The organism is Mycolicibacterium palauense (genome assembly GCF_002592005.1).
Lineage (GTDB): Bacteria > Actinomycetota > Actinomycetes > Mycobacteriales > Mycobacteriaceae > Mycobacterium > Mycobacterium palauense.
Genome location: NZ_NVQF01000022.1, coordinates 1 through 57,431, shown reverse-complemented (window position 1 = coordinate 57,431; position 57,431 = coordinate 1). Strand labels below are relative to the sequence as shown.

The 57,431-nt window shown below is 69.2% G+C and carries 50 protein-coding genes and 1 pseudogene (1 of these 51 running past the window's edge); 30 read left to right on the top strand and 21 right to left on the bottom strand.

What is annotated here, in order from left to right:
• Both CSR00_RS11385 and CSR00_RS11380 read right to left on the bottom strand, forming a co-directional pair.
• Positions 1–1,497: the 5' portion of a fatty acid--CoA ligase gene (locus CSR00_RS11385; protein WP_099022510.1), read on the bottom strand. It extends 135 nt beyond the left edge of the window; 1,497 of the gene's 1,632 nt are visible here — the first part of the coding sequence; it begins with the start codon at positions 1,495–1,497; the stop codon falls past the left edge of the window.
• 143 nt (positions 1,498–1,640) lie between these two features.
• Complete coding sequence (locus tag CSR00_RS11380) at positions 1,641–2,795, bottom strand: beta-propeller fold lactonase family protein (protein ID WP_141564339.1); 1,155 nt, start codon at positions 2,793–2,795, stop codon at positions 1,641–1,643.
• 535 nt (positions 2,796–3,330) lie between these two features.
• On the opposite strand from CSR00_RS11380, the gene CSR00_RS11375 reads away from it, so the two are divergent.
• Entirely contained in the window at positions 3,331–3,930 is a 600-nt protein-coding gene (locus CSR00_RS11375; protein ID WP_099022508.1) for a hypothetical protein, read from the top strand.
• Between the two features lie 6 nt (positions 3,931–3,936).
• On the opposite strand, the gene CSR00_RS11370 is transcribed toward CSR00_RS11375, so the two are convergent.
• On the bottom strand, positions 3,937–5,493 hold the full coding sequence (locus CSR00_RS11370) for an aspartate-alanine antiporter-like transporter (RefSeq protein WP_245905950.1): 1,557 nt from the start codon (positions 5,491–5,493) through the stop codon (positions 3,937–3,939).
• Positions 5,494–5,660: 167 nt separating this feature from the next.
• Between CSR00_RS11370 and CSR00_RS11365 the strand changes: the two genes are divergently transcribed.
• Positions 5,661–6,389 carry a DUF3060 domain-containing protein gene (locus CSR00_RS11365; protein ID WP_141564338.1) on the top strand — a complete coding sequence of 243 codons (729 nt, stop codon included), beginning with the start codon at positions 5,661–5,663 and terminating at the stop codon, positions 6,387–6,389.
• A 37-nt stretch (positions 6,390–6,426) separates the two neighbouring features.
• Here the strand turns inward: CSR00_RS11365 and thpD are convergent, their stop codons facing one another.
• Genes thpD through ectA form a run of 4 tightly spaced genes read right to left on the bottom strand, consistent with a single transcriptional unit; the run spans position 6,427 to position 9,650 of the window.
• Complete coding sequence (gene thpD, locus CSR00_RS11360) at positions 6,427–7,329, bottom strand: ectoine hydroxylase (RefSeq protein ID WP_099022506.1); 903 nt, start codon at positions 7,327–7,329, stop codon at positions 6,427–6,429.
• Positions 7,330–7,358: 29 nt separating this feature from the next.
• Positions 7,359–7,748 (bottom strand): ectoine synthase, encoded by a 390-nt coding sequence (locus CSR00_RS11355; RefSeq protein ID WP_099022505.1) that lies wholly within the window; start codon positions 7,746–7,748, stop codon positions 7,359–7,361.
• 42 nt (positions 7,749–7,790) lie between these two features.
• Positions 7,791–9,080 carry a diaminobutyrate--2-oxoglutarate transaminase gene (ectB, locus tag CSR00_RS11350; RefSeq protein ID WP_099022504.1) on the bottom strand — a complete coding sequence of 430 codons (1,290 nt, stop codon included), beginning with the start codon at positions 9,078–9,080 and terminating at the stop codon, positions 7,791–7,793.
• 21 nt (positions 9,081–9,101) lie between these two features.
• Positions 9,102–9,650, bottom strand: a complete 549-nt coding sequence (gene ectA, locus CSR00_RS11345) for a diaminobutyrate acetyltransferase (protein WP_099022503.1) — start codon at positions 9,648–9,650, stop codon at positions 9,102–9,104.
• A 451-nt stretch (positions 9,651–10,101) separates the two neighbouring features.
• Here ectA and CSR00_RS11340 point away from each other — a divergent pair, with 451 nt between their 5' ends.
• The 4 genes from CSR00_RS11340 (at position 10,102) to CSR00_RS30650 (ending at position 13,310) form a co-directional block, all read left to right on the top strand.
• Positions 10,102–10,368 (top strand): hypothetical protein, encoded by a 267-nt coding sequence (locus tag CSR00_RS11340; RefSeq protein ID WP_141564337.1) that lies wholly within the window; start codon positions 10,102–10,104, stop codon positions 10,366–10,368.
• Positions 10,369–10,518: 150 nt separating this feature from the next.
• Complete coding sequence (locus tag CSR00_RS11335) at positions 10,519–10,848, top strand: hypothetical protein (protein ID WP_407662424.1); 330 nt, start codon at positions 10,519–10,521, stop codon at positions 10,846–10,848.
• Between the two features lie 81 nt (positions 10,849–10,929).
• Entirely contained in the window at positions 10,930–11,712 is a 783-nt protein-coding gene (locus tag CSR00_RS11330) for a DUF427 domain-containing protein (protein ID WP_099022501.1), read from the top strand.
• A gap of 191 nt (positions 11,713–11,903) precedes the next feature.
• Positions 11,904–13,310, top strand: a complete 1,407-nt coding sequence (locus tag CSR00_RS30650; RefSeq protein WP_176562018.1) for a hypothetical protein — start codon at positions 11,904–11,906, stop codon at positions 13,308–13,310.
• A gap of 160 nt (positions 13,311–13,470) precedes the next feature.
• Here CSR00_RS30650 and CSR00_RS11320 read toward each other — a convergent pair whose 3' ends face one another.
• Both CSR00_RS11320 and CSR00_RS11315 read right to left on the bottom strand, forming a co-directional pair.
• Positions 13,471–14,493 carry a methyltransferase gene (locus CSR00_RS11320; protein WP_099022500.1) on the bottom strand — a complete coding sequence of 341 codons (1,023 nt, stop codon included), beginning with the start codon at positions 14,491–14,493 and terminating at the stop codon, positions 13,471–13,473.
• Between the two features lie 70 nt (positions 14,494–14,563).
• A complete protein-coding gene (locus tag CSR00_RS11315) occupies positions 14,564–15,907 on the bottom strand; it encodes a H(+)/Cl(-) exchange transporter ClcA (RefSeq protein ID WP_099022499.1) in 1,344 nt (447 codons plus the stop codon).
• A gap of 238 nt (positions 15,908–16,145) precedes the next feature.
• Here CSR00_RS11315 and CSR00_RS11310 point away from each other — a divergent pair, with 238 nt between their 5' ends.
• Genes CSR00_RS11310 through CSR00_RS11295 form a run of 4 tightly spaced genes read left to right on the top strand, consistent with a single transcriptional unit; the run spans position 16,146 to position 21,750 of the window.
• The gene (locus tag CSR00_RS11310; RefSeq protein WP_099022531.1) at positions 16,146–18,614 is read left to right on the top strand and encodes a GcvT family protein; all 2,469 of its coding nucleotides are present in this window, start codon (positions 16,146–16,148) and stop codon (positions 18,612–18,614) included.
• Between the two features lie 6 nt (positions 18,615–18,620).
• Positions 18,621–19,757: an N-methyl-L-tryptophan oxidase gene (gene solA / locus CSR00_RS11305; protein WP_099022498.1), complete on the top strand. Its 1,137-nt coding sequence runs from the start codon at positions 18,621–18,623 to the stop codon at positions 19,755–19,757.
• Positions 19,754–20,902 carry an aromatic ring-hydroxylating oxygenase subunit alpha gene (locus CSR00_RS11300; RefSeq protein WP_099022497.1) on the top strand — a complete coding sequence of 383 codons (1,149 nt, stop codon included), beginning with the start codon at positions 19,754–19,756 and terminating at the stop codon, positions 20,900–20,902. The genes solA and CSR00_RS11300 overlap by 4 nt, the downstream gene beginning before the upstream one ends.
• 50 nt (positions 20,903–20,952) lie before the next feature.
• Positions 20,953–21,750 carry an IclR family transcriptional regulator gene (locus CSR00_RS11295; protein ID WP_099022530.1) on the top strand — a complete coding sequence of 266 codons (798 nt, stop codon included), beginning with the start codon at positions 20,953–20,955 and terminating at the stop codon, positions 21,748–21,750.
• Positions 21,751–22,101: 351 nt separating this feature from the next.
• Here the strand turns inward: CSR00_RS11295 and CSR00_RS11290 are convergent, their stop codons facing one another.
• Positions 22,102–22,854: a 5'-methylthioadenosine/adenosylhomocysteine nucleosidase gene (locus CSR00_RS11290; protein ID WP_099022529.1), complete on the bottom strand. Its 753-nt coding sequence runs from the start codon at positions 22,852–22,854 to the stop codon at positions 22,102–22,104.
• A gap of 178 nt (positions 22,855–23,032) precedes the next feature.
• Here CSR00_RS11290 and CSR00_RS11285 point away from each other — a divergent pair.
• The 5 genes and pseudogenes from CSR00_RS11285 to CSR00_RS11270 all read left to right on the top strand — a co-directional run.
• Positions 23,033–23,683 (top strand): annotated as a pseudogene (locus tag CSR00_RS11285) (dienelactone hydrolase family protein); the annotation flags it as partial.
• Positions 23,684–23,808: 125 nt separating this feature from the next.
• Positions 23,809–24,240 (top strand): Hsp20/alpha crystallin family protein, encoded by a 432-nt coding sequence (locus CSR00_RS11280; RefSeq protein ID WP_099022495.1) that lies wholly within the window; start codon positions 23,809–23,811, stop codon positions 24,238–24,240.
• A gap of 90 nt (positions 24,241–24,330) precedes the next feature.
• Entirely contained in the window at positions 24,331–24,486 is a 156-nt protein-coding gene (locus tag CSR00_RS30645) for a hypothetical protein (RefSeq protein WP_176562017.1), read from the top strand.
• A gap of 392 nt (positions 24,487–24,878) precedes the next feature.
• Positions 24,879–26,162, top strand: a complete 1,284-nt coding sequence (locus CSR00_RS11275) for a KasA/KasB family beta-ketoacyl-ACP synthase (protein ID WP_099022494.1) — start codon at positions 24,879–24,881, stop codon at positions 26,160–26,162.
• A gap of 128 nt (positions 26,163–26,290) precedes the next feature.
• Positions 26,291–27,601: a cytochrome P450 gene (locus CSR00_RS11270; RefSeq protein WP_099022528.1), complete on the top strand. Its 1,311-nt coding sequence runs from the start codon at positions 26,291–26,293 to the stop codon at positions 27,599–27,601.
• Between the two features lie 15 nt (positions 27,602–27,616).
• On the opposite strand, the gene CSR00_RS11265 is transcribed toward CSR00_RS11270, so the two are convergent.
• A complete protein-coding gene (locus CSR00_RS11265) occupies positions 27,617–27,934 on the bottom strand; it encodes a hypothetical protein (protein WP_141564336.1) in 318 nt (105 codons plus the stop codon).
• Between the two features lie 249 nt (positions 27,935–28,183).
• Between CSR00_RS11265 and CSR00_RS11260 the strand changes: the two genes are divergently transcribed.
• From CSR00_RS11260 to CSR00_RS11245, 4 genes are all read left to right on the top strand, one after another.
• Positions 28,184–29,446 carry an MFS transporter gene (locus CSR00_RS11260; protein ID WP_099022492.1) on the top strand — a complete coding sequence of 421 codons (1,263 nt, stop codon included), beginning with the start codon at positions 28,184–28,186 and terminating at the stop codon, positions 29,444–29,446.
• Between the two features lie 165 nt (positions 29,447–29,611).
• Positions 29,612–30,997: an aldehyde dehydrogenase family protein gene (locus CSR00_RS11255; RefSeq protein ID WP_099022491.1), complete on the top strand. Its 1,386-nt coding sequence runs from the start codon at positions 29,612–29,614 to the stop codon at positions 30,995–30,997.
• A gap of 26 nt (positions 30,998–31,023) precedes the next feature.
• The gene (locus tag CSR00_RS11250) at positions 31,024–32,136 is read left to right on the top strand and encodes a phenylacetate--CoA ligase family protein (RefSeq protein WP_099022490.1); all 1,113 of its coding nucleotides are present in this window, start codon (positions 31,024–31,026) and stop codon (positions 32,134–32,136) included.
• A gap of 143 nt (positions 32,137–32,279) precedes the next feature.
• Entirely contained in the window at positions 32,280–32,567 is a 288-nt protein-coding gene (locus CSR00_RS11245) for a hypothetical protein (RefSeq protein WP_099022489.1), read from the top strand.
• A gap of 142 nt (positions 32,568–32,709) precedes the next feature.
• Here the strand turns inward: CSR00_RS11245 and CSR00_RS11240 are convergent, their stop codons facing one another.
• Positions 32,710–33,132: a nitroreductase family deazaflavin-dependent oxidoreductase gene (locus CSR00_RS11240; RefSeq protein ID WP_099022488.1), complete on the bottom strand. Its 423-nt coding sequence runs from the start codon at positions 33,130–33,132 to the stop codon at positions 32,710–32,712.
• 581 nt (positions 33,133–33,713) lie between these two features.
• Here CSR00_RS11240 and CSR00_RS11235 point away from each other — a divergent pair.
• From CSR00_RS11235 to CSR00_RS11200, 8 genes are all read left to right on the top strand, one after another.
• On the top strand, positions 33,714–33,959 hold the full coding sequence (locus CSR00_RS11235) for a hypothetical protein (protein ID WP_245905948.1): 246 nt from the start codon (positions 33,714–33,716) through the stop codon (positions 33,957–33,959).
• Positions 33,960–34,202: 243 nt separating this feature from the next.
• Positions 34,203–36,824 (top strand): ICP22 family protein, encoded by a 2,622-nt coding sequence (locus CSR00_RS11230; RefSeq protein ID WP_141564335.1) that lies wholly within the window; start codon positions 34,203–34,205, stop codon positions 36,822–36,824.
• 338 nt (positions 36,825–37,162) lie between these two features.
• On the top strand, positions 37,163–38,191 hold the full coding sequence (locus CSR00_RS11225) for a catalase family peroxidase (RefSeq protein ID WP_099022485.1): 1,029 nt from the start codon (positions 37,163–37,165) through the stop codon (positions 38,189–38,191).
• Complete coding sequence (locus CSR00_RS11220) at positions 38,188–38,769, top strand: cytochrome b (RefSeq protein ID WP_245905947.1); 582 nt, start codon at positions 38,188–38,190, stop codon at positions 38,767–38,769. Before CSR00_RS11225 ends, CSR00_RS11220 begins: the two co-directional genes overlap by 4 nt.
• Entirely contained in the window at positions 38,762–39,250 is a 489-nt protein-coding gene (locus CSR00_RS11215; protein WP_099022483.1) for a COG4315 family predicted lipoprotein, read from the top strand. Before CSR00_RS11220 ends, CSR00_RS11215 begins: the two co-directional genes overlap by 8 nt.
• 3 nt (positions 39,251–39,253) lie before the next feature.
• Positions 39,254–39,799: a sigma-70 family RNA polymerase sigma factor gene (locus CSR00_RS11210; RefSeq protein ID WP_099022482.1), complete on the top strand. Its 546-nt coding sequence runs from the start codon at positions 39,254–39,256 to the stop codon at positions 39,797–39,799.
• Positions 39,796–40,449, top strand: a complete 654-nt coding sequence (locus CSR00_RS11205) for a zf-HC2 domain-containing protein (protein ID WP_141564334.1) — start codon at positions 39,796–39,798, stop codon at positions 40,447–40,449. The genes CSR00_RS11210 and CSR00_RS11205 overlap by 4 nt, the downstream gene beginning before the upstream one ends.
• A 224-nt stretch (positions 40,450–40,673) precedes the next feature.
• The gene (locus CSR00_RS11200) at positions 40,674–42,035 is read left to right on the top strand and encodes an acetamidase/formamidase family protein (RefSeq protein ID WP_099022480.1); all 1,362 of its coding nucleotides are present in this window, start codon (positions 40,674–40,676) and stop codon (positions 42,033–42,035) included.
• Between the two features lie 90 nt (positions 42,036–42,125).
• On the opposite strand, the gene CSR00_RS11195 is transcribed toward CSR00_RS11200, so the two are convergent.
• Together CSR00_RS11195 and CSR00_RS11190 are read right to left on the bottom strand one after the other, a co-directional pair.
• Positions 42,126–42,509: a hypothetical protein gene (locus CSR00_RS11195; RefSeq protein WP_099022479.1), complete on the bottom strand. Its 384-nt coding sequence runs from the start codon at positions 42,507–42,509 to the stop codon at positions 42,126–42,128.
• Positions 42,506–43,162, bottom strand: coding sequence for a hypothetical protein (locus CSR00_RS11190; RefSeq protein WP_099022527.1), 657 nt, complete (start codon positions 43,160–43,162; stop codon positions 42,506–42,508). Before CSR00_RS11190 ends, CSR00_RS11195 begins: the two co-directional genes overlap by 4 nt.
• A 400-nt stretch (positions 43,163–43,562) precedes the next feature.
• On the opposite strand from CSR00_RS11190, the gene CSR00_RS11185 reads away from it, so the two are divergent.
• The 3 genes from CSR00_RS11185 (at position 43,563) to CSR00_RS11175 (ending at position 47,310) form a co-directional block, all read left to right on the top strand.
• Complete coding sequence (locus CSR00_RS11185) at positions 43,563–44,624, top strand: ketopantoate reductase family protein (RefSeq protein WP_099022478.1); 1,062 nt, start codon at positions 43,563–43,565, stop codon at positions 44,622–44,624.
• A gap of 134 nt (positions 44,625–44,758) precedes the next feature.
• Positions 44,759–45,451 (top strand): haloacid dehalogenase type II, encoded by a 693-nt coding sequence (locus CSR00_RS11180; RefSeq protein ID WP_099022477.1) that lies wholly within the window; start codon positions 44,759–44,761, stop codon positions 45,449–45,451.
• Positions 45,452–45,657: 206 nt separating this feature from the next.
• Positions 45,658–47,310 (top strand): acyl-CoA synthetase, encoded by a 1,653-nt coding sequence (locus tag CSR00_RS11175; protein WP_099022476.1) that lies wholly within the window; start codon positions 45,658–45,660, stop codon positions 47,308–47,310.
• A 79-nt stretch (positions 47,311–47,389) separates the two neighbouring features.
• Here CSR00_RS11175 and CSR00_RS11170 read toward each other — a convergent pair whose 3' ends face one another.
• The 7 genes from CSR00_RS11170 to CSR00_RS11140 all read right to left on the bottom strand — a co-directional run bounded on the left by CSR00_RS11170 (position 47,390) and on the right by CSR00_RS11140 (position 57,287).
• Positions 47,390–48,304, bottom strand: a complete 915-nt coding sequence (locus CSR00_RS11170; RefSeq protein WP_176562015.1) for a CobW family GTP-binding protein — start codon at positions 48,302–48,304, stop codon at positions 47,390–47,392.
• Positions 48,305–48,315: 11 nt separating this feature from the next.
• Positions 48,316–49,977, bottom strand: a complete 1,662-nt coding sequence (locus tag CSR00_RS11165; protein ID WP_099022474.1) for an amidohydrolase — start codon at positions 49,975–49,977, stop codon at positions 48,316–48,318.
• Complete coding sequence (locus CSR00_RS11160) at positions 49,974–51,599, bottom strand: MFS transporter (protein WP_176562014.1); 1,626 nt, start codon at positions 51,597–51,599, stop codon at positions 49,974–49,976. Before CSR00_RS11160 ends, CSR00_RS11165 begins: the two co-directional genes overlap by 4 nt.
• Entirely contained in the window at positions 51,586–51,834 is a 249-nt protein-coding gene (locus CSR00_RS11155; protein WP_141564333.1) for a hypothetical protein, read from the bottom strand. Before CSR00_RS11155 ends, CSR00_RS11160 begins: the two co-directional genes overlap by 14 nt.
• A 418-nt stretch (positions 51,835–52,252) precedes the next feature.
• Positions 52,253–53,191 carry a LysR family transcriptional regulator gene (locus CSR00_RS11150; RefSeq protein WP_099022471.1) on the bottom strand — a complete coding sequence of 313 codons (939 nt, stop codon included), beginning with the start codon at positions 53,189–53,191 and terminating at the stop codon, positions 52,253–52,255.
• 200 nt (positions 53,192–53,391) lie between these two features.
• A complete protein-coding gene (locus CSR00_RS30640; RefSeq protein WP_176562013.1) occupies positions 53,392–55,824 on the bottom strand; it encodes a DUF1214 domain-containing protein in 2,433 nt (810 codons plus the stop codon).
• An 872-nt stretch (positions 55,825–56,696) separates the two neighbouring features.
• Positions 56,697–57,287 (bottom strand): hypothetical protein, encoded by a 591-nt coding sequence (locus CSR00_RS11140; RefSeq protein ID WP_176562012.1) that lies wholly within the window; start codon positions 57,285–57,287, stop codon positions 56,697–56,699.
• Between the last annotated feature and the right edge of the window lie 144 nt (positions 57,288–57,431).

Here is a 57,431-nt window from a genome sequence, read left to right as displayed (position 1 = left end):
CTTGTCGGCCAGGAAGTCCCGCAGCTCGGTCGCGGTCACGACGGCCCCCTCCTTGACGACGACGGCGGCCAGCGGCCGCTCCTGCCACCGCTCGTCGGGCACGCCGACCACGGCGGCCTCCAGCACCGACGGGTGGGCGATGAGGTGGTTCTCCAGCTCCACCGAGGAGATCCACTCGCCGCCGGACTTGATCACGTCCTTGGCGCGGTCGGTCAGGGTGACGTAGCCCTGCGCGTCGATGTTGCCCACGTCGCCGGTGCGCAGCCAGCCCGACTGGAACTTGGAGGTGTCGTGGTTGCGGTAGTACGAGCCGGTGATCCAGGCGCCGCGCACCTCCAGCTCCCCGACCGACTCGCCGTCGTTGGGCAGCGCCGCCCCCCGGTCGTCGACGATGCGGGTCTCCACCCCGCACATCGGGCGGCCCTGGGTGGAGCGCAGCTGCCAGTGCCGCTCCTCGTCGGTGCCGGGCGGCGGCCAGGCCAGGGTGGCCATCGGCGAGGTCTCGGTCATGCCCCACAGCTGGCGGATCTGCACGTGGTACTTCGCCTCGAAGTCCTTCATCAGCGACAGCGGCACCGCCGAACCGCCGCAGGCCACCAACCGCAGCGACGCGATGTCGTGGCCGGGGTTCTTGTCCAGGTAGTGCATGACGTCGTTCCAGATGGTGGGCACGGCACCGGCCACCGTGGGGCGTTGGGTCTCGACGAGATCGACCAGCGAGGCGGCGTCCATGAACCGGTCGGGCAGCACCATGTCGGCCCCGGCCATCAGCGCCGCATACGGCAGGCCCCAGGCGTTGGCGTGGAACATCGGCACGATCGGCAGGGCGCGGTCGCTGAAACTCAGCCCCATCCCGTTGCCGCTGCACACCGCCATCGAGTGCAGGTAGCTCGACCGGTGTGAATACACCACCCCCTTGGGGTGGCCGGTGGTGCCACTGGTGTAACACATTGCCGCAGCGGCGTTTTCGTCGATCTCCGGCCAGTCGAACTCATCGGATTCGGCCGCGGTGAGCTCGTGGTAGCGCAGCACCTGCTTGCCGGAGGCCCGGAACGGCGCCAGGTCACCGTCGCCGACGGCGATCACGGTGTGCACCGTTTCCATCGACCGCAGCACCGGGGCCAGGATCGGCGCCAGGGACAGATCGGCGATCACCACCTGGTCCTCGGCTTCGTAGGCCACGAACTCGATCTGTTCGGGGAACAGCCGGATGTTGAGGGTGTGCAGCACGGCGCCCATCGCCGGTACCGCGACGTAGGCCTCCAGGTGCTCCTGGTTGTTCCACATGAAGGTGGCGACCCGCTGATCGCCGGTGACGCCGAGCCGGCGCAGCGCGTTGGCCAGCCGTGCGGCCTGTGCGCCGAGTTCCCGGTAGGTGCCGTGTCGGTACTCGCCGTTTCCGACGGCGGTGGTGACCGTGCGGTCGCCGTGGACGGTCGTCGCGTAGCGCAGGATCGCCGCGATGGTCAGCGGATAGTCCTGCATTGTGCTGTGCATCGGTGAACAGCCTCCGAGTCGGTACGGGCGGTGGGCCTTACGCTAGCGCCGGTGACGATAGCAAGCTCGGTTTTGTTGTTCACCGTCACGGCACACCGCCGGACTCGGGGAGGCGCCCGGCTCGCGCCCCGAGGGTGCTGCGGCTAGACCCCGGCGGGCTCGAGCTCCAGCATCGGCACGTCGATGACGTCGCAGCCGATCATCTCGGCGAGCAGCTTGTTCGAGGTCCACGCGACCGCGAGCACGGTGAGCCCGCCCCGGTAGTCGCCGACGAACAGCGTGCCGCCGTCCTCGCTCTCCCGGACGGCGGACGGCTCGGCGGGGGTGACGATGTGGTCGACGATCTCGTGGGTCGCGGTGCACAACACGGTGACCCGTCCGCCGTTGACGATGTAGGCGCGTTCGCCGTCGACACTGAGTTCGACCCGGCTGACCCGCTCGCCCAGTTCGATGGTGTCGGTGATCCGCAGCTGGCGGGCATCGACCACGTCGACGGTACCGCCGAGTTCGGCGTCGTCGCTGACGACGTAGACGGTCTTGCCGTCGGGGCTCACGGCGATATCGCGGATCGCCGAGGGGACCGCCACGGCGCCGACGATCCGCCGGACCCGGGCGTCGACCGCGGCCAGCAGGCCGCCGGTGTGGTCGACCGAGGCGACGTAGACGCGGGTGCCGTCGGGGCTCACGGCCAGCGCCACGGGCGCGGCCGCGCCGAGTTCGACGGTGCTGATCCGCCGCGCGGCGGTGTCCAGGATGGCCAGGTCTGCGCCCTGCGAGTGGGTGCGGGCGAGGTAGACGTGGGTGCCGTCGGGCGAGGCGGCCAGGCTGCGCACGCTGCCCTTGACGGCGATGGTGGAGGCCACCCGCCCCCCGTCGATCACGGTGACGGTGTCATAGGACGGCGAGACGGTGCTGACGAACACCCGCCGACCCAGGGTGGACATGGTCTGGGGTTCGTAGACCTCGCAGAAGTTGTCGACCAGCGCCAGGGTGCGCGCGTCGAGCACCGTCACGCTGTCGTCGGCGTAGTTGGCGGTGAACACCCGCCCGCCGGCCACGGCGAGGTCGCTGATCGGACCGGTGCCCACGGCCCGGTGCCGCAGGACCTTGAAACCGAGCATGGGTTCGACCGCGGCGTCGTCGGCACCGAGCGCGGACACGGCATGGCGTCCGCCCGCGGCGCGCTGGACCTGGGCGCGGACCCGGCTGGAGACATCTCGCATCGACGGCAGCCAGTGCGAGGCGGACGGCACGGCGGCACGCTCGGCGAGCGCGCCCCCGTCGATCGCATCAGTCACTTCGTCCACATTGGCAACGCTGTTTGCCATGTTGCTCCCTCGATGATCAACCCCGTTTGACGCAAGGGTTCCGGGTCTGGCGCCGCGGCGGCGCCGGCTAAGAACTACTCTAGCGTTGAAAAACGCCGCTTTTACGGTCGTTGCCACCGGCATCGACGCAGTCCGGCCGCCGCGTTCAGACCACGCTCAGACGCCGCCGTGACCCATTCGCGGTGTTTGCTGTTAGCTATCCGGTAACACTGCCTTTACATGCCCGGATCCGGCTCCCGGCTAATTAGCAGTTTCACGCTCTTCGAGCTCTCTTATTTAGGTTTCTCTAAGCACATCCGACGAAAATGAGCGGTAAATCACAAGCCGTTTTCCCGTCCCCGGCCGTGTCGCGGCCCGCGACGCACCCGCGGCGCCGCGACGCCGTCGTCCGCCGGGCACCCGGACCGTCCCGCACACGACGCCCGCGGACGGCGGCCTTCGCTGCGGGCGGCGTACCGTCGTTCCCGGACACGCCGGCGCGACGTACCAGAGGAGGGAATCCGGCATGCCGAGACCCACCGTCGTCCTCGCGACGAGCGGGTTGCTCGCCGGCTGGCTCACCGCCTGCTCGCCGGCCGTCGTCAACACCGAGGGCGTCTCCGACTACATCCCGGAGCCCTCTACGACGGCTCTGCCCGCTCCCGACGGCCCGCCGGGCAACGATCGGCTGCTCGACGCCTCGGAGTTCTACGCCACCTCCGACGGGTTGACGGCGTACTTCTTCACCACGCCGAGCATGAGCTGGCGGTGTGCGATCGTGCCGCACACGCTGGCCGGCTGTCAGGCCGCCGGCGGCCGGGCGAACCTGGGCGTTCCCGGTCAGCCGGACACCGTGACCGACACCGACGGCGAGCAGAAGGCACCCAATGCCATCGTCGTGGCCGCGACCGGCGAGCCCCGCTTCACCGTCCTGGACGGCGAGGAGTTCCGGCTGGTGCCCGGACCGCCGCGCCCGGTGGACTTCGGGCAGGTCCTGGCCGCGGCCGGGTTCCGCTGCAACGTCGGCGACGCGGGCATCTCCTGCGCCAGTGAGACCACCGGCAAGGGCTTCACCTTCGATGCCGACGGGTACCGGTTCGCCTACACCGAGGCGCCACCGCCCTGAGCCTGGTCACAGGCTGGCGATCAGCTGCGCGGCCACCACCTTGACGATCATCGCCGTGGGGTAGACCAGCGCGTAGCCCAGCGACACCCGGGCGTCATAGCCGGTGCGCTCGTTGGCGAAACCGAGAATGGCGGGCTGGGTCTGCACACCCCCGAGGATGCCGGCGCTGCGCACCCCGCCGAGCCGGAAGACCCAGCGCGTCAACGCATATGTCCCGCTCGCCAGGACGGTGGTACCGACGGCCCCGACACCGACGAGTTTGAGCACCTCACCGGAGCCGAAGGCGGTGCCGATCATCGAACCGGCCTTGCAGCCCGCGTAGGCCAGGAAGAGCATCAGACCGATGTCGGCCAGCACCGTCGAGGACGCCAGCGGCATGGTCGTCAGGATCCGGCCGACCCGGCGCACCCGGCCCATCACCAGGCCCGCCAGAAGCGCGCCGGCGGCCGCGCCGACACTGACCGTCATGCCGCCGGGCAGCGGCACCGGAATCAGGCCGACGGCGAGCCCCAGCGCCAGCCCGCCGCCGAGCGCCACCGGGGCCAGCGCGGTCATCCCCCGGCTGGAGTCCCCGAGCAGCGCGGTGACCGCCGCCATCTGCTCGGGCGGCGCCACCACCCGCAGCCGGTCGCCGAGGTGCAGCTTGAGCCCGGGGGCGCTGATCAGGTCGACGTCGCCGCGCCGGACCCTGGACACCGTGGCGCCGTGCCGGGGCCCCAGCTGCAGCTCGGCGACGGTGAGGCCGCCGTAGGCGGGATTGGACAGCGTGATCCGGCGGAAGTCCAGGTGCGCCCGGTCGGAGGTGAGGTCATGGGTGGAGCGGTGGCCGAGATCTGCGACGATGGCGTCCACCTCCCGGTTCGGGCCGACGACCGACACCAGGTCGCCGTGGCCGAGAACGGTGTCGTCGGTCACGGCGCTCACGCCGGTCTGCCCGGACGGACACAGCCGCACGAACGTGACGTGGCGACCGGCGGCGATGTCGGCGACCGCGACGGGGGTGCTGCGGTCCACCCGGATGGTGACGTCGACCAGCGGCTCGGGCGCATCGGTGTCGGTGGTGCTGCGGCGCAACGACATCGCCGTGGCGACCAGCATGCCCAGCACACCGAACAGGTAGGCGCAGGCGTAGCCGACGGTGGCCTGGGCACCGCCCCCGGCGGCCGCCAGCGCCGGGGTGTTGGTCTGCGATCCGGCGAACACACCGGCGATGGCCTCGGGCTCCAGTCCGACCAGCCGGCCGAGCCCGAAGGTCACCACCGCGGCACCCAGGATCACCCCCGCGACGGCGAGCATCAACGGCCAGGACGATCGCAGTGCCTCGAAAAACCCTGGCCCGGAGATGATCCCGGTGGCGAAGGCGAACAGGACCAGCCCGAGGAATCCGACCGGCTCCGGCACCGCGATGGTGACGCCGTCGGCGGCCCCCCAGGCGGCCAGGCCGATCGCGGCGAACAGTATCCCGGCGCTTCCCAGCGACACACCGGCGATCGAGACGGCTCCGAGCGCGGCGCCCAGCATCACGGAGATGCCGAAGGTGATCATCGGCTGGTCGGCCAGCAACTGCAGCAGCTCGGACGTCGGGGCCTCCGTGGGTTCGGGTGCCCGTCAACGATAGGGCGGTCCGGGCCCCCGCGCACGCCGGGCCGGACTGGGTCACAGCACCCCGAAGTCACTGGGCGACCGCGAGAATGGCGGTGAGCCGCCGACGGGTGTGGCAGCATCAGCGGATGGAGTCCGACGATGACCCCGAGGCGTACATCCGGGAGCTGGAACGCCCGCTGACCGACGCGGCGCGGGCCTCGGAGCTCGGGCTCACGCCGCCCCACGGGAACGCGTCCGTGCCGCCCGTACCGACCGGCCATGTCCCGCCGATGCCCTCGCCGTGGTATTCCGAGGGCCCCTACCCGATGCCGCCGGCGTCACCGTCGCCCCGGGCGCCCCGGCGCGGGCCGCTGGTCCTGCTGATCATCGGCGTGATCGCGGCCGCCGGGCTCATCGGCGTTGTCGCACTGGCCAGCTCGGTGCGTGACATCTTCTCCGGTGCACGTTCGGCCCTGGAGTCCCCCGAGGGCCCGGCGTCCCCCGCGCCCGCACCCCCGGGCCGGGACTCCGGCATCGCCCCGGTTCCCGTCCCGGTCCTTCCGGCCGGCCCGCAGGCCCCCGGCGCCGGCTCACCGGTAGCGCTGCCCCCGGGCGGGGAGTTCAGCCTCGGCGGCGTCGGCGAGAACCGCACGCTCGTGTGCAACGACGGGGTCGTCCGGGTCAGCGGGGTGTCCAACACGGTCGAGATCGGCGGGCACTGCCTGCGGGTGGAGGTGTCGGGCATTCAGAACATCATCACCGTCGACTCCGCCGACGAGATCAGCGCCTCGGGGTTCGACAACCGGGTGGACTACCGGTCGGGCACCCCGCGGGTGCAGCGCGCCGGGCAGGGCAACAGCGTCGAACAGCGCTGAGATCCTCGGCACGCGGGGCCGGCCCAGACCGGCCCGCCTACACCGAGGCCTGGATGCTGCCGAAGGGCACCGCGGCGCGGGAGGCGAGGTACTCCGGTCGCCGCCGCGCGGCCGCGAACGGCTCCACCAGGGCGTTCTCGACGGAGTTGAACACCAGGAAGATGTTCGACCGCGGGAAGGGGGTGATGTTGGAGCCCGACCCGTGCAGCAGGTTGGCGTCGAACCACAGCGCGGTCCCGGGCGGACCGGTGAATTGGTCGATCCCGCACCGATCGGCGACCTTGGCCAGCGTCGTCTGGTCCGGGACCCCGATCCGCTGGTTCACCAGCGAGGCGGTGTGGTGATCGTCGGGGGTGGCGCCGACACACGGATAGAAGGTCTCGTGCGAGCCGGGCATGACCATCAGCGACCCGTTGTACGGGTAGTTCTCGGTCAGCGCGATCGAACAGGACACGGCGCGAATGGCCGGCATCCCGTCCTCGGCGTGCCAGGTCTCGAAGTCCGAGTGCCAGTAGAACCCCGTCCCGGTGAACCCCGGCATCATGTTGATCCGCGCCTGGTGGATGTAGACATCGCTGCCCAGCAGCTGACGCGCGACCGGGAGCACGGTGTCCAGGGAGACCACCTCGGCGATGAGGTCGCTGAGCAGATGCGGTTCGAAGACCGACCTGATGCTCCCGCCGCCGGGCTCACGCACCACCCGCGGGTCGTCGGCGTCGAGATCGGCGCCCAGGCGGTTGAGTTCCTGGTTCAGCGGCGGCAGCCAGTCCTCCCCGAGCGCGCGGTGCCTGATGAGGTAGCCGCCGGCGCCGAAGGCGTTCAGCGCGTCGTCGTCGAGGGGTCCGTGCTCCCGGCCGCCCCACACGGTGGGTTCCACCCGGGGAATCGGCGGGATCGCGTGGTCGAGTCGAGTGGGGTAGTTGTCGTGACTTTCCTGCATTGTGGCCTTGCTCAGTGTTCCCAGTGTTCTCAGTGTTGCGGTGGCGGTGGGTACGTTCCGGACTCGTCATGCACCTCGCGCCCGGTCACCGGGGGGTTGAATACGCACAGCATCCGCAGCTGCTCGTGACACGTGACGCGGTGGCGCTCGTGACCGTTCAGGAGGTACATGGTCCCTGGTGCCAGCTTATGCTCTTCTCCGGTTTCCAGGTTGGTCAACAGACCCGATCCCTCGACGACCCAGACCGCCTCGACGTGGTGCTGATAGTGGAACTCGTTGATCGAGTTCGCGTTGATGGTCGTCTCGTGGAACGAGAACCCCACCCCGTCGCCGGCCAGGATGATCCGCTTTGACCGCCATGCACCGTCCGACACGTCCCTCTCGGTGCCGGTGATCTCCTCCGTGGTACGCACAATCATCGGTGAAACTCCTCGAAATCAGGGCTAGGGCGCCGCGGATGGTCAGGCCGCCGACGTGGCGACCGACTCGGCGATGATGTCGAGCCCGGCTGCCAGGTCATCGGTGGACGTCGTCAACGGGGGCAACAGCTTGACGACTTCGTCAGAAGGTCCGCTGGTCTCGAGCAGCAGTCCGCGGTCGAAGGCCGCGCGGCATACGGCACTGGCGGCATCCGCATCCTCGAACTTCAGCCCCTGCACCATACCGCGCCCACGCGCGGTCACACCGTTCGCGGTGGCGGCGATCGCCTCGAGGCGCTCCCGGACCAGCTTGCCCTTGGTCTTGGTCTCCTCGGCGAACTGGTTGTCGCGCCAGTAGGTCTGCAGCGCCGCGGCGGCGGTGACGAAGGCCGGGTTGTGGCCGCGGAAGGTGCCGTTGTGCTCGCCGGGCGACCAGACGTCGAGGTCGCGACGGAACAGCGTCAGCGCCATCGGCAGGCCGTAGCCGCTGATGGACTTCGACAGGGTCACGATGTCGGGCTTGATGCCGGCCTCCTCGAAGCTGAAGAACGGCCCGGTGCGCCCGCACCCCATCTGGACGTCGTCGACGATCAGCAGGATGTCGCGCTTTCGGCACAGTTGCTCCAGCGCCTGCAGCCACTCCATCCGCGCGACGTTGACGCCGCCCTCGCCCTGCACGGTCTCGACGATGACCGCGGCGGGCCGGTTGAGTCCGCCCCCGGAGTCGTCGAGGACGCGCTCGAACCAGTGGAAGTCCTCGGTGACACCGTCGAAGTAGTTGTCGTAGGGCATCGGAGTCGCGTGCACCAGCGGGATTCCGGCACCGGCACGCTTCATCGAATTGCCGGTCACCGATAACGCGCCCAGCGTCATGCCGTGAAAAGCGTTGGTGAAGTTGATGATCGATTCGCGACCGGTCACCTTGCGGGCCAGCTTGAGTGCGGACTCGACCGCGTTGGCCCCGGTCGGACCGGGGAACTGCACCTTGTAGTCCAGCTCGCGCGGCGTGAGGATCAGCTCGTCGAACGTCCTGAGGAACTCGGTCTTGGCCACCGTGGCCATGTCCAACGAGTGCACGATCTTGTTGCCGGACAGGTATTCCAGCAGGGGCTTCTTGAGCAGCGGGTTGTTGTGCCCGTAGTTCAGCGCGCCCGCGCCGGCGAAGAAGTCCAGGTAACGGTTTCCGTCGGTGTCGGTGATCCAGGAACCCTCGGCGACGTCCATGACCGCGGGCCAGCCGCGGCAGTAGCTGCGGACCTCGGATTCGACGTGGTCGTAGACCTCGGGGAGGTCGGATTCGGAACGGGCGATTAATGCGTCAAGCGGCGACATGGCGTCCTTCCGTTGATGAAATCAACTGTTGTTCAGATCTTCGGTAAAGGGACCGATACGGAGAACGGGTTCGTCCTCGTGGCCCCCCTCGGGGTCCATCAGTGCGGCATCGAACCGCGGTTGTTCGATCAGCGGCACACCATGCCGCCGGGCGAAGCCACCGAACAGAGCGCGCGATGCCGAGTTACTCGGCGCGACCGTGGCTTCCACGGTCACCGGGTGACCGTGACGGTCAGTGCGTACCCGGTGGAGCAGCGCGTCAAGCATGGCACCGCCCAATCCGGTTCCCTGGGCGGACTCGGCGACGACGACCTGCCAGACGAACAGCACCTCGGGGCGGGTCGGCGGGTGGTAGCCGGTGATGAAGCCACACAGCCGGCCGTCGCGCTCCGCCACGATCGAGGTGTCGGCGAAGTCGGTTGCCAGCAGCAGGTAGGCGTAGGACGAGTTGGGGTCCAGTACGCCGCTGTCGGCGACCAGCCGGCCCATGCCGATGGCATCGGTCGCGCGCGGACGCCGCAGGTACGGCGCCCAGGCAGCGGGGGTCAGTTCACTTTTCGAAGCTTGCATAGACAGTTTGCTGTCACCACCGAACGGGTTATCGATTCTCTACAGTTTGCGATCTTCGGCGATGTGACCGTAGGACAGTCACGAACGCCGGATCAAACCGAGAATCCCCGCGGATCTGCCCCCGAACGGCCCAAATACACGCGACACCTGCGCGGATACCCCCAATCGGAGGGACCTCGACGGTTTCGCGTATGTTACTGAATTGTTACATTGACGCGCGCGGAGAAATGTTGCCTCGTTCGCCCCACCCCGCGTTCCTCCCTGCGCCGCGGGGGCGTCGTCACCGGTAGGTCCGTCACGCACCGACGCCGGTTCCGACGCGGAGTGGCCGACCGGGAACCACGAAAACGGGAACAACGAGTAGCGCGCTACTCGCGCCGGAGACGCCGCCGGTGGGACAATGGATGGGTACCGACATCCGCCGATACTTAGCACGATCCGGGGGATCGAAATGTCTGTATTGCATGAAGCGCCGCCCAGCGCGGGCAGTGACCACGGTGACTTCCGCAGTGACGTCTACGGCGACGTCCACGGCGACCTCCACGGCGACGTCCACGGCGCGGTATGGGAACTGAGCCACCACCCGGTGCACAGCGTCAACGTAGCGCTGCACTGGGTGTTCGACGAGAACGCGCACCAGGAGCACGCTCCCCATTGCCCGATGCACTACAACTTCATCGAGGACGCCGCCATGTCCCGTGCGATGGGCAGGCTCTGACGCGCAGCAGGCCGTGTTCGCCACGGCGACCGCGCGCCGAGCCGGGCCGAAACGATTCACGGCCGGGCCCCGATGAACAAGCTAGGTCGGGAATCGCCCGGAGTGGACGGAGGCGGGCCGATGAGACCGTCACGAGCAACAGCACGAGCGGTGACGGCGGCTGCGGCCGGATTGGCGGCGCTGGGCGCGCCGCCCGGCCCCGCCTCGGCGGACCAGACCGCGACCGACACCATCGAATTGCTCGAATACCAGGGCTACACCGTCAACGTCGACCGGGTGGGCAATCTCCCGCTGGAACGGTGCGTGGTGACCAGCGTGCGGAATCCGCAGACCGTGATCGGCTATGAACGCGTCGGCGACGGCCGCAAGCACCACGGTCACGACGGCACCCACCGCGGCGACCGAGGCCGGGACGACTTCATCGTCGTGCCGGTGGTCGTGAGCAGGTCCATCTCGGTGTCGCTGGATTGCACCGGATAGAGCCCCGTCCACGAGCGTGTTCCCCGCGGCGCCGGCGACGGTGATACTGGGGTCACCGGGTTCACTGCCGAGGAGGTTCCCGTGACCACATCACCCGGCCCGGAGCCGGACTTCCCCGCCGCGGCCGCCGCACGCGGGCGCGTCGAACCGGCACCGCGGCGGGTGCGCGGCTTCGCCGGGCACGAGCTGGTGTTCGACACGACCGCGGCACGCTACGTCTGGGAGGTGCCCTACTACCCGCAGTACTACATCCCGGTCGCCGACGTCCGCCCCGGGTACCTCCTCGACGAGGAGCGCCCCCAGCGGGTGCAGTTCGGACCGTCGCGGCTGTACTCACTGGTCGGCGGCGGTCGACGTTTCGCGTCCGCGGCACGAGTCTTCGACGCCGGCTCCGAGAGCCCGGTGGCGGGCCTGGTGCGATTCGAGTGGGCGGCGCTGAGCTGGTTCGAGGAGGACGAGCCGATCTACGGCCACCCCAGGAACCCCTACGCGCGGGTCGACGCACTCCGCGCACACCGGCATGTCCGCGTCGAGCTCGACGGCATCACGATCGCCGAAACACACAGCCCGGTACTGCTTTTCGAGACCGGTCTGCCAACCCGGTACTACATCGACAAGACCGACATCGCCTTCGAGCACCTGCAGCCCAGCCCCACGCAGACCCTGTGCCCCTACAAGGGGACGACGTCGGGCTACTGGTCGGTGCGCGTCGGCGAGGCCGTGTATCCCGACCTGGCGTGGACCTACCACTACCCGCTGCCCGCGGTGGCCGCCATCGCGGGGCTGGTGGCCTTCTACAACGAGAAGCTGGACATCACCGTCGACGGTGCGCGCCTGGCGCGCCCGCACACCCATTTCGGCTAGTCACATGTCCGGGCCAGCCGGCGGCCACTGCACCTGAGCCCGCTGCCAGCAAAAACTCGAACGACCCGACGACACGACGCGAAGCTGTTGACATTGACGCCTCGCAGACCTAACAATCAGTCTGTCTTTCCGGGCATCCACCGCGAAAGGCCGCCCGGGGGGGCGAGACAATCAAACAGGGGGGGATTCCCATGCGCTACAGCCATGCCCGGCACCGGGCGGCGCCGCGTATTTCCATCAGCCAGTACCTGACCGCGGGGTTTGCCGGGGCCGCAGTCGTCGGGGCCGGCGCCCTGGCCGCGGTCAACGCCAGCGTTCCGCAGCCTCGGGTCGCAGACATCCAACTTACTTCCGGAGAAGAGGATTCCGAGTTCTTCTGGCTGCAGTATGCCGGCCTGGGCAACGACAGCCGCCCGGTGGCCGCGGCCCCGGCGACGACTTTGCGACCAATGTTCGGCGACGGCGGCTGGCTGGTCGGCGACGGCTTGGACGCGGCGGCCGACTGTATCGGCTCTGCCTGCAACGGCGGCAACGGCGGCTGGCTGGGCGGAAACGGCGGAAACGGTGCCAACGGCGGCAACGGCGGCGACGCGGGGTTCTTCTTCGGCAACGGCGGCAACGGCGGCAACGGACTGGCGGCGGTGTACGAAAACGGCAAACTTGTCTCGGCGGCCACCGCCGGTGGCGACGGCGGCGACGCCAGCATGTGGTTCGGCAACGGCGGCAACGGCGGTAACGGCGGCGAAGACTTCAACGAACTCTCCGATCCCGATCCGGAGGGCACCACGGACGACGCGTACGGAGGCAGCGGCGGCGTTGGCGGTTTGGCCGGCCTGCTCATCGGGCACGGCGGCCACGGCGGCGACGGCGGCTATGCATACTCCGAGCACGGCAGCGCCACCGGCGGGTCCGGGGGTGATGGCGGCAACGCCACCGGCGGCAACGGCGGCAACGGCGGCGACGGCGGCGAGGGCGAAGCGTCGGCGGCCGGCAGCCAGGCGGCCGGCGGCGCCGGGGGCAGCGGCGGACGCACGCAGGCCGGCGCCGGGGGTACGGGCGGCGACGGCGGATTCGCCGACGCCTACGACGCCGCCACCGGGGTCGGTGGCCGCGGCGGAGACGGCGGCGGCACGCTGAGCGGTACCCCCGGTGCCGGCGGCACCGGCGGCGACGCCGATTCCGATGATGGCGAGGCCACGGGCGGCCGGGGCGGCACCGGCGGCCGGGACAGTACGGGCGCCGGCGGTGCCGGCGGCTCCGGGGGCAATGCCAACTCCTGGGAGAGCGGGGACGCCACCGGAGGGACCGGCGGCACCGGCGGCCAGGGCGGTCAGGTCCTCGGCGCCGGCGGTGACGGTGGTCGCGGTGGTGACGCCGAGACCGACTCGGGCGACGCCAAGGGCGGCACCGGCGGAACCGGCGGCCCCGGCGGTCCCGTCGGCGGGCGAGGCGGCCACGGCGGTAACGGCGGCGACGCCTCGACCGCCAGCGGCACCGCGACGGGCGGCAATGGCGGATCGCCCGGTAAGCGCGGCATCGGCGGCCGGCAGGGCCACGCGGGCAACCACGGGTCTCCGGACTCCGGCAGCAGCAACTAGCAGATCAGCGAAGGGGCACAGCCGGGTGTGTTCAGACATCCGGCTGTGCCCTTGCTCTCCCTCAGCCAGCGGCGATTCGGGCGCTGCGGGTGCTCGATCACACCCGCAGCATCTGCGAGCGGCCGGTGGAACGATGCCGACGGTGACCGAGTGCTCCCGACTACTTGTAGGCGATGGCCGCACCCGACGGGCCGTCGAGGGCGATCGTGTCGAACGAACGAAAACCCGCCGCCGAGCACCACTGCCGGAAGTCGGCGGCGGTGTAGTCGAACGCGTCACCGAACTCGATCAACATATTCAGCGACATCGTGAGCCCAAAGGTGTTGGTGCGCCGGGCATCGTCGATCAACGACTCGACCACGACGAAGGCGCCTCCGGCGGGCAGTGCCTCGTAGGCCTTGGCGACGAGGGCCTTCTTCTGCTCGAGGTTCCAGTCATGCAGGATCATCCCCATCGTGATGACCTCGGCCGGCGGCAGTGGGTCGGTCAGGAAGCTGCCCGCCACCGCGCGCGCCCGCTCCCCCAGCCCCGCCGCGGCCAGTTTGCGGGCCGCGATCTCGGTCACCACCGGCAGGTCGAAGCTCACGCAGCTCAGGTGCGGATGTGCCGCGGCGACGATCCTCGTCAGCAGCGCATCGGCACCGCCGACATCGCACAGGGTGGCGTAGCGGCCGAACGGGAACCGGGCGGCCAGCAGCTCGAAGTTGCGCCGGGACGAGGAGTCCATGGCCGCCATGAACGCTTCGAGCCGGCGCGGGTCGGCGTAGAGCGTCTCGAAGAACGGCCGGCCGGAATGTTTGACCTCGCTCTGCGCCCGGCCCGTCCGCAGCGCCTCGGTCAGGTCCGCCCAGTAGCGGTAGTTGCGTTCGTCCCAGATCCTGAGCAGCCCACCCTGATACGCCGGGCTGCTCTCATCGAGGAAGTGCGCCGTCTCCGCGGTGTTGCGGTAGCGCGCCTGCGGTCCGTCGCCGTCGCGGGCCAGCAGCTCGAGCGAGACCAGCGCATCGAGGAAATCGGTGGCCGGCCGCGGCACCAGCCCCAGCCGCTCGGCGATCTGGGCGGCGGTCATCGCGTCCTCGCCGAGCACCGTGAACAGCCCGAGGCCCACCGCGGACAACAGCACCTTGGCGCCGCAGTAGCCGCCGCCGATCGCCATGATCCGATCCGGCCGCAAGTCCTCCATCGCCGCACCCCCGGTGTGCCGCCGACAACGTCAACCCACCGTATCCCCGCGCCCGCACCGGCGACGGGATTCAGGGCCCGTCGGCCCGGGGGGATTCGGGCGGCATCCGCTGCCGCAACGAGTCGTAGATCGGCGGGGAGGCCACCAGGTAGGCGGTCAGCACCGCGGCGGCGGTGGCGGCCAGCATCGGGATGGCCGTCGCCGTCGTCGCCGTCATCTCGATGACCAGGACGATCCCGGTGACCGGGGCGCGCACGGTCGCGCCGAAGAAGGTGGCCATGCCGACCAGCGCCATCGGTACCGCCAGCCGCGAGACGTCGGTGGGCCACACCGCGTCGAAGGCGCCCGCGAACAGCAGTCCCCACAGCGCCCCCACCGCCAGCAGCGGCGCGAACAGCCCTCCCGGCACGGCCGCGGAGTACGAGAGGGGCCCCGCCACGAACCGCACCAGCAGGTAGCCGATGACGACCGGCAGCACGATGTGGTGCCCGCTGACGATCAACTGGGTCAGGGTGTCTCCGCCGCCGACGGCCAGCGGGTAGATGTACATCGCCACCCCGACCACCCCGCCGATGACGGCGGCCTTGATCACCGGCGGCACCCGCCGGATGTCGCGGACATGGTCGAGGAACCACAGCACCAACCGGTTGTAGGCCGCACCCAGGCACCCGGTCAGCACGCCGAAGACGACGAACAGCGGAAGAAAGCGCAGTTCCGGAGCCCCGATCGGTTCGACGATGAAATCCGGCCGGTTGCCGATCAGCAGGCGCGAACACCCGACGGCCGCGGCCGCGGCCAACATGGTGGCCAGCACCGTCTTCAGGCGGAACGAGCGGGTCACTTCCTCGAGGGTGAACAGCGTGCCGCCGATCGGCGCGTTGAACGCGACCGCGAGCCCGGCCCCGCCCAGCGCGGTCTGCATCATCCGGACCTCGGCGTCGGGCAGCCGGACCCGTCGTGCCGCCTCGGCGCCGATCGCCGCGCCCATGTGCACCGTGGGCCCCTCGCGGCCCAGCACCAGTCCGGAGCCGATGCCCAGCACCCCGCCGACGAACTTGGCCGGCAGCAGCCGCAGCAGCGGAGGCCTGGCCTCACCGCGGAAGACGGCCTCGACATGCTGGATGCCGCTGCCGGCGGCCAGCGGCATCCAGCGCACGATCAACGCGGCCAGGGTGGCGCCGGCGGCGGCCACGGCGATGGGGATCAACCAGCCCGGCCCCGGAAGCCCGTGCGCCCAGTCCACCAGGTCGATGCGCAGGCGTTCGGCCTCCTGCAGGCACCAACGGAACGCGCCGCCGACCACGCCGATGAACACCCCGGCGACGACGGCCGTCACACAGATGAGAACCGACCCGTGCAGCGAGTCGTCGGGCTGGCCCGCGGCGGGCTCGTTCTCGGGTGCGGGCTCGCTCATCTCGGCGGGTGCGCCGATCCCGCGGGGCGCGGCCGCGAGCAGCCATCACAGTGCACCAACAGGGGTTCTCCTTCACTGCTCGACAGGCCGAGCCTCAGTCTCGCAAATCGCCGCCGCCGGCACCCGACATGACCCGGCGCGCCGATCTGCCCGTTCGGCTTGACGGCGGACCCAACAGGGCGCACGATGTTGCGCATTACGCAATACGTTCCGTAACGCGCAACACTGTGGGGTGGTCATGGGCGGTCCGAAAATCCTCGTCGTCGGTGCGGGCATCGTGGGGTGCTCGCTGGCCGACGAGCTGACAGCGCGCGGCGCCGGCGACGTCACCGTGGTCGACCGCGGGCCGCTGTTCTCCACCGGCGGGTCCACCTCCCACGCACCTGGTCTGGTCTTCGCGACCAACCCGTCGAAGACGATGACCGCATTCGCGCGCTACACCGTGGAGAAGTTCTCGGCCCTGCACCATCCCGGCGGCTGGGTCTTCAACCCGGTCGGCGGGCTCGAGGTGGCCACCACCGCAGAACGGTGGGCCGACCTGCACCGCAAGGCCGGCTGGGCACAGTCGCGGGGCATCGAGGGCCGGCTGCTCGACGCGGCCGAGTGCGCCGCGCTGCATCCGCTGCTGGATCCCGACCAGATCCTGGGCGGTCTGCACACCCCCGCCGACGGACTGGCCAAGGCCCTGCGCGCCGCCGAGGCGCAGGCCCGGCGGGCCATGGCCCGCGGGGCGGTGTTCCGCCCGCACACCGAGGTCCTCGGCGTGGAGTCGGCCGGCGGCCGGGTTACCGGGGTGCGCACGAACGAGGGCGTGCTCGAGGCCGACATCGTGGTCTGCGCGGCCGGCTTCTGGGGTGCGCAGCTGGCCCGTGGGGTCGACCTGGTGGTGCCGCTGGTGCCGATGGCCCACCAGTACGCCAAGACCGGGCGGGTGGGGCCGCTGGCCGGACGCAACACCGAAAGCTCCGAGGCCGGCCTGCCGATCCTGCGCCACCAGGATCAGGACCTGTACTACCGCGAGCACGTCGACCGGCTCGGCATCGGCTACTACGGCCACAAGCCGATGCCGGTGGACATGACGACGCTTCTGGTCGACACCGCCGAGGAGCCGATGCCCTCGATGCTGCCGTTCACCGAGGGCGATTTCGCGCAGGCCTGGGAACAGTCGGTCAGACTGCTTCCGGCGCTGGGGGATTCGAAGCTCGACGAGGGGTTCAACGGGATCTTCTCCTTTACCCCCGACGGTTTCTCGATCCTGGGCGAGCACCGCGACCTCGCCGGGTTCTGGGTCGCCGAGGCGGTGTGGGTCACCCACTCGGCCGGCGTGGCGCGCGCCGCGGCGGAATGGATCCTGCAGGGAACCCCGTCGCTGGACGTCAGCGAATGCGACCTCTACCGGTTCGAAGACCTCGCGCGCAGCCCCCGGTTCATCGCCGAGACCAGCAGCCAGGCCTTCGTCGAGGTCTACGACATCGTGCACCCGCACCAGTACCGCACGGCGCTGCGCGGCCTGCGGACCAGCCCCTTCCACCACCGTCAGCGGGAGCTGGGCGCGCACTTCTACGAGGCCGGCGGATGGGAACGCCCCGCCTACTTCGACGCCAACCTGCCTGTGCTGCAAGCCCTGCGGGCCGAGGGCGTGGAGTTCCCCGACCGCGACGAGTGGTCGGCCCGGTTCTGGTCACCGGTCGCCATCGCCGAGGCGCACTGGACCCGCCGGCACGTCGCCCTCTACGACATGACCCCGCTGACCCGCTACGCCGTCACCGGGCCCGGAGCCGCGGACTTCCTGCAGCGCCTGACCACCAACGACGTCGACACCCGCGTGGGCGCGGTGCGCTACAGCCTGATGCTCGACGAGACCGGCGGCATCCGCAGCGATCTGACCGTCACCAGGCTCGCCGGGGACGAGTATCAGGTGGGCGCCAACGGCCCCCTGGACTACGACTGGATGACCCGTCACCTGCCCGCCGACGGCAGCGTCACCGTGCGTGACGTCACCGGCGGGACGTGCTGCATCGGGGTGTGGGGGCCGAATGCCTACGACGTCGTGGCCCCGTTGTGCGACGCGGACCTGACGCTGGGCGCCATGAAGTACTTCTCGGCCGTGCAGACCTACCTCGACGCGCTGCCGGTCACCCTGCTGCGGGTGTCCTACGTCGGCGAGTCGGGATGGGAGATCTACACCGACGCCTGCTACGGGGCCGCCCTGTGGGATCTGCTCTGGCAGGCCGGGACACCGCACCGGGCGATCGCCGCCGGCCGGATCGCGCTCAACAGCCTGCGGCTCGAAAAGGGTTACCGCGCCTGGGGAACCGACATGACCGCCGAGCACACCCCCGAGGAGGCCGGCGTCGACTTCGCGGTCCGGATGACCAAGGGCGATTTCCTCGGTCGCGCGGCCCTGGAGGCCGCTTCCCCACCCCGGCGGCGGCTGATGACGATCGCGCTCACCGAACCCACCGCGATGCTGATGGGCAAGGAGCCTGTCTTCGCGCGGGGCGGGGGCGGTGAGCTCGACTGCGTCGGGTACGTCACCAGCGCGGGCTACTCCCCGACCGCCGGATGCTGTCTGGCCTACGCGTGGCTGCCGCCCGACACCACCGCGGGAGCGTCCGTCGTCGTGGACTACTTCGGGTCCCGCCATCCCGCCACCGTGGTCGCCGACCCGGTGGTCGACCCCACCCTCTCCCGGATCCGGAGGTAAGCATCCATGACCAGCTATGACGTCATCGTGGTCGGCCTGGGCGGAATGGGCAGTTCCGCCGCCTACCATCTGGCCGCCCGCGGTCAGCGGGTGCTGGGGCTGGAACGGCACCGGCCCGCCCACGACCGGGGGTCCAGCCACGGTGGTTCCCGGATCATCCGGCAGTCCTACTTCGAGGACCCCGCCTATGTCCCGTTGCTGCTGCGCGCCTACGAACTGTGGGAGGAGCTGGCGCGGCGGGCCGACCCCGACGTCTACCGGCTCACCGGCGGGCTGTTCATCGGCCCTCCGGAGTGCCAGACCGTGGCTGGCAGCCTGCGGGCCAGCCGCGAGTGGGGGCTGCCCCACGAGGTGCTCGAGGCCGCCGAACTCGCCGCCCGTTTCCCCAACTTCACCCCCAACCCGGGCGATATCGCCGTCTACGAGCAGAAGGCCGGATTCGCCCGCCCGGAGCACACCGTGCGCGCGCACCTGTCGCTGGCCGAGCGGGCCTCGGCGACACTGCGGTTCGACGAGGCGGTGCTGGACTGGGAGGCCACCGCCGCCGGCGTCCGGGTGACCACCGCCCGCGGCAGCTACACCGCGGGCCGGTTGGTCATCTGTCCCGGCGCCTGGGCGCCGCAACTGCTCGGCGAGTTCGGCGTGCCCATCACCGTCGAGCGTCAGGTCATGTACTGGCTCGACCCGGCCGACGGCGGTGCCGCCTTCACCGATCACCCCATCTTCATCGACGAGAACGCCTCCGGCGCACAGATCTACGGCTTCCCGGCCATCGACGGGCCCGGTGGCGGAGTGAAGGTCGCCTTCTTCCGCAAGGGCATCTCCTGCACTCCCGACGACATCGACCGAACCGTCGGCGAGCATGAGGTCGCCGAAATGCGCACGCGGGTGGGAGAACTGCTGCCCGCCCTGGACGCGCCGTGTCTGCACGCGGCCACCTGCATGTACTCCAACACCCCGGACCAGCACTTCGTGATCGCCCACCATCCGCAGCACGACAATGTCACCGTGGCCTGCGGATTCTCCGGGCACGGCTTCAAATTCGTTCCGGTGGTCGGCGAGATCCTCGCCGACCTGGCCATCGACGGCCGCACCGCACACCCCATCTCGTTGTTCGATCCGCAAAGGCTGGTGTCCGCATGACCGCTATCGACGAGCCGGTGCAGGAGTCGTCGCTACGGGCGACCCTCGGTGGCGCCCATTACACCAGCCCGGCGGTGTTCGCCGCCGAGCAGGAACTCGTCTTCGAGCGCATGTGGATGTGCGCCGTGCGCAGCAGCGACCTGGCCCAGCCCGGCCAGTTCAAGACGGTCCGGATCGGCCGCGAGAGTGTGCTGGTGGTGCGCGGACGCGACGGGGCCCTGCGCGCCTTCCTCAACATCTGCCGCCACCGCGGCGCCACCCTGTGCACCGAGCCCGAGGGCCAGGTGCGGCGAAACCTGCGCTGCCCGTATCACTCCTGGGCCTACGGGCTGGACGGTCGGCTCGTCGGGGCCCCCAACATCGGCGCCCTCACCGACGAGAGCGGCGCCGGCATCGACCGCGAGCGCTACGGGTTGATCGGGGTCGCGCTGCGGGAGTGGCTGGGCTACGCCTGGGTGTGCCTGGCCGACGACCCGCCCTCGTTCGACGACGAGGTCATCGCCGCGGCCACCCACCGGCTGGGCCATCCGGAGGCGATCGACAACTACGGGGTCGACACCCTGCAGGTGGGCCGGCGGGTGGTCTACGACGTCGCCGCCAACTGGAAGCTCATCGTCGAGAACTTCATGGAGTGCTACCACTGCGCCACCATCCACCCCGAGCTCTCCGGGCTGGTGCCCGAGTTCGCCCGCGGCCAGGCCGCCCAATCCACCGTGGGGCGGGGCGCCGAGTTCGGTGCGGGCGTGTCCGGGTTCACCATCGACGGGGGCGACGGGTTCGCGACGTTGCCCGGTGTGGCCGACCACCAGGACCGCCGGTACTTCGCCATCACCGTGCGGCCCACGGCGTTCATCAACCTGGTTCCCGACCACATCATCTTCCACCGCATGTTCCCCACCGCGGCCGACCGCACCGTCGTCGAATGCGACTGGCTGTATTCGGCCGACGTCGTGGGCGACGACCGGGACGTCAGCCGCTCCGTGGAGCTGTTCCACCGGGTCAATCTCCAGGACTTCGACGCCTGCGAACGCACCCAGCCCGCCATGGCCTCACGCGCCTACCGCGACGGCGGTGTGCTGGTGCCCGCCGAGCACCACATCGCCGAGTTCCACGACTGGGTGGTGACGCGGACCGGCCCGGCATGAGCGGCTCGCTGACGGTCGCCACCGGGGCGGCCGGTAGTATCGGCGAGGATATGGCCATTGGCGACGACGGCGAAGCCGGGACCCGCGCATCTGCGGTGCAATCGGTCGACCGGGCGCTGCTGGTGCTGGAGATCCTCGCCGAGATGGGCAAGGGCGGGGTCACCGAGATCGCCGGCGAGCTGGGCGTACACAAATCGACGGTGTCGCGGCTGATCGCCGCGCTGGAGTCCCGCGGCTACGTCGAGCAGCTCTCCGAACGCGGCAAATACCAGCTCGGCGTGGCGGTGTCCCGGTTGGCGCGGTCCCGCAGCGGCAACCAGGACCTGGCCAAACTCGGCCAGGACGCGTGTAACCGGCTGGCCTCCGACATCGGCGAGACCGCGACGCTGGCGATCCTCGAGGAGGACCGGGCGGTCAACATCGTGGAGGCCACCAGCACCGCCGAGGTCGCGCTGCAGACCTGGGTGGGCCGGGGCTGCCCCGCCCACGCCACCTCCAGCGGCAAGGTCCTGCTCTCGGCGCTCTCCGCCGAGGACATGCGGACACGGCTGGGCTCCTCGTTGGAGGGGTTCACCGACAACACCATCACCGACCTCACGCGGCTGCGTTCGGAGCTGTCCACCATCCGCCGGGCGGGCTGGGGCAGCGCCCGCGAGGAGCTGGAGATCGGTCTCAACGCGGTGGCCGCGCCGGTGTTCGACAACACCGGCCAGACCGTGGCCGCGCTGAGCGTCTCCGGACCGGCCTACCGGCTCAAGGTGACCGATTTCGAGTCGGTGGCCACCCAGACCGTCGCCGCCGCCGGCGGCATCAGCCGGTTCCTGGGTTGGACCTCGCGCGCCAACTGAGCGCCGCGACCCGACACCCGACCCGGCGCGCCGTGCACGATCCGGCCCCGTTGCACAACTCGGCCCCGTTGCACAGCTCGGCCCCGTTGCACCGAGCGTGCGCCTGGATCGCCGCGGGCTGTCGCACGACCCGGCCCCGTTGCACCGAACGTGCGCCTGGATCGTCCCGCACGCACGGAACGCGATCTGCGCGCACACTCGATGCGTTGGCGCCGCCAACGGTGCCGCAAGCCGCCAGCGTTGCCGCACACGGAGGTGCCGACGGTGGCAGCGGCGATGGTGCCGACGGTGGCAGCGGCGATGGTGCCGACGGTGGCAGCGGGAAAGCACGCGACGGGGCCGGCGAGAACCTCAGAGCACCGGCAGCAGCCTGCGCAGAATGGCCGCCGAACTACCGGCCACCTCGTCGACGAAGGCCGGGAAATCGAAGCTGGAGTCCCGCCCGGCGAGGTCGGACAGCGCGCGGATGAGCAGCCAGGGGATCCCGAACGCCTCACAGACCTGCGCGACGGCGGCGCCCTCCATGTCGACGGCCGAACCGCCGAGCGCGCCGTGCAGCCGGTCGCGGGTGCGCTCACAGTGCAGGAACTGATCGCCGGTCAGGACCGTGCCGTAGGTGATCCGCGGCGCGCGGTCCGCGCCGCCGGCCGCCCGGGACAGCGGCGGCAGCGTCAGCCCGTCGAGTCGGTCTCGGACCGTGGCCGCCAGCTCGGCGTCCACGGCGTGCCCCAGCCGCTCGGTGGGGTTGATGAACGGCACGTGGCCGGCCTGGTAGTGCTGCAGCCTGTCGTCGTCGATGACGCCGGCGTCATGCTGGATCGCACGCATCCCGACGACGATGTCGCCGATGTTCAGCTCGGGGTCCAGCCCGCCGGCCACACCGGAGAAAACCACTGCCCGGCAACCGAATCGGTCCGCGAGCAGGGTGGCCACCAGCGCGGCGTTGACCTTGCCCATCCCGGCGCCGACCAGCACCACCTCGTGGCCGTCCAGGCGGCCGGTGTCGAACCGGGCGTGCGCCACGACCTCGCTGCGGGTATCGGTCAGTTCCCGGCCCAGGTGGGCCCGTTCGGGTTCGATCGCACAGATCAGGCCAATCGTCACCGGCGCATTCTCCCAGAGCGACCGCGACGAGCCGACCCTCACCGGTCGCACCGCCGCCGCGGCATCGGTGCCGTTGGTCCCCGATTCGGGCCGCCGACGGCCTCGAATTCGCCCGGCGGCGTCCCTAGGCTGGCCACACAGGAGGCTGATGATGGTTCCCTCAGGCCGAAGGCGCACCCCGCCGCGCCGTGACGAGGAAGTGGAGATCGTCGCCGGCGCGGTCCGCGTCGCCGGGCACCTGACGATCCCACCGGATCCGCGGGGCGTGGTGGTCTTCGCCCACGGCAGCGGCAGCAGCCGGTTCAGTCCCCGCAACATCTTCGTGGCCGACGTGCTCAACGAAGCCGGGTTCGCCACCCTGCTGTTCGACCTGCTGACCCCGGCGGAGGAGGCCGACCGCGCCAACGTGTTCAACATCGACCTGCTGGCACGCCGGTTGGTCGACGTCACCGCGTGGCTGGCCGACCAGGACGACACCGCACCGCTGCCGGTGGGGTTCTTCGGGGCCAGCACCGGCGCGGGCGCGGCGCTGCGGGCGGCCACCGATCCCCGCATCGAGGTGGCCGCGGTGGTCTCCCGCGGCGGCCGGCCCGATCTCGCGGGTCCGGCACTGGCGCGGGTCGACGCGCCGACCCTGTTGATCGTCGGTGGGCGCGACGAGGTGGTCCTCGAGCTGAACAAGCGGGCACAACAGTCGATCCCGGTCGAGTGCCGGCTGGCGGTGGTGCCCGGCGCCACCCACCTGTTCGAGGAGCCCGGCGCGCTGGAGACCGTGGCGGAGCTGGCGCGGGACTGGTTCCTCGCCCACCTCGGCCCGGGACGCACCTGACCCTCCCCGGACGCACTCTGCTGGACGAACGGCCACCCGATTCCGGGACCTGGGTCCCTAGCCGCCGGCTCCCCCGGGTGGTCGGATTGTGGTGCATCAGACAAGACCAGCCAGAAGGAGGAGTCATGAGCACCCTGGAACGACGCCAGCATTCGTCATTGTTTCCCGAGGTGGCCGACTTTTTCGCGGGGTTTCCGTCGTTCGCCAACCTCCGCCCGCTCATCGATGCCCGTGCGATGCGGCTCGAAGACGAGATGACCGAGGACGGCCGCTACGAGGTACGCGCCGAGATTCCCGGCGTCGACCCGGCCAAGGACGTCGACGTCACCGTGCAGGACGGCCGGCTGACCATCAAGGCCGAGCGCAGCGAGAAGAGCGAGAGCAAGGGGCGGTCGGAGTTCTCCTACGGCTCGTTCGTTCGCAGCGTGACCCTGCCCCAGGGCGCGGACGAGGAGGACATCAAGGCGACCTACGACAAGGGGATCCTCACCGTGTCGGTCGGCATCTCCGAACCCAAGAAGAGCGAGAAGAAGATCGAGGTCCAGGCACCCCAGTGAGCCGGTCCGGCCGGTGACCGGTGTTTCGGCGCCGCCGGAACGGTGAACCCGGTGGGTCGGAACACGTCGACGACCCACCGGAGGCCGACCGTGGAACAGAACAAGATCCCGCCGCCCACGCCGAAGGACGCCACCAGGGCCACCGAGGAGCAACGCGAGCTGCAGGACAAGCTGGACCACCAGAACGACGACCCGGAGGCGCCCGGCCGCCACCAGACCCGCTACGACATCCCCGACGAGTTCTAGCGCCCCGATCCGCGCCGGTACCGCCCGGGTGCGGATGCCGGAGATATCGCAGATGCCCAAGATGCCGCAGTGGCCGGGATCGGAGGACTTCACCTCGATGCGTCCCGGCGACGGCGCCGATCGGCGATAATCGAAGTCCTTCACCAGGGGAGGCGACCGCGGCGGCCGTGCCGTCGTCGCAGAGCGAACCGGGCCGCCCGCACGCCGGGGGCGGCCGGGACGTTCACGGAGCGTGCGCGGGAGGGGCGCACGGGAGGGGCAGGAGGCGAGCCGAATGCGGACCGCGCCACATTCGAGCACCCGGGCCAGGACCCGGGCCAGCATCCGGACTGGGTGTTCACCCGGCGGCGTGTCCGGGTAGTCACCCGGGGAGCGCAGGGGGACCGACCACCATGACGACCACGAGGGGGGCCTCAGGGACGGCCACGAGGCCGGCCCTGAGCACCGGCCACGGACTCGTCGACGTCGTGGTCACCGCCGTCGCGTCCACCACGCCGATCGCCGCGGACGCCGAGGAGACCTGGCAGGGCCTGCTCGACGGCCACAGCGGCATCGACGTGCTCGACTACCCGTTCATCGAGGAGTTCCACCTGCCGGTGCACATCGGTGGCCGGCTGCTGGAGGAGTTCGACGAGCACCTGACCCGCATCGAACTGCGGCGGCTGTCCTACATGCAGAAGATGTCCACCGTGCTGGGCCGGCGGGTCTGGGACAACGCCGGGGCACCCGACGTGGACACCACCCGCCTGCTGGTCTCGATCGGTCACGCCTTCGGCACCACCCAGGATCTGGTGAACCTGTATGACCAGTGGCGTGCCAGGGGTATGCGGGCGGCCAATCCGCTGATGGTGCAGATGCACATGCCCAACGCCCCGGCGGCCGCGGTCGGTCTGGATCGGCACGCCAAGTCCGGCGTGGTGGCGCCCATCCTGGCCGACGCCTCCGGGGCCGCGGCCATCGGTCAGGCGTGGCGGATGATCGCCCTCGGCGAGGCCGACATCGCCATCTGCGGCGGGGTGGAGACCAAGATCGAGGCGACGCCGGTGGCGGCGTTCGCGAACAGCGGCCTGCTGTCGTGCAACAACGACGACCCGGCGGGGGCCTGCCGTCCGTTCGACCGGGACCGCGACGGCACGGTGCTCGCCGAGGGCGGTGCGCTGATGGTCGTCGAGAGCGAGCAGCACGCCAGGGCTCGCGGCGCGACCATCCTGGCCAGGGTGATGGGCTTCAGCATGACCTCGGACGGCTATGACGCCGTGGCGTCGGACCCGAGCGGGGAGACGGCCGCCGACGCCATCACCCGCGCGGTTCGGCTGGCCGGTCTGACGGCCGCCGACATCGACTGTGTCAAGGCCCATGCCACCGGCACCTCCTCGGGCGACGTGGCCGAGACCCACGCGATCCAACGCGCGCTGGCCCACGGCCCGGCGGTCACCGCGCCCAAAGGTGCGCTGGGGCAGTCGATGGGAGCCTCGGGCGCCGTCGAGGCGGTGGTGACGGTGCAGGCCCTGCGCGACGGCATCGTTCCGCCGACGGTGAACCTCGAACATCTGGACCCCGAGGTCGACCTCGACGTCGTCACCGGTAAGGCCCGCTACGGCGACTACCGCTACGCGGTCGCCAACTCGTTCGGCCTCGGCGGCCAGAACGTGGCGCTGGTGTTCGGGGCCGCCTGAGACGTCCGGTCCGGTCCCCGCAGAATTTGACACGTGTCTGGCGAAAACGCCGCCGGGCGGGCGGCCGCCGTGCCAGGGTGACACCTGTGTTGCCCCCGAGTTTGCCGGCTCCCAGGTTGCTGTCACCGGTGTTCGGCGGTCTGTACGCCGCGGCGTACGGGGTCGGCGGGCAGGCCCTGCTGCGCCGGCTGGTGGACCGGCTCGGGCCGGTGGTGGCGTTGCCGGTGCTCGGATTCGGCCCCGTCGTGGTCGTGGCCGATCCCGCGCTGGCCAAGCAGGTGTTCACCGCCAAACCCGACGTGCTGCTGGGCGGCGAGGGTGTGGGCCCGGCCGCGGCGATCTACGGCCGCCGGTCCATGTTCGTCCTCGAGGAGCCCGAGCATCTGCGCCGGCGCAAGCTGGTGGCGCCTCCCCTGCACGGCGCCGCCCTGCGCGGCTACGTCCCCACCATCGAGGCCGCGACACGCAGCGCGATGGCGTCCTGGCCGGCCGGGGCACCGGTACGGATGCTCGACGCGGCCCGGGACCTGACGCTCGACGTGATCGTGCAGGTGATCTTCGGGGTCCACGAGCCCACCGAGATCGAGCGCCTGGGCGCGCCGTTCGCCGAGTTGCTCGACCTGGCGGTGTCCACCGAGACGCCGGTCCGCTACGCGGCGCGGCGGCTGGGGGCGCTGCGCGGCTGGGGCACCCTGTCCGCGGTCAACCGCCGGATCGACGAGCTGGTGCTGCCGATGATCGCCGCGCGGCGGTCGGCGGATGCCCGCGGCGACGCCACCGACGTGCTCGGCATGCTGGTGCAGGCACGCTCCGAGGACGGCGACCGGCTCTCGGACGAGGAGATCCGGGCCGACATCATCACGTTGATGCTGGCCGGGCACGAGACGACGGCGACGACGTTGGCCTGGCTGGCCGACCTGCTGTCCCACCACCGTCCGGTGCAGGAGCGGGTGCGCGCCGAGGCCGAAACCGGCGCCACCGCCTACACCGAAGCGGTCATCAACGAGACCCTGCGGCTGCGGCCCCCGGCACCGATCACCGGGCGGATGACCGCCGGCGAGTACCGGCTCGGCGACTACACGCTGCCGCCCGGGACGCGGATCGTGCTGCTGCTCGACGTGATCAACCGTGACCCGCAGACCTACCCCGAGCCGGACACCTTCGCCCCGGAGCGGTTCCTGGGTACCCGGCCCGGCCCGTACAGCTGGGTGCCGTTCGGCGGCGGAATCAAACGTTGCATCGGGGCCAGCTTCTCGATGTGTGAGCTGACGACGGTCCTGCACACCATGCTGCGGGAGGCCGAGCTGCGCCCGGTCAGCGGGCGCGAGGAGTCGCCGCCGGCGCACGCGGCACCGGTGCTGGTGCCCCGCCACGGGGCCCGCGTCCACGTCAGGCCGCTGTCGGGCCCCCTGTCGCGGAAGGGCGCCGTGTCCGCCTGAGCGACGCTCCGGTGGTCAGCGGGTGTCGCGGCGGCCGGCCCGACGTTCCCGTGCGGCGGCTCCGACCAGTCCGGCGTCCTGCGCGGTGACGACCACGCGCTCCCACCCGGCCACCGCGGCGGCGATCAGGGTGATCGCGGTCGCGAAGGCGACCGTGGAGGCCACGGTGTGCGCCAGCTCCGCACTGGCATAGATCGTTCCGAACAGGATGGCCAGGAACACCGCGGCCAACGCCGCCCTGGCCGTCGGTGCGCTTCGCCACCACCCGCGACGCCACCTACCGAGCGGCGCCGTGGCGACCGTGCGGGGCGGTGATTCGAGTAATGCGGTCATCACACCACTGTGCTGACCGTCACTGAGAAAGTCCGAAGGTTTCCTTGTGGAACCACTTTGGAAAGGTGGAACCACTGTGGATAGTGGACGCGACCGGGTGCGACCGGGTGCACTGTCGAAATCGCCGGTGCGGAGTAACGTCGCGCCACGACAACGGATGGCGACCGATGACGGTCCTGGGCGTGAGTGACCGGGAGTGACACCAGAAATGACGCCGGAGTGACACCGGAATGACGCCGGAATGACACAGTGAGCGGCAACGCGGCGGACACCTCGGCCGAACGGGGCCGCTACCGGGTGTTCCTGTCCCAGGGCACGCTGTACATCACGGGTTTGCAGCTCGCCAACGTCTCGGTCGTGCTGCCCTTCATCGCCGCGCAGTTCGACCTGCTGTGGGTGGCGGGGCTGGTGTATGCGGCCTACAGCGTCGGCGTGGTCGTGGGCAACTCCCTGTCGCCGTATGTGTTGCGGCGCAGCCACGCCAACCTGCACGCCGTCATCGCCGGCTCGACCGGCGCGATGGCGGTCTTCGTCGCACTCAGCGGTATCTCGGCGCGCACCGGTCTTCTCGTCGCGGCCGTCTTCCTGGCGGCCTCGCTGGCGGCGGGCCTCGTCTCCGGCCTGTCCAAAGTGGCTTTTTCCGAGGTGATCTCGAGCAAGCTGTCCGAGGATCGTCGCCGCGATCTGGTGCTGGTGCAGGGCGCGCTCGGCGCGATCATGACCGTCGGGATCACGCTTCTACTGGTGCCGTATCTGGCGCAGCGCGACCCGCGCAACAGCCAGCTGGACCTGCTCTGGCTGGGCGCGGGCTGCCTGGCCGCGGCCGCGCTGCTGGCCGTGTTCATCGGGCCGGTCACCGGGGTCGGTCGCCGGCAGCGCGTGACCTTCGCCGACACCTACCGCGAGGGCCTGGCGGCCGCGCGGTCGCAGCGCTGGTTCCGCTACTACGCCGCGATCATGGTGTTGTTCGTGCCGGTCAGCCTCGGCACCCCGTTCTACAGCGTGCACGCGTCGGTCAATCACTCCAACACCGCCGGATGCCTGCACGTGCTGATCATCTCGTCCAGTGTGGGCCTGGTGCTTGGTGCGGTGTTCTGGCGCTGGGTGAGCCGCCGGGCGGGCGTGCGGGCGATGTTCGTCCTCAGCGGCCTGCTGGGAGCGGCGGCGGCGCTGATCTGCGTCGTCATCGAGGTCCGCCAGGAATGGAACCACGTCTGGGTCTATTCGATCGTCTTCGTGCTGGCCACCGTCGCCAACCAGGCCATCTTCAGCGCCGGGCTGATCTGGGTCGGCGCGCATGCCGCCGACCGGCACCGGGCGACCCTGCTGGGATTCGGGGCCCTGCTGATCGCGGCGGTGTCCTCGCTGGTGGGTGCGGCGCTGGGCGCGCTCGCCCAGCGGGCGGCGATCATCGAGCCGCTGGCCGCTCTGCTGGCGTTGAACCTGATCGCCGCCGGGGCCGCGGTGGCGCTGTCCCCCAGTCGCCGGCAGCTCGACACCGCCGCCGGGTGACCCCGGGCCGGCGGCCGTCGCCGGAGGCCGCGCCGGGCAGAATCGTTCACCCGCCATGCGCCCGGGCGTTACCGGGGCCCACTAGGCTGCGGCCATCGCTATCGCCGGCAGAACTCGGGACGACGCCGCGGCCGCGTCACGCGGTGGCCGCCGGTGAGCGGTCCGATGTCCACTGTCGCCGCGGATCTCGTCGCCCTCGACGCACTGGGTCCCGACGGCGAGTACCGCACCCGCACCCGCGAGGTCCTCCGCGATGTCACCGGCTCCGCCGCCGTCGAGATGAGCGTGGTGCCCCCGCTCTACATCCGTCGTGGCCTGGCCGCGCAGCGCCGTGTCGCGCCGCTGCCGCCCGCGCAACGCGCAACCGCACTGTCGGCCGCGGCCGCCGCGTTCGTCGACGCGACGATCGGAGGCCTGGACTTCGAGCGGTACGTCCTGGCGGCCACCCGGGTCTCGGGGCTGCCGATCGCCGTGACCCGCGCCGCCGCCCACGGTGTCGCCGACGCGCTCGCATCGGCCATGACCGCCGCCGCCCCGGCGCGACCCTCGGGTTCGGTGACCGACTGGCGCCGCCAGCGGCCCGGGCAGGGCGGCGCGGTGTGGACGCGGCGCGCAGAAGTGTTCGCGGTCAACGCCTCCGGGAACACCCCCGGCATCCACGGGACGTGGCCGCAGGCTCTGGCGCTGGGATACCGGGTGGCCGTCCGCCCGTCCCGGCGCGAACCGTTCACCGGACACCGTGTCGTCGCGGCGTTGCGCGGCGCCGGTTTCCGCGCCGAGGACGTGCTGTATCTGCCCACCGACCACACCGGCGTCGACGAACTCGTCGGCCGCGCCGACCTGGCCATGGTCTACGGCGGCCAGGATGTCGTCGACAGGTACGCCGCGTCCGCGACGGTGTTTCCCAACGGACCTGGGCGGACGAAGATCCTGCTCACCGCCGAACAGGACTGGCACCGCCACCTCGACATGATCGTCGACTCGGTCAGCGGCCAGGGCGGCACGGGATGCGTGAACACGACCGCGGTGCTCTACGAGGGCGACCCGGCGCCGCTGGCCCACGCGATCGCCGAGCGCCTGGGTGCGCTGGAGCCGGCGCCCGCCCACGACGAGCGGGCGGTCCTGCCGACTCAACCGCTGGCCAGCGCGCGGGCGCTGGCGGGATTCCTGGCACGGCGGGCCACCGGCGCCGAGGAGCTGCTGGGCGCCGGGCAGGTCGTTGCCGACCTCGGTGACGGGTCGGCGGCGCTGCGCCCGGCGGTCCACCTCCTCGACCGTCCCGACCCGGACAGGCTCAACGTCGAGCTGGGGTTCCCGTGCGTGTGGGTGTCGCCGTGGTCGCGGGACGACGGTGTCGCGCCGCTGCGCCGTTCCCTGGTCCTGGGCGTCCACACCGAGTACGACGACCTCGTCGACGCGTTGATCGCGGAACCGACGGTGACCAATCTGTACCGCGGCACCCACCCGACCTACTACCAGGCGCCGCAGATCCCCCACGACGGCTTCCTCGCGGATTTCCTGATGCGTAACAAGGGTTTTCTCGGTGGCTGACCGCGCCCGGGGCGACGAGGGAAGACATGGGCCTGACGGAAGGGGTTGAGGTGGATTTCTCGCTGTTGGACGTGCCCAGGGCGGCCGCGGTCCTCGATCCGGACGCCTACCTGCGCACCGCAATGGCCTGGCATTTCGGCGCCGACACCGGGTCACGGTTCTGGCTGCGCGCCGCGGGTGATCTCGACTTCGACCCGCTGACCGACATCACGACCTTCGACGATCTGCGCCGGTTCCCCAACCTGCTCGGCGCGCTGCGGGACGCACCGGTCGAGGAGTTGATCCCGGCCGGATACCCGGGCACGGCGCTGCCGCAGATCTTCGAATCCGGGGGGACCACCGGGGCACCCAAACGCACCGTGCAACTGCCGGACTGGGTCGAGCAGGTGATCCGCTGGCAGACCGAGGACTTCGCGTCGGGCGGATTCGTAGCGGGTCGCGGGTTTCTGTGCATGATGCCCAGCGGTCCGCACGGCGTGGGCTTCTTCTCCCGGATGGTGGCCGGGCGTCTCGGGTCGATCTTCCACGCGATCGATCTGGATCCGCGGTGGGTCAAGACGCTCGCCGCCCGCGGTGGCGGCGAGCAGATCCCGGCCTACGTCGAGCATGTCATCGGCCAGGCCCGGTTCATCCTGACCAGCCAGGACGTGGCCAACCTGCACTGCACGCCGCCCCTGTTGGAGGCCATCGCCGAGGATGACGCCCTCGTCGACCTGGTCAACGCCAAGGTGCGCTACATCCTGCTCAGCGGCGCCCACGTCGACCTGGACACACTGGATCTGCTGCGCGGGATCTTCTGCGAGGCCTCGATCACGATGGCGTTCGGCAGCACGATGATTCTCTCGCAGGCCGTCACCCGCGCCCGATCCGGCCACGCGGATCCGTTCGTGTTCGATCCACGCTCGCCGTATGCGGTGTTCTGGGTGGTCGACCCGGAATCGGGTGAGCCGGTCCCGTACGGTCAGCGGGGTCAGGTGGTGATGAATCACGTGAGCAGGGGGATGTTCATCCCCAACAACCTCGAACGCGACACCGCCGTCCGGGTGCCCGGACCGCCCGGGCAGGTGGGCGACTCGGTCAGCGAGGTGGCTCCCGCCGCCTCCTTCGAGGGGGCGCCGGTCTACGAGGGTGTGTACTGAGCCGTCCGGGTGGACCCGCGGCGCGCCCACCAACGATCAATGACGACCTTTTCCGCGAGCCCAGGGCACTTCGGCCATGGCGGACACGCCCCCGACCCTCCTAGTCTGAAATCGGAAAGTGTCACTCTCTGAAAGGATTTGACATGACCGAGGTATCCGAAAGGCCGTCTGCTCCGTCACAGCCCGTCGAACTGCTCGACGAGGTGCGCGACTCGGCCAAGCTGGGGCAGGACGCCACCACAGAAGCGCTGCGGCGCTTCCGTGACACGGTCAACGAGGCGGTACCGGAGGCCCTTCAGCCGCTGCGCTCCAAGCTCGTCGACGCCGCGATCGAACTGGCGGACAAGCTCGTCACCGCCCAGTACCAGTTCAACCGCAACCTGGTCCGCACTGCCGACCACGCGCTACGCGCGTCTGACCGGCAGAACTGACCGACAACCGACCGCCCGGACATCTCGCGCAGACCGCGAGGTGCCCGGGCACCGACCGTCGCGTTGCGCGGGAATCCCCGCCGCGACGTACCGCGTCACTATTCGACAGCGCTTATTGGACAGCGCTGTTCTGATATGGCCGCTATTCGACGATGAAGACCGGGATCAGGCGGTCGGTCTTGGTCTGGTACTCCGCGTAGGGCGGGTAGGCCTCGACGGCCAGCTTCCACCAGTGCGCGCGCTCGTCACCGTGGATCTCGCGGGCGGTCATGGTGGCGACCTTGTCACCATCCTGGACCGTGACCGTCGGATTGACCTTGACGTTGTGGTACCAGGACGGATGCTTGGGGTCACCGCCCTTGGAGGCGACCATGGCGTAGCGGCCGCTCTCCTCCACACGCATGAGGGGGACGTAGCGCTTCGCGCCGGACTTGGCGCCGGTGGTGGTGAACAGCACGATCGGACGGTCCAGGACCTCCACGCCGTCGGTGCTGCCCTGCGCCAGGATGCGTTCGGTCTGCTCACGGACCCAGTCGGTGGGGCTCAGCTTCGGTTGCTCGGTCACGCACGACCCAACGCCGCCGCCCCCGAAATATTCCCCCGCCTGGTCCCCCGTCTGTTCCCTGGCGCGCTCGGCCCGGGACCGCGACGTTCAACGCCGGCGTCCACTCCTTCTCGCACGGTGGCCGCCGTCGCGCTATCCGCCCGCGGGCACGTCGGCCGGCGTGCGGGGCGATCGGCCCGCGAGGAACGGGGAGGTGAAGAACCCGTCCATCGCCGGCTGGCAAATGGCGCACAGCGATCCACCCGAGGACGGATACCCGCACGCTGGACAGATGGCCATCCGCCGGCTGTCAAGTAAGAGACTCATCGCCACAGGCCTTCCGTCGAGTGTCACCGAGGTCGCGTACGACTACCCGTTTCGGGTCCGGTTTACGCACCCGTCAGAACGGAACCTCCACGCCCGGCCTCCGGTGCGCTCTTCGTGAGGGTGTCGGACTCGGTTCCCGCCAAAGTGGCCGCTCACGCTTCCCGTTGAACCTTTCGGTCCGCTGTCCCGTCGAACCAGATGACAGTCACACCGAACAGAGAGGCACGGCCATGCGTGCAATGTTGTTGCTACTGAGTGGAATAACCGCATCGGGCATGGGGCTCGCCGCTCCCGCGGCGGTCGCGCACGCCGCGGAGTCGGCCGCGGTGACCATCGCGACGCTGGAGGCGCAGGGGTTCGACGTCAACGTCGACCGGCTGGGCAACGCTCCGCTGAACCGATGCCTGGTCACCAACGTGCGCAACCCCAAGGATCACACCCGCCTCGTGCGACGCGGCGGCGACGTGGTGCACGTGGTCGAGCGGCGCACCGTCACCGTGTCGCTGGACTGCTCGGGCTGACCGCCGCGACCGGCCGGAGGATCTGCCGACGCCCGCGTTGCCCAAACTGCGCGAAGACCGTCAGTTCACTGGATCGGCGGACCGGCCTCACCCGGGCCCACACGGCCACCGCGAGGCCCACACACGATGCAGGCCAGGAAACTTGCCCCAAACCCTCGTCGTTCGGACAGACAAGGGCATTCCCCTATTGCCATTCCACCGCCTCGGCCCGTACGTTGCTGGGAGCTCAACGGGGAGGTAGGCGTGGTGGGAATGGAGAAGTACGTCGGCCGCGTCGGCGCACTGGCCGTGGCACTCGGGATCGGGGCGGCGGTGGCCGCGGTGCCCCCACAGGCATGGGCCCAGCCCGGCGACACGACGTCGGCGAAGTCCTCGGAGCGGGGCGCCGCACGGGCCGCCGGGCACACGAAGACCCGGCACTCGAGCTCCCCCGGCGCGTCGGCGCGGCGGGGCGCCGGATCCTCCCACACCTCGGCGTCGGATCGAGCCGACCGTTCGCGCGCCTCCGGCGGGGATGACGATGCGGCGACGGGCTCTCGACCGCTGAACCGGCGTCGACACGACTCCCGAAGCGACACCGACGACGCGTCCACCTCGGCGCCGGACAAACGCTCGGATGCTTCCGATTCCGGTGACACCGGGCCCGATTCCACGCAGAAACCCGCCGATGATCGGTCTGCCGACGAATCCTCCGAGCCCCCCACGAAGCAGCCGAAGACGAAGCAGGCGAGCCGGCCGAAGAGCCAGCCCACGGGCCAACCGGAGAAGGCCGACCCGGCCGACGCTTCACCCGTGTCCGGCGCGGCGGGACAAGACGCCGAACCCGACACGAAGGACACCGAGTCCGGCACCGGGCCCGACTCCGAGACTAATTCCGAGCCGAATACCCAGCCCGACACCGAGACCAATTCCGAGCCGAATACCGCCACCGAGACGCCCGAGGCCACACCGACCGCGACGGTGCGGACCCTGTCCTCCCCGCCTCCCTCGTCACGCACGAGCGATGCTCCCGACACCCCGGTCGACTCGCCGCTGTGGGCGCTCGCGCTGGCCTACGTGCGGCGCCAGTTCGGCCCGGACAAGACCGGGACCGCGACCACGGCGACGGCCGACGTCAGCCAGCAGTCCGACTCGGCCGCGGCGGCGGACACCGACGCCACATCGATCCCGGGTACGGCCACCACCCCGACCGTCGTGGGCGCCGACGGAACCGTCTACCAGGTCACCACGGATGTGGATTCGGATGGCCTGGCGACCGGTACGACGAGGGTCAGCATCATCGGCGCAGACGGGCAGGTGCTCACCACCCGTGACATCAGGGGCGCCGCAACCACCACGCTGCCCGTGACCCGGCCCGACGGCAGCCTCGTGGTCGCCACCTACGTGCGGTCGCTGAACCGGACCATCATCTCGGTGGTCAACGACCGCGGCCGGGTGCACAGGGTGCGCTCGGTCAGCGGCGAGCCGGTCTCCCAGTTGTCGGTGGCGCCCAACGGCACCACGTTCCTCCAGACCCGACAATCGGCGGCCGGGCTGTGGGGCGGGCTCGGCTACCGGCTCGTGCGGGTCTCGAAGTTCAACACCGCGCGGGCGTACTCCGCCCTCATCGCTCCGGGCGCCCCGGTCGTGGGGCCGGACGGCAGCGCCTACATGCTGAAGTACACCTCGTTCCTCGGCACCTCAGCGATGCTCGCGGTCGGACCGCACGGGCTGTCGAGAACCATTCCGCTGCCAATGGGTTCGGCCGATGCCGTCGAGCCGGTGATCGGCGGCGACGGGCGCGCCTACTTCGCCATCAGCCCGCAACGGGGCGACTACACGACCACCCGCGTGTTCAGCTACAAGGGGATCTTCAGCACCGCCCACGACGTTCCCGGCATCACCCGCGACTCCCTGATCTCCGCCGGGGACGGGGTCTATTTCCTCACCTACAACTACCTCGCCCACCAGGACTGGGTTTCACACGTCACCGCGACGGATGCGACGACGGTCCTGCTCAACGGCAGCGAGAACACCCCGCTGCGGGTCACCCCCGACGGGACGGTCTATCTGGCGGTGAACAACAGCAGCGGCACGCCCACCGACAGTGTGGTGTTCATCAATAGCGACGGTGACACCACCGTCGTGCCGCTGCCGGGTGACGTCTACTCGATGGGCTCATGGCCGGTCAGCGACTACGGCACCCCGGATCCCAACGCCTACATGCCCTACTACGTCGACGACCGGTACTACCTGGCGGTGGTGACCCCCGACGGGACCGTGACCGATACCCTCACCATGCCCGAGGGGTCCACGATTCGGGAGCCGGTCAGCTTCGACCCCGACGGGAACACCTACCAGCTGATCCAGACGGTGGACGAGAGCTACAAGACCACCGGCGCCGCGGTGGTCGCGGTGGAGACCGGCGCGGTGACCGCGACGTTGCCGGGCACGGTGGTGGGGGGCCATAACTCCATCGAATTCGGGCCCGACGGAACGGGCTATCTCGTCACCCAGGAGGGCAGCGTCGCCGCGCCGACCTATCACATTCTGGCCTTCGACCGGGACGGCAACACCGTTGCGTCGTTGGACGTGGACGCCGGCCTGGTGCCACGCCGCGAGCAATACCGCACGCTGGGACTTCTCGACGAGCCCCTGGTGTTCGCCCCCGACGGCACCGCCTATGCCACGTTCGAGGGCGAAGACGGCGGAGTCTGGGCGATCAACGCGTCGGGAGCGACGAAGGTCCTCGACGTGACGGCCGACGACATCGTCTACGCCGTGACCATCGGCGCCGACGGCACGCCGTATCTGACGACCTCGACCCGCGTCGGCGACCAGGACGTCACCACCGTCAGGACCATCACAGCCACCACCACGGCCTGATCTCGGACCCACGCGACGTCCGGAGTCGTAACCCACTGCGCCGGAGTCGATCTCGAAGGTTCCGGCGAGCACCACCGAGCGCCCTCAGCAATGCCACCCACCGGCATCGGCTGACCGCTCGGCACCCGACAGGGACGGTACCCCACCCAACGTGACCTCGCTCACATCTTGCGCGGGGATCGAACCGGTCGGCGCACCTGTGTCGTACACGAACGGGCTCACGCCCCGGCAAGGTCCAGCACAGTGCGCGAAAAGGTGGATGCGTGAAACGACGAACAGGGTTTCCTCCCCCGTCCTGGATTGATGCGCCGGTGACTCGTCGCGGCGCCCTTCTCGGCATGGCCGCAGTGGGCGGCTTCCTCGCCGTCGACATCGGGGCGGTGTTGTATGCCCGGGGCCCACTCGGCTCGGGTGGCCGGCTTGTTCCGCAGACCTTCGTCGATGCTTTCCGGCACGTCTACGGCCGCCATCCCGGCTATCGGCTCAACCACGCCAAGGGCGTTGCGGTAAGCGGCTACTTCGACGCCAACGGCGCGGCCGCGGAGCTGAGCACGGCGGCCCTCTTCCGGACGGGGCGGACCCCGTTGGTGGGTCGCTTCTCGCTGGCCGGCGGCGACCCCCATGCCGCGGACACCCCGGGCGCCGCACGCGGGCTCGGGCTGGCGATCGGCTATCCCCATCCTGGCCAGTGGCGTACGGCCATGCTGAACCTCCCTGTGTTCCTCGATAATTCGCCGCAGGGTTTCTACGACCGGTTGTTGGCGTCCAAACCGGACCCGAACACGGGCAGGCCCGATCCCGCGGCGATGGCCAAGTTCCTCGCGGACCACCCGGAAACGGCGCGGGCGATGAAGGTGGTCAAGGAGCACCCGCCCACCTCCGGTTTCGCCGATAGCACCTTCCGCGGGCTCAACACGTTCCTCTTCGTCGACGATTCCGGCGAGCGCACCCCGGTGCGCTGGTCGCTGGTGCCTACGCGGGAGTCCCGCCCCCCGAGGCCCACACCGTCGGGCCCCGATCGGTTGTTCGACCAGGTGGTCCGCGACATCCGGTCGGGCCCGGTCCGGTGGCGGATGCTGATCACGGTGGGTGAACCCGGGGACGACCTGGGCGACGCCACTGTCGCGTGGCCACCCCAGCGCCGTGTCGTGGAGGCCGGGACCGTGGTGCTCGAACGCGTGGAGACCGAGATGCCCGGCAATGCCAGGGACATCAACTTTGATCCGATGGTTCTGCCCGAGGGCATCGAAGCTTCCGAGGATCCGTTGCTGCCGGCCCGTTCGGCGGTATATGCGGCCTCGTTCCGCCGCCGGGCCGGCGTCGCCGGCGCGCCTCCGGCAATCGACAGCGACGAGGTGACGCCGTGAGCACGGCGACCCGAGTCAGGGTGTCACGGTTCACTGCGGGCACGCGGGTGCTGCACTGGGTGGCCGCCGTGCTGGTGTTCACCACCCTGCTTGTCGGGTTCGTCCTGGCCAACTCGCTGGGTAACTACGCCGTGCTCCTCGGCGTACACATGGCGCTGGGCGCATCGGTGTTCGTCGTGTTCGTGGTCCGCGTCATCAACCGCGTCACCCACCGGGCACCCGCTCTGCCCGCCACCGTAGGGGGTGCCGAACGGCTCGCGGTGGCGGCCTCGGAGGTGGCCCTCTATACGCTGATCCTCGCCCAACCGCTCGTGGGCTGGGCGATGTTGTCGGCCAGCGGGGTGCCCGTGGTGCTGTTCGACGCGTGGCGGCTGCCGGCGATCGCTCCGGTTGATGCGGCGCTGTACGGCCCGCTGCGCGATGCGCATTCGCTGCTGGCCTATGCGCTGGTCGTGTTGATCGCCGCGCATGTCTCTGCGGTGCTACTGCACACCGTGACACTGCGTGACGGCATGCTGGGCCGGATGACGTTCGGTCGTGCCGAAAGTTCCAGCGCCCAAGGTGAACCGAATGCCTAGCGTCATCGTAGATACCAGTGTGAATACACATATCAGCAGAACCCTTGGATGTGCACTGGCCGCTGCCGCGTTGACGACGACGCTGGCCGCGTGCGGTCAGGCCGCCCGCGCCGACGCGAGCGGAGCGCCGATTCGGGCAGAGGAGGTCGACAACCTGGGCGACATTGTCGTCGCGGCGGACGGTATGACCGTGTATGCCTTCGAAGGGGACTCCGGCGCGGTGAGCGGCTGCCTGGGCCCGTGCCTGAAGAATTGGCCGATCGTGGCCGCCCCCGACACGGTGCCCGAGTCCGCGAACGGCATCGGGGCACCACTCGGCACGATCGTCCGCCAGGACGGGGTGCGGCAACTGACGTTGGACTCCCATCCGCTGTATACGTTTGTCCAGGACACTGCCCCGGGGCAACATAATGGCGTGGGCAAGAAACTCGGTGACTACAGGTGGGGTGTCGTGCTTGCCGACGGCACACCCCGGTATTGACCCATGCCCTTGCGCCCGCGTCACCAATCCTCGGCCAAGCGGGCCGATCGGGGACTCGACGACCAACTGCTGACCACACTGCATTCCGCCCACGCCGATGAGGTGTGGCGGTTCGTGGCCGGACACATCTCCGACCCCCAGACGCGCGACGAGATCGTGCAGGAGACGTTCGTCCGGGCATGGCGCAACATCGATCGCATCGACATGGACAACGGCAACCCGCGGTCGTTTCTGTTCACCACCGCCCACAACCTGATGGTCGACCAGTGGCGTCTGCAGTCCCGGCGCGGTGAGGTCATGGCCGACACCGACCTCACCGCGCCGACCGCAGACACCGTCAACAAGTCGCTGGAGCGAATCCTGATCGGCGACTCGTTGCGTCGGCTTTCACCCGAGCACCGTCAGGTGATCAAAGCGCTGTATTTTGATGACCTCACCGTCGCCGAGGCTGCCGAACGCCTTGACATCGCGGTCGGCACGGTGAAATCCCGGAGCTACTACGCCCTGCGGGCACTGCGGGCGGTCTTCGACGAAATGGGGTTGTTGTGAGCGACGAGCCGCACATCCTGCTGGGGCCCTACATCCTCGGCGGCCTCGACGCGGAGGACCGCAGAAGATTCGAGGCCCATCTCGAGGGGTGCGTGCAGTGCCGGGCCGAAGCCGCCGATTTCGCGCCCTTGCCCGCGCTGCTGAGCAAGGCTGACCCCGCAGATCTGGAGTCCGACCCGAGGCCTTCCGACACCGATGTGTCGATGTTGCGCAAGGCGGTCGCGGCGCGACGCGCCGGTCGACGTCGCAAGCGGCGCATCCTGGTCGGAAGTGTGGCCTCCGCCGTGGTGGCCGCCGCGGCCGCCGTGGTCATCGGTGTCCTGGCCATCCCCGGCGGTGAGCAACTGCCGCCGGGATCCGGCACGTTCGCCATGCACCCGGAGGCCGCCGACGTCACCGGTATGGTGACGTTGACGCCCAGGCCATGGGGTACCGCCATTTCTCTTGATCTCAAGAAGCTTCCGCCCGACGGCGTGTTCACCCTGCGGACGATGGACGACGACGGGCGGATGCATCCCGCAGCCAGTTGGTCGGCCACCTCCGACGGCGTGGGCATCGTCGAAGGGGCGACCTCGATTCCGATGCCCAAGCTGCGCAAGCTCAATGTCGTCGACGCCGACAACCGGGTGCTGGCAACCATGGAGCGGTGATTGCCCGGCGGCACATTGCCGCCTCGTCCCGCAGGGCAGGCCACGGGACCCTTTCCCTCACTGGTAGCCAGAACAGCAGTACTGCAAACATATTCATGCGGTCGTAACGCGGCACCCGAATCGCCGATCACATTCCGGACGTCGCATGCCCAAGTCACGCGCCAGCAACGTCGCGGCAACACGGCCTCCGTACGGTCGGGTGATCGACAAGGGAAGAAGTCACCATGAACCACTCGTTGGGACACACCGCCGCCCGCACCATCGCCGCGGGGATAGGCCGACGCGATTTCGTTCGCGCAGTCGCCGTCGTGGGAGCGGGCGCCGGAGCCGCCGTCGCCTGCTCTCACCAGAGCTCGCCCTCACCGAGCGGCACCACGACGGGCTCCGCGGCCCTGGCCGAGGGCGCGGCGATCCTGCAACCGCAGCAGGGCGACATCCCCGGCGACCACTATCTGCCGTCCACTCCGGATCAGGTGCTGTGGGGCTATGTCCCCAACGTGCACGCCAGTGCCGTCATGCAGGTTCCGTCCGGGTCCACGATCACTGTCGACACCGTCTCCCATGAGGGCATCCTGGAGGACCAGGGACGTGACCCGATCAGCTACTTCGGCGGCCACGGCGTCAAGGAGAGCGCGGTGCTCGAGGACGCCATCGGTGTGGCTACCGACTACAGCGTTACGCCAAGGGATTTCGACAAGGACGGCCCGCACGTCGTCACCGGTCCGGTGTTCGTCGAAGGGGCCCAACCCGGGGACGTCCTGAAGATCGAGACGCTCAGCGCGGTCCCGCGGGTGCCCTACGGCGTGGTCTCCAGCCGGCACGGCAAGGGCGCGCTGGCCCGTACCGCCGACGGTGGGGCGCCCGCCGGTATCGCGCTGTCCGAGGTGATGCCCCCGGTCGCCACCGACGGCCGCGACACCCACGACCCGATGTCCTATAACAACGTGTCGACATTCACCGCCGTCGAGGACGGCCAGGGCGTGATGCGCTACGGCGATGCCGAGGTCCGGTTTCCGCTGCAGACCTTCATGGGCATGATGGGGGTGGCGTTCTCCCAGGATCACGAGGTGACCGCACCGACATCCAACTCGGTGCCACCCACGCTGGGCGGCGGCAACATCGACATCCGGTTGCTCGGCGAGGGTTCGACGTTCTACCTGCCCGTCTTCGCCGAAGGGGCACTGTTCTACACCGGTGATCCGCACATGGCGATGGGCAACGGTGAAGTCGCGCTGACCGCCATGGAGGGATCGTTGCGCGGCACGTTCCGGCTCACGGTCTGCAAGCCGGGATCCGGGGACGCACCATCGGTGGCATATCACTATCCGTTCGCCGAAACCGCCGACGCCTGGGTGCCCATCGGCCTGTCCGACCCCGACAGCGCCCGCGACGGCCAGGTCAGCGACCTCGACATCGCGATGCGGCGCGCGGTGGTCAACGCGCTGGACTACCTGGAGACCGACCGCGGGATGGACCGCGCCACTGCCTACGCCTACCTGTCGGCGGCGGGGGACTTCTGCGTGTCACAGGTGGTGGACAAGACCGTGGGGATCCACGGGCAGATCTACAAATCACATTTCAGCTGAGCGGCACCGGCTGACCCGGTTCCGCTGTTCGTCCCGTGCGCCGCTGTGGTGAATCCCCTGCGCCGCAGCCTGACCGACTCCTGACTATCGTTACGTGCCGGTGGCCTCGGCCACACCCGTGCCCGGTTCGCGTCGGACCAGTTCGACGGCGTCACCCACATCGACGGTGACCGGGTCGTCTTCGGGCGGGGCCACGAAGGCGATCCGGTGCAGACCGTAGAAGTCGTCGGTCACGACGAAAGTGTGCGCGCGGGCGAACAACCGGTGCACGTCGAACACCCGCACCAGCAGCTTGTCGCGGTTCAGCCGGCCCAGTTCCAGGCCGGATTCGGGATCGGTGATCACCGGGCCCGTGGGCGAGCTGACGGCGAAGACCATGCCCGTCGCCACCCCGGCTTCGGCGCCCCTGTTGATCACCAGGGTGTAGTCGTCCTCGATGAGCGCGACCTGCCCGGTGATGGTCTCAGCGGTCACGAGGCCGCCAGCGAATTACTTTCCCGCAGCATCGATGTGGATCCTGCGCGGATCCGCGGCCGCGGGCTGTACTCAGCGGTGGTTAGCGGCAGGTCGATCGCCTCGGCGGTGTCCTGTTCGGTTCCCAGCGTGAGCTCGACGGCGGTCTTGGCCTGGAACAGGGCGATCATCGCCTGCTGGTGATGCTCGGTCCCGAAGGAGCCGAGGGCCAGCGCGAGTTTCTTGTCGACGTAGTGCACCGACCGCGCCAGCTCCGAAGGGGCCGGTTCGGATGCGTTGGCCGGTGACGTCGCCGCCGGCCGGGCCGCGCCGGCGCCCTGCCCGCTATACCAGCGGTGCCCGAGGGCTCCCAGAATGCTGGCACACACCGGGATCACCACGACTATGCAGGTCAAACCCCAGGAATTCTCCAGCGAGATCGCACCGACGACACCGACGAGCATGAGGACACCCGCGGCCACGAACAGTTTCACCGCCGGCGGAACATCCTCGACGGTGCGCCAGGCCGCGACGATGCCGCGGGCCGTGTACCGGGCCACCTCGGCGACGAAGCCGGAGACGACCGTCACCGCCTTGCCCAGGCCCGCCACCGCGATGCGCGCAAGACGACCCGCCTCGTCGGCGTGCCGACGGGTGATCGGCGACTTCGGCATGGTCCACACCTTCTGCTGTGGCGACGCAGGTGCGGGCGCCGCCGCTGCATCCGCCGCCGCGGCCGGTTGCACCGGCGGCGGGGCAACCTGGGGCTCGGCAGCGGTGGACGCGTCGGTCTGCCCGTCGGGAGCCTCGACCGCCGCCTTTTCGCGAGTCACATTCGTATCAACAGCCACATGAGTATCATCCCCCGACGCGGCCCTGATCGCGGGCCTGGCACGCCGAGGACACGGGGCTGGGGCCGAAAAATTCAGGATCCGAGCCGACGTTGGCCGTACCTGGACGAGGTGAACCGGCTGGCCGATCTGGTGCTGTGAGACACCTGGGAACGCCCGCAGCCAGGAATGCGCCGCACTGTCACCCCGGTTGCACGTCGTGACTCAACGGAAGGAGCGGCGGGTGCCTACCGGAAACGACTACCGATACGTGGTGATCGGCGCCGGCGCAATCGGCGGCTGTCTGGGCGGGGTGTTGGCGCGCGCCGGCGTGCGCGTGGTGCTGGTGGCGCGGGGCCGAAACGCCGAGGCCCTGGCCGCTGACGGGCTGACCCTGCGCACCCCGGACGGCACCTTCCGCGCACCCATCCAGACGGTGTCCAGCCCGGAGGATCTGCGCCTGACCGACCGTGACGTGTTGGTATTCGCCACCAAGACCCAACAACTCGACGCCGCACTGGAGCAGTGGGTCGATCACCCGGTGCATCTCCCGGATGGCACGGTGACCACCGCCGGCGAACGCCTGCCCGTACTGACCGCACTCAACGGCGTGGTCGCCGAGGAGAAGGCACTGCGGTACTTCGCGCGGGTGTTCGGTGTCTGCGTCTGGTGCCCCGCGGTCCACCTGGACCCCGGTGAGGTGATCGTGCGGTCGTGGCCGGTTGTGGGCCAGTTCCACATTGCGCGCTGGCCGGCCTCGATCCACACCGCGGCCGACGGCGAGTTCCTGGCCGAGCTGGCCGCGACGTGGACGGCGGCGGGGATCGGGGTGCGCACACCCGGGGACGTCGCGCCGTGGAAGTACAACAAGCTGCTGATGAACCTGGGGAACGCCATCGACGCCCTGGCGCGGCGCGACGCCGACGTGGGCCAGGTGGTGGGCGCGGCGATCGCCGAGGGCAGCGACGTGCTGCGCCGCGCGGGGATCGACTTCGTGCCGTTCGAGACGTCGGACGCCGTCCGCTCCGACGGACCGCACCCGCGCCCGGTGCCCGGGTTCGAGGACGCACCGAATAACTCCACCTCCCAGTCGCTGAGCCGCAACACCGGCAACGTCGAGACCGACTACCTCAACGGCGAGATCGTGCGACTCGCGCACCGGCACGGCATCGCGGCGCCGGTCAACGCCGCGTTGACCCGTGCTGCGCGTGCCGCCTCGCGCGACGGTCAGGGAACCGGGCAGTATTCGCCGGAGCAGCTCGCCGAGTTGGTGGGTCTGGACCCCGTTGCGGCGCAGCGGGGTTAGATGCTTACTTACCGCGGTGATCACACGTTCTTGGGCTGCTCGAGCACGAAGGGACGGTTGGCGCACGGGGCAGTCAGGCGCGATTCCCATCGCGTGACTCTCGGCCCCCGTTGTGCCGGCGGTACCGTTGAATCATGGCCACCAGGGCACTCGCTTTTGACGTCTTCGGCACGCTGGTGGACTGGCGTTCCGGCATTGCCCGCGCGTTCGCCGAGGCGGGCGCCCCGGCCGACGCCGCAGCACTGGCCGACTCGTGGCGCGCAAAGTACCGACCGATCCTCGCCGAGGTCAACGAGCACCGACGGCCCTGGGCCAACTTCGACGATCTGCACATGGTGACGCTCAACGAAGTCCTCGCCGAGAAGGACCTGGATCTGTCCAGGTCGGCGCGGAGTCAACTCGTACGCGCATGGCACACGTTGGAGCCCTGGCCGGATGTGCGTTGTGGGCTGGAATCACTGCGTCGCACGCATGTCATATCGATGTTGTCCAACGGCCATATCGCTCTGCTCATCGACCTGGCACGCCACGGCGATCTGCGCTTCGACTGTGTGCTGTCGGCCGAGCTGGCCAACGCGTACAAGCCTGCGCCGCAGGCCTATCTGACCGCCGCGAAGCTGCTGGAGGTCAAACCCGCTGAGCTGATGTTGGTCGCCGCCCACCCGTGGGACCTCGACGGCGCCCGCGCGGCGGGCCTGCAGACCGCGTTCGTCCGTCGCCCCCTGGAGTACGGTTCCGGCGCGCCCGCATCCGAAGACCCCGACGCGGACCTCACCGCCGAAACGCTCGACGAACTGGCGGGGCTGCTGTCGGCCTCGACACGCTGACCGCGCGGGCCTGGTGGCCCGCTCTTCGCTTCGCTCCGATCGCCCCGCAGAGCGTGCTTCGAGCCGGGGACGCGGCGGTGTCCGGCGGTCATCAAGAAGGCTGACAATCACTGGCGCGACCTGCCCTAACGGGGGATCGTGGATTCGGCACCACGACCGATCTCGGCTGTTACCGTGGATCGAGGCGTGATGCTGAGGGGGCCACGATGTCCGACCTGGTGACCGCTCTTCGACAGAGGCTGACGCATCTGAGCGAGTCGGGGCGCGCGGCGAAACGACTCTTCGACACCGGTGTTCTGGACGTCGCAGACCTGCCCGGCACCCTGCGGGGCGCCAAGCTGGTCCGGGTCTACGGACCGCAGGCGACCATGGCCATCCAGGGCGGGCGCCGGTTTCCCGACCTGCCGGCGGTCGCCGACGAGCGCGGCACCTTGACCTACGGGCAGGTCGACGACCAGTCCTGGGCGCTGGCGCACGGTCTGCGGTCCCTGGGTGTGGTGGAGGGTTCGGTGGTCGGGCTGCTGTGCCGCGACCACCGCGGCCTGCTCATCGCGATGGCCGCGTGCGGCAAGCTGGGCGCGCGGATGGTGCTGATGAACACCGGGTTCGCCAAGCCGCAGTTCGCCCAGGTCTGCGAGCGCGAGAAGGTCACCGTGGTGCTGCACGACAGCGAGTTCATCGGGCTGCTCGACGCGCTGCCCCCCGACCTACCCCGCATCCTGACCTGGGTGGACGCCGACGCGGCGCTCCCCGAGGGGGCGCAGACCCTCGACGAGATCATCGCGACCAACTCCACCGAGCCGCTGCCGGCGCCCAGCAGGCCCGGCGGCTCGGTCATCCTCACCAGCGGCACCACCGGGCTGCCCAAGGGGGCACCGCGCGACACCGTGTCCCCGCTGGCGACCGCCCAGATCGTCGACCGGATCCCCTTCCCCCGCAAGGGCACGATCGTCATCGTCTCGCCGATCTTCCACAGCACCGGCTGGGCCACCTACACCGTCGGCGCCGCGCTGGGCAACAAGATCGTGACCGCCCGGCGGTTCAAGGCCGAGGGCACCCTGCAGCTCATCGCCGAGCACAAGGCCGACATGCTGGTGGCGGTGCCAACGATGCTGCACCGGATGGTCGAGCTGGGTCCCGACGTGATGGCCAAATACGACACGTCCTCGCTGAAGGTGATCCTGATCGCCGGCTCGGCGCTGAGCCCCGAGCTGTCCACCCGGGCCCAGGACCTCTTCGGCGACGTTCTCTACAACATGTACGGCTCCACCGAGTGCGCCGTCGCCACCGTCGCCAGCCCCGCCGAGTTGCGGGCCGCACCCGGCACCGCCGGCCGCGCCCCGATCACCTGCGAGGTGGTGCTCTACGACGAGAACGACCAGCGCATCCACGGCGTGAACCGGCGCGGGCGGATCTTCATCCGCAACGGCGCACCGTTTCAGGGGTATACCGACGGGCGCACCAAGCAGATCATCGACGGCTACATGTCCAGCGGCGACATGGGCCATTTCGACGAGAACGGGCTGCTGTTCGTCGACGGCCGCGACGACGACATGATCGTGTCCGGCGGTGAGAACGTCTTCCCGCAGGAGGTGGAGAACCTGCTCGAGGAACGCGAGGACATCGTCGAGGTGGCCGTCGTCGGTGTCGACGACGTCGAGTTCGGTAAACGCCTGCGCGCCTTCGTCGTCTCCGAGCGGGGCGCCGGGCGCGACGCCGAGGAGATCAAGCAGTACGTGAAGAACAACCTGGCCCGCCACAAGGTGCCCCGCGACGTGGTGTTCGTCGAGGACCTACCCCGCAACGCCACCGGCAAGCTGCTGCGTCGGGTGCTGGTCGAGATGGAGGTGGATACCTGACCGGTGGGGCGCGGCCCCGTCGTCAATGCGGGCCGTGAGGCAATACGCCTACCCGGCCATGAGCGGCGCAGGTGGCCGGTCAGCGGGCGGCCAGCGGCGCGAACAGCTCGTCGTGCAGTGACCCCGGGACGCCGATCACCACCAACCGAGCTCCGGCCGGCGCCGCCGCGGAATCCGCGCGGGTGAGGCGTCTGCGGGTCCCCACCACCTGCACCACCCGCACCGCGGTGGGATCGCCGGCCAGCCGCACCATCCCCTTGGCACGCAGAACCCCGTCGGGCAGCTCGTCGAGCCAGCGTTGCAGGGCCTCGGCATCGACCGGGTCGTCGGAATCGAAGCTCGCGGTGTCGAGGTCGGTGTGTCCGTCCGGGCCCGGCGGCGCCGCCCGGTCTCGGCCATGGGGCTGCAAAGGCCCCAGCAGTACATCCAGTGGCACCGCGCCGCCGGCGGTCTGCAGCATCGGAACGGCGGGCGCCAGCGCACCCACCAGCGCCCGGGCGGCACGGCGCTGGTCGGCGGTGGCCTCCTCGACCTTGTTGAGCACGAGCATGTCGGCGCTGGCGATCTGTTCGCGCACGGCTTCGCCCACGTAGCGATCCCGCGCCCGGACGGTGACGTCCACCGCATCGACCATCACCACGATGCCGTCGAGCCGCAGGCCCGGCCCACCCACCGCGCCGACGAGCCCGCGCGGCAGCGACACCCCGCTGGCCTCCACCAGGATCTGATCGGGTGGCTGATCCGACCGCAGCAATGCGGCCAGCCCCTCGCTCAGGCTGTCGCCGAGGCTGCAGCAGATGCAGCCGTTGCGCAGGCTGATCGTCTCCGCACCCGCCGACTCGATCATCGCCGCGTCGATGTCGAGGTCACCGAAGTCGTTGACCAGCACCGCGATCCGGTGACCGACCGTCCGCCGCAGGATGTGGTTGACCAGCGTCGTCTTGCCCGACCCCAACGGGCCGGCGATCACCGTCACCGGGACCGGTGCGCTCACCGGGGCACCCGCTAGGCGTTTCCGGGTGCGGGCCGAGGCACCCCACCCACGACGGTGCCCCAGATCTCGATGTCGCGCAGTTCGCTGGGATCCACCGCGAGCGGGTCTTGTTCGAGGACCGCGAAATCGGCGAACTTGCCCGGCTCGATGGATCCGATCTCGGCGTCCCACTTGTGTTGGTAGGCGCCTCCTATCGTGACGGCCTGCAACGCCTCGGGAACGCCGATCTTCTCGTACTGGCCGTAAACCCTTCCGGTGGCCGAGATCCGGTTGACCGCACACCAGGCCGAGTGCAGCCCACCCAGCGGTGTGATCGGCGCGTCGGTGTGCAGCGACAGCGGAACGCCTTCGCGCAGTGCGGTCGCCGCGGCCTCCATCCCGTCGGCGCGGTCGGGCCCGACCACCATGGACGCGTGCTGATCACCCCAGTAGTAGATGTGGTTGGAGAACACGTTGACACACATCCCCAACGCCCGCATGCGCCGGTACTGGTCGGGAGTGGAGAACTGCGAATGCTGGACCGTGTGGCGGTGGTCGAAGCGCGGTGCGGCCGTCAGCGCGTGCTCGATCGCGTCGAGGAACGCGTCCACCGCCAGCGAGCCGTTGCAGTGGCAGTGGATGATCAGGCCCGCCCGGTGGAAGGCCTCGGCGATGCGGGGCAGCTCGTGCGGATCGATGTTCCAGATCCCCTGCGGGGCCCCGTTGAAGTAGCCCGGGAAGCGGAAGCACGCGGTGAAGCCCTGCGGCGAACCGTCGATGACGAGTTTTATTCCGGGGTAGCGCAGCTTGTCGGTCTGCTGGGCGGCCAGTGCGGTGACGTATTCGGCGGCCTCGGTGGGGTCAGCCGGGCCGCCGAAGGCGGTGCAGGCCAGGATCGACACCCGCGCCGGGAAGTCGGGGTCGTTGACGACGTTCGCCCACCGCTGCGGCATCCCGGCCGTGTAGATGTTCGCCGAGGCCAGCTCGCCCAGGGCGGTCACCCCGGCGTTGCGGGCCTCGGCGGCCCAGGTGCGTATCGCCAGCTCGTCGTTGGCGGCGGTCATGAAGGTGCCCATCATGCTCGGGGCGCAGCCCATCGCGGCGACCTCCTGCAGCACACCGGTCGGCCGGCCGTCGGCGTCCTTGAGGACGCCGTCGACGTCGGTGTCCGGGCCGATCCCCTCCTGCCTCATCAGCGCCGAGTTCACCACGGCGACATGCCCGCTGGCGTGCTGGACGAAAATCGGCCGCTGGGGTGACACCCGGTCCAGATCGCGGGCGGTGAACTCCACTCCGGGGGGATAGTAGATCGGGTCCAGACCCCAGCCGATCAGCGGCTCGGCCGGGTCGGCCATCGCCTCGGAGGCCTGCTTCAGCCGGGCGATGACGGCGTCCTTGCTGCGCAGACCGGCCTGCATCGTGCCGTCGGGGGCCCGACGCTCGAACCACCCGACGTAGGGCCAGCGCCACATCGCCCCTGCGTGCACGTGGGCATGCGCCTCGACCATGCCCGGCATCAACACCTTGTCGGCGAAGGTCCCGTCCACGGTGTGCTCACCCCAGCCGGCCAGTTCGTCGACGGTCCCCACCCCGACGACGCGCCCGTCGCGCACGCCGACCGCCTCGACGCTGGGGCGATACGGATACATCGTTTCGATCCGTTTGGCGGTGTAGATGGTCAGTGCGGTGCTCATCGCATTCCCCCTTGTTGTCGCTTGGAGCCTTCCGGTGGGCCGGCACCGCGATCGCGCGCGGCGCGCAGTCCGCGTCTGAACCGCTCGACGGTGCCGCCGGCGTCCAGCGCGAACAACGTGGCGAACCCCATCAGCGCGATGAGTGCGGCGCAGACCGCCATCGTGATGTCGAACCCCTGGGTGTAGGCCTTCTCGGCGGCCTCCACGGCGGCCCTGCCGAGCGCGGTGGTGGGCTCGACCTGCTGTTGGGCGAAGCTGCGCACCTCGTCGACACCGGCCGCGACCTGCGCCGGGGAGACGATGTCGGCCTTCTGCAGCGCCCCGGCGAAGCGGGCGTGGCCGAAGGACTGCACGAAGACCACGCTGAGGGCCAGCCCGGCGGCGTAGCCGATCTGTCCCACGGTAGTGCGAAACGAGGTCACCGACCCGAGGTGCTTGGCCGGGGCCTCGGCGACGAACATGGCGGCCTGGGGTACCGAGATCAATGCCAGGCCGATCCCGACGACGATGGTGCCGGGGACCACCACCCACGCGGGCCAGGCCTGCCGGGCCACCACCATCAACAGCAGACCGAGGACACAGCACGCGAAGCCCGACCCCAGCAGCCGCCGCAGCCGGTCGCCGTGGCGTGCAAGGTAGTTGCCGACCATGACCGATGCCGCGAACAGCACGGCGAGCATGGGCAGCTGCAGCACCGTGACCGTCAGGGTGGAGCTGGCCTTGGTGAACTGCCACAGGTTGCTGGTGGAGAGCTGGACCACGGCCTGACCGAAGTTCCAGGCCACCCCAGCCAGCACCGCGGCCACGAACAGGGCGCTGGTGAACAGCCTGATCGGGAACGCCGGCGCCGCGCTGCGCACCTCGACGAGGGCGAACAGTCCGTAGCCGGCGATCCCGACGGCCACGGGGACGTAGAAGGTGGGCGAGCTCAGCGAGGCGGCCGCCCGGCTCAGGCCGTAGAGTAGCAGCACCGTCGAGACCCCGACCAGCACCAGTCCGGGATAGTCGACGGGGCCGGTGCCCGAACGCGGCATGACGGGCAGCACCCGCGGTATGAACACGACGAACAGCACTCCGAGCACCGGCACCAGCAGCATGGCCGCTCGCCAGGACACCTCGGCGATCGCCCCGCCGACCGGTGAGCCGACGATCAGCACACCGATCATGATGGCGCTCCACAGGCCGAGGGCGGCACTGGCTTTCGCCCCGGGGGTCACGAAGTGCACGTAGGCGAACGTGGCTGCCAGCGCCGCGCCGAGCCCGATGCCGGCCAGGGCCCGCCCCGCCAGGTAGACCTCGGTGACCGGAGCGACCGCGACGACGACGTCGCCGATGACCGCCAGGAGCAGGGCACCGACCAACACCCGCCGGCGCCCGAGACGGTCGGCGGCGACACCGGCGGCCAGCACCGTGGCCGCCAGCGCCAGCGTCGACACGCTGGCCCCCAGCGCCCGCTCGGCCGCGGTGAAACCCAGCGCCTTGCCCGCCTTGACGATGGCGGTATTGGCCACGGCCGGGTCGAGCAGCTGCAATCCGGCGATCACACCGAGCAGATAGATCTGGGCCCGCGGGATGGCCGCATCTTCGTCGAGCCGGTCGGACTCGGGCCTATCGGTGATCACTCGCCATATCGCTCCCGTTCAGGTCGGCCATCGCCGACGGGCGACTCAGCAGAGCCCGCTGTGGCGGGCTCGCCGAGATGCTGGGACCGCCACGCTGTGGCGACGAGGCTTCCCGGCCGCCCGCGGCCTGGCCGGCGCGGGCAAGCAGCCCCCTCACGGGGAAGATCAAAACGCCCAGCGCGGCGCCCACGGTGTAGGCGACGCTGCCTTCGGCGGCCAGCACGGCGGAGACCACGCGCGAAGCGTAACCCGGGAGGCCGGGCGCGGGCCCCGATTCTGCGGCGGACACGGCTCTGCTCGACGGGCCCGAGTCGGCGCCGTCGTGGGCTGGCACCGCGAGGTTGGGAGGGTCGGGGTCGCGATGTGGGTGGGGACGGGCAACGGCCGTTGCGCCGGTCACCATCGGGGTCTGCTTTCTCGCGTGCCCACTATCTGTTCTGGTCATCCTTCTGAGGACGGGCAGCACAGAGGGCCTTCGGCATGTTGCCACCGCGATGCGCGTACAGGGTGGCGCTCCTCAGACGCGCGGGCAGGAAGCCGACGACTAAGTGAAAACGCAGTTGCGTCCGCTACACGATCAGGTGACCGTTTGACCTTGTTCCACTGCACCAGATAACGCGCCGCGCCGCAGTGATTTACCCGCCATAGTTACTTCAGGGATGCGTTCGACGGGCCGCTGCCCATAGGTCGCCGAGTTGTTCGAACTGACCAATGGTCGGTGTGATCAGGTCGCGGACGACGTGAGCCGCGCGTGGCAGGGGCGCATTCAGACGTGTGCTGATCTGGATTGCCAGTCCGTGTTCTTCGCCTTCGATCGGCAGCCACGTGGTGGCGTTGTTGTGGTCCAGAGAGTCGGCGGGTACTCCTATTCCGAGCCCGACGCCCTGCCCGACGAGGGCGGTCAGGCTGTACAGGTTAGCGACCTCGGCGACGAGGCGGGGATGAATAATGTTGTGGTGCACGATCTCCGCTATTGTCGTGCCGGCTCGCAGCGAGATGATGCCGTGGTCGCTGAGCTGGCTCCAGCTCAGTTGTGCACTGGAGGCCAGGGCGTGCCCGGTGGGAACGCAGACCGCGACCGGAACCCTGGCCAACACTCGCCGACTGATGTCCTGGCCCTGGCCCACTTGCGGTTGGCGGCCGGGCGTGGTGATCAGAGCAAAGTCTGAAATACCTTGGCGGACTGCGTTTTCGAGTTGCTCGCGGTCCGAGGTTTCCTGGAGCGATACCTGTAGCCCCGGATTGGACTGGCGGAGCTGAGCCAGCATGGGGGCGATCGCCCCGGGCGTGAGCAGGGGTACGGCACTGATTCTGACTACACCGGTCAATGCGCTTCCCTGGTCGCCCGCGGCGTCAACGAGTTCGCGTTGGGCTTCCAGAAGATTGAGGGCGTGGGGCAGGAGCCTTTGTCCGGCCGCGGTGGGGATGACGCCGCGCGGGCTGCGGTGCAGCAGGACGACGTCGAGTTCTTCTTCGAGCGCGCGAATTTGGTCACTGAGCAAGGACTGCGCGACGTCGAGGCGGTCAGCGGCAGCCCGCAGCGAGCCCGCGCGCACGGCTTCGACGAAGTAGGCGACACGTTCGACTCGCATGAGATGAGGCTACTTTCCTGTACCCGCAGATCATCGAGGGGCGGGGCGACCGATCTGCGGTGGGGTCCCTCCGATCCCGCAGGCGCCGTGATGTCATCGGCGACGCCTGCGGAATCCGAGGATGGTGCTCGCTTACCCCTGGCCGGTCGGGAGCCGACTGACTGCCGACTGACAGACCACTGACAAACCGGGCCTACATATCAGTTGGCGGGCTTGGGCCGGGCGCCGGCGGAGGTGGCCTTGGCCGCCCTGTCCGCCTTCCTGGCCGCCGCCTTGTCCGCCCTGGCCGCCTTCTTGGCCTCCCTGTCCGCCTTCTTGGCCTCCCTGTCCGCCTTCTTGGCCGCCTTCTTGGCCGCCTTGGCCGAAGTTGCGGGTGTGTCCGTCGACGCGGCCATCTCCTCCGCAGATTCCGACGTCTCCGTCGACGCGGCCGTCTCCTCCGCAGATTCCGACGTCTCCGTCGACGCGGTCGTCTCCTCCGCAGATTCCGACGTGTCCGTCGACGCGGTCGCCTCCTCCGCAGATTCCGACGTCTCCGTCGACGCGGCCGTCTCCTCCGCAGATTCCGACGTCTCCGTCGACGCGGTCGCCTCCTCCGCAGATTCCGACGTCTCCGTCGACGCGGCCGTCTCCTCCGCAGATTCCGACGTCTCCGTCGACGCGGCCGCCTCCTCCGCAGATTCCGACGCGTCCGCCGACGCGGTCGCCTCCGCTGCACTTGCCGGCGTGACCGCTGATGCCGCACTTGGCGGTTTCAGCGAGATCGCCTCCGCGAGCACCTTAAACGCCTGTTGTCCGAGCTCGGCCAGCTGAGTTCCTACGTTTGCCCAATTCTTTGATGTCAACGGGTCGTAGCTGTGTGAATTCATCATGGCAACCGCTAGGTCGTTACGTGCATTGATGAAGCCAGCGGTGATACTGGTCGCCGGATCGGTAATCGTCTGGTTCAAGACCCGTAGCAGTCCGCCTAGACCCGCACCCGACGCGATGGCTTCGTGTACCCGTCCGATGGCCACGAGAACGGGTAACACAACGTCCCTCGCCAGCAGCGGTACATTTTGCACGAGTGCCGAGAAAGCGCCCCGTGGATTCGCGAGCATACCCTGGGCTACAGGGAGGATATGCGGGCGCAAATTGGAGTTGAAGATCCGGTCCATTACCGAAGGAACGTCTTTTTGGCTACCGAAAATCGAGTCGAACTCGTCGGCGCCCATTGCGTTCTTGATCTGATCGAACTCGAGTGTGTAGGTGACCCAGCCGATGTTGCGACTCTGATCGAGCATGTAGCCGTTTTCGAGCACTCGCAAATTGAGTTCAGCGGCACGTTGACGGGCGGTGACCACGGGGAAATCAGTTGGCAGATTACTTTTTACATCCGCAAGGTTCACCACCTGGGTCGTGATAGCGGGATAATCCGCGGTGGTGCCGCCTGGAGGCAAGTCGGCGAATCGCATATACACCTCCCCGTCGGGATGTCCGTCAGTGTTGAGCCAGTTCGCGACTCCCGGGTCCGAGCTACTGATCACGTAGTAGGTGTAACCGTCAGCGCCACGGAACGTCTGACTGGGATTAAGACTGCCCGTCTGGATCGAGGAACCCAGTGGGTTCGTCCAGACGTTGATCATCTCGGCGTTTTGGTACCCGGCCTCGACCGGGGGCACCTTGACGATAAGCGCTTGGTCGGGCAGGAGCGTGAAGTTGCCGAAGGTACTGACCTGCTGCCCTTCATTGGTGGTCCCGAGAACGGGGGGAGGCGGACCTATGGGACTGAATGTGTTGGCCGGTATCCCACCGAGATATTCCTGTTCTCCCATAACGGGACCGCTCCTGCTCACCGGACCGATCTGTTGAGCGACAACGGACAACAGAGTCGCAATTTGAGTATCCGAAAAAACAGGCGGAATGATAGGCGCCGATTCACCCGCTGGCGTAATTGTCACCGCGTTGTGTAGAACACCCCAATCGGCGGCAGTGTCCCGAATGATTACCTGGCTGATAGGAGCCCCGTCCGGATTCGAGGTATCCAGCCAGTTACCAGTCTGGGGCGTTGGGCTCATCGTGATGGTATAGCTGCCGTCGGGATTGGGCGTGAAGTCATCGAGGCCCACGGAGGGCTTGCTTACCAGCCCCGCCGATGGCGCGAACGAGAAACCCCCCGTGCCCGGAGCCGGAGTAATCTGAACCACGTATGTTGAATTCGGTTTGAGAGCTACAAAGTAGTACAGATCATCCGGATTGGTGACTTTGATCATCGGGAACTGATTGGCGCCTGGCGCGTTCAAACCGATAGGCACGACACCGCCATTCAAATTCATCGCGTTGCCCAGAACGGGACCAAGCGCGAGGCCGAGTACCGACTGCGCAAGAGTTTGGTTGAATTCCGGAATCAGTGTTTTGTCATAGGGCGTGACAAAGTCGAATGCGTTGTTTTGTACATTCACGCTGGCTTGCGCTGCAATCACCTTGGCAACAGCGGCTTGCACAAGGGGCGACGAACTCGCGGCCAGACTGACGTCCAACGTGCTGGAGATGTGGGCAGGCGCACTGGCCACCTGGCTATGAGTGAGACTCGGTGCGGCAGTCACCTGCGAGGCTGCCAATACGATCGCCAATCCACTCGCAGCCGTACTCATCGCCAGAGCGCCCCCTCGGACACACCGCCGACAACGTGAGACGGCTCGTGTTCGCGGGTGCGCTTGCGGCGCCTCCGGCGTCTGGATCGGCAATTGTGTTGCTGCCATGCGATTCTCCTTGGCGAGTCCCCGATACTGAGTCCACCCGGTGAGCGTCAGACCGCTTCTCCCCGTGTGTGGTGCACAGCACACCACCGCGGCGGGAATTTACGGAAGAAACAATTACTGCACCCTGTGTTCAGGATTGCCGAACACTCATGGCACCGAATTCGGAAAAACCTGTCGGCTCCGATCGAATCCTGCGCAGTTTCTTCCGGGGTGAGTCCTAGTCAACGTCGCAACGCTGAAGGACTGCCCGAGGGAAGCGCCAGGCGGCCTCTTCGGCGGCGCTCAATTCGCTCAAATGTTCGACTCGATTGCGTAGATTTGTTGACACCGGCGGCTGGCATCCCGGGCTAAGACCCGCCGCGGTTCAAATCCGCGGAACCCGGCCACCTTGCGGTACTCGCCTCAAGAATCACAGCAGCAACACTGCAACGCACGGGCACGTGACTCCGGAAGGAACGAGAGGGTTACCTAACCTACTTAATAACCTCAAGAACCAACTACCCAGCACCTTTACCGTGCCCCCAGTCGGACTCGAACCGACACTGTGCGGATTTTAAGTCGGATTTCCCAGCCTCAGCCCAGTAGCTGCAATGGTTCGCGGAGCCCTAGCAGGACCGCTATTCCCCTATTCCTAGCTGGGCAGATAACGGTCTAGTGGGCCAGCAGTGGCCACGCTGACCGTTTGCCCATTTCCGCAAGTTGTCGTCCAATTATGGACGCGCCGTGGACGCCGGAACGAAGCATCTTCCCCGGACGAGCCAAATTCAGTCGTCGCCATCCGCAACAACTGCCGCTTCGCCGTCATCCTCTTCCTCCTCCCAGCCTTGGAAGCTGGCCGCGAAGGCCAGCACTCGCGGCGCGAGCAGGATCATCGGCGGCGCCATATTCCGTCGAGTGAAGCCCGGTCCATTCTGGAACGCACGCTGCCCCTTCGCGCCATCGGGATACAGGGCCAAGTATTCGCGTACCGTTGCTGCGTCTTCCCCGGCGCCCGGATACAGGATCCGGTCCAACTTCTCTTGCAGCGACCCGATTAGCGGCTGGACCTTCTGGATCATGTCCAAAACGCTGGGATCAGACTTGCTGTCTTGCAACTCATTACGCTTGAGCCAGGGCTTATTCCTGGCCTCCTTGGTGAAGTCGAACATGTATTGGCTATGCATGTAAACGTTGACGGCGTTCTCACCGTGCAGACGCGCCGCGAAGTCGTACTTGAATGCGTTGATGTCACCGTGCAGCAGTGCATCACGCATTTCAAGCAGCCAACGGTAGTCAAAGGATTCCGCCTTCAAGTCGTTAAACAGGCCCAGGACTGCCTGTTCTTGCGGCGAGCGGCGGCCGAAGGTGTCACGCACCGCGCGGATCGTCTGATGAGCAATGATCAGAACTTGTGGATGACCCTCGGTGTGGGGGCGTGAAAGTGGGCGCACCTTCCCGAGGATGATCTGAAGTCCAAGGTTCTCTGATCAAGACCGGCGTTGGCGCGCTGGTTGGGAAGG

Excerpts from the sequence above, each read along its gene's own strand:
- solA (WP_099022498.1), top strand. The coding sequence starts at position 18,621 with ATGACCAGCTATGACGTCATCGTGGTCGGCCTGGGCGGAATGGGCAGT.
- CSR00_RS11235 (WP_245905948.1), top strand. The coding sequence starts at position 33,714 with ATGGGGCTCGCCGCTCCCGCGGCGGTCGCGCACGCCGCGGAGTCGGCC.
- CSR00_RS30650 (WP_176562018.1), top strand. The coding sequence starts at position 11,904 with ATGCGCTACAGCCATGCCCGGCACCGGGCGGCGCCGCGTATTTCCATC.
- CSR00_RS11180 (WP_099022477.1), top strand. The coding sequence starts at position 44,759 with ATGGCCACCAGGGCACTCGCTTTTGACGTCTTCGGCACGCTGGTGGAC.
- CSR00_RS11245 (WP_099022489.1), top strand. The coding sequence starts at position 32,280 with ATGACCGAGGTATCCGAAAGGCCGTCTGCTCCGTCACAGCCCGTCGAA.
- CSR00_RS11215 (WP_099022483.1), top strand. The coding sequence starts at position 38,762 with ATGCCTAGCGTCATCGTAGATACCAGTGTGAATACACATATCAGCAGA.
- thpD (WP_099022506.1), bottom strand. The coding sequence starts at position 7,329 with ATGCAGGAAAGTCACGACAACTACCCCACTCGACTCGACCACGCGATC.
- CSR00_RS11255 (WP_099022491.1), top strand. The coding sequence starts at position 29,612 with ATGTCCACTGTCGCCGCGGATCTCGTCGCCCTCGACGCACTGGGTCCC.
- CSR00_RS11150 (WP_099022471.1), bottom strand. The coding sequence starts at position 53,191 with ATGCGAGTCGAACGTGTCGCCTACTTCGTCGAAGCCGTGCGCGCGGGC.
- CSR00_RS11250 (WP_099022490.1), top strand. The coding sequence starts at position 31,024 with ATGGGCCTGACGGAAGGGGTTGAGGTGGATTTCTCGCTGTTGGACGTG.
- CSR00_RS11200 (WP_099022480.1), top strand. The coding sequence starts at position 40,674 with ATGAACCACTCGTTGGGACACACCGCCGCCCGCACCATCGCCGCGGGG.
- CSR00_RS11365 (WP_141564338.1), top strand. The coding sequence starts at position 5,661 with ATGGAGTCCGACGATGACCCCGAGGCGTACATCCGGGAGCTGGAACGC.
- CSR00_RS11355 (WP_099022505.1), bottom strand. The coding sequence starts at position 7,748 with ATGATTGTGCGTACCACGGAGGAGATCACCGGCACCGAGAGGGACGTG.
- CSR00_RS11190 (WP_099022527.1), bottom strand. The coding sequence starts at position 43,162 with ATGCCGAAGTCGCCGATCACCCGTCGGCACGCCGACGAGGCGGGTCGT.
- CSR00_RS11375 (WP_099022508.1), top strand. The coding sequence starts at position 3,331 with ATGCCGAGACCCACCGTCGTCCTCGCGACGAGCGGGTTGCTCGCCGGC.
- CSR00_RS11320 (WP_099022500.1), bottom strand. The coding sequence starts at position 14,493 with ATGGAGGACTTGCGGCCGGATCGGATCATGGCGATCGGCGGCGGCTAC.
- CSR00_RS11340 (WP_141564337.1), top strand. The coding sequence starts at position 10,102 with ATGTCTGTATTGCATGAAGCGCCGCCCAGCGCGGGCAGTGACCACGGT.
- CSR00_RS11265 (WP_141564336.1), bottom strand. The coding sequence starts at position 27,934 with ATGACCGCATTACTCGAATCACCGCCCCGCACGGTCGCCACGGCGCCG.
- CSR00_RS30640 (WP_176562013.1), bottom strand. The coding sequence starts at position 55,824 with ATGAGTACGGCTGCGAGTGGATTGGCGATCGTATTGGCAGCCTCGCAG.
- CSR00_RS11210 (WP_099022482.1), top strand. The coding sequence starts at position 39,254 with ATGCCCTTGCGCCCGCGTCACCAATCCTCGGCCAAGCGGGCCGATCGG.
- CSR00_RS11295 (WP_099022530.1), top strand. The coding sequence starts at position 20,953 with ATGGCCATTGGCGACGACGGCGAAGCCGGGACCCGCGCATCTGCGGTG.
- CSR00_RS11175 (WP_099022476.1), top strand. The coding sequence starts at position 45,658 with ATGTCCGACCTGGTGACCGCTCTTCGACAGAGGCTGACGCATCTGAGC.
- CSR00_RS11280 (WP_099022495.1), top strand. The coding sequence starts at position 23,809 with ATGAGCACCCTGGAACGACGCCAGCATTCGTCATTGTTTCCCGAGGTG.
- CSR00_RS11315 (WP_099022499.1), bottom strand. The coding sequence starts at position 15,907 with ATGAGCGAGCCCGCACCCGAGAACGAGCCCGCCGCGGGCCAGCCCGAC.
- ectB (WP_099022504.1), bottom strand. The coding sequence starts at position 9,080 with ATGTCGCCGCTTGACGCATTAATCGCCCGTTCCGAATCCGACCTCCCC.
- CSR00_RS11300 (WP_099022497.1), top strand. The coding sequence starts at position 19,754 with ATGACCGCTATCGACGAGCCGGTGCAGGAGTCGTCGCTACGGGCGACC.
- ectA (WP_099022503.1), bottom strand. The coding sequence starts at position 9,650 with ATGCAAGCTTCGAAAAGTGAACTGACCCCCGCTGCCTGGGCGCCGTAC.
- CSR00_RS11310 (WP_099022531.1), top strand. The coding sequence starts at position 16,146 with ATGGGCGGTCCGAAAATCCTCGTCGTCGGTGCGGGCATCGTGGGGTGC.
- CSR00_RS11275 (WP_099022494.1), top strand. The coding sequence starts at position 24,879 with ATGACGACCACGAGGGGGGCCTCAGGGACGGCCACGAGGCCGGCCCTG.
- CSR00_RS11165 (WP_099022474.1), bottom strand. The coding sequence starts at position 49,977 with ATGAGCACCGCACTGACCATCTACACCGCCAAACGGATCGAAACGATG.
- CSR00_RS11225 (WP_099022485.1), top strand. The coding sequence starts at position 37,163 with ATGGCCGCAGTGGGCGGCTTCCTCGCCGTCGACATCGGGGCGGTGTTG.